The organism is Kitasatospora sp. NPDC004531 (assembly GCF_053602195.1).
In genome coordinates this window covers 1-45,943 of the sequence record NZ_JBSGDD010000063.1, presented here as the reverse complement: position 1 = coordinate 45,943, position 45,943 = coordinate 1, and the positions used below count along the sequence as shown (strand labels likewise).

36 protein-coding genes and 1 pseudogene are annotated in these 45,943 nt (G+C 73.6%); 17 read left to right on the top strand and 20 right to left on the bottom strand.

Annotated features, from left to right (window positions below; all coding sequences use genetic code 11):
• Positions 1-41 precede the first annotated feature (41 nt).
• From ACWEMJ_RS23435 to ACWEMJ_RS23420, 4 genes are all read right to left on the bottom strand, one after another.
• Positions 42-1,286, bottom strand: a complete 1,245-nt coding sequence (locus tag ACWEMJ_RS23435; protein WP_452139060.1) for a cytochrome P450 family protein — start codon at positions 1,284-1,286, stop codon at positions 42-44.
• 145 nt (positions 1,287-1,431) lie between these two features.
• Positions 1,432-2,232 carry a family 1 encapsulin nanocompartment shell protein gene (locus tag ACWEMJ_RS23430; RefSeq protein ID WP_452139059.1) on the bottom strand — a complete coding sequence of 267 codons (801 nt, stop codon included), beginning with the start codon at positions 2,230-2,232 and terminating at the stop codon, positions 1,432-1,434.
• Positions 2,229-3,287 (bottom strand): Dyp-type peroxidase, encoded by a 1,059-nt coding sequence (locus ACWEMJ_RS23425; protein ID WP_452139058.1) that lies wholly within the window; start codon positions 3,285-3,287, stop codon positions 2,229-2,231. Before ACWEMJ_RS23425 ends, ACWEMJ_RS23430 begins: the two co-directional genes overlap by 4 nt.
• Positions 3,288-3,396: 109 nt before the next feature.
• Positions 3,397-3,873 (bottom strand): MarR family winged helix-turn-helix transcriptional regulator, encoded by a 477-nt coding sequence (locus ACWEMJ_RS23420; RefSeq protein ID WP_452139057.1) that lies wholly within the window; start codon positions 3,871-3,873, stop codon positions 3,397-3,399.
• A 99-nt stretch (positions 3,874-3,972) separates the two neighbouring features.
• Here ACWEMJ_RS23420 and ACWEMJ_RS23415 point away from each other — a divergent pair, with 99 nt between their 5' ends.
• Positions 3,973-6,027: an MMPL family transporter gene (locus ACWEMJ_RS23415; RefSeq protein ID WP_452139056.1), complete on the top strand. Its 2,055-nt coding sequence runs from the start codon at positions 3,973-3,975 to the stop codon at positions 6,025-6,027.
• 12 nt (positions 6,028-6,039) lie between these two features.
• Here ACWEMJ_RS23415 and ACWEMJ_RS23410 read toward each other — a convergent pair whose 3' ends face one another.
• Together ACWEMJ_RS23410 and ACWEMJ_RS23405 are read right to left on the bottom strand one after the other, a co-directional pair.
• Positions 6,040-6,585: a hypothetical protein gene (locus ACWEMJ_RS23410; protein ID WP_452139055.1), complete on the bottom strand. Its 546-nt coding sequence runs from the start codon at positions 6,583-6,585 to the stop codon at positions 6,040-6,042.
• 10 nt (positions 6,586-6,595) lie between these two features.
• Positions 6,596-7,066: a hypothetical protein gene (locus tag ACWEMJ_RS23405; RefSeq protein ID WP_452139054.1), complete on the bottom strand. Its 471-nt coding sequence runs from the start codon at positions 7,064-7,066 to the stop codon at positions 6,596-6,598.
• A gap of 300 nt (positions 7,067-7,366) precedes the next feature.
• Between ACWEMJ_RS23405 and ACWEMJ_RS23400 the strand changes: the two genes are divergently transcribed.
• The gene (locus ACWEMJ_RS23400) at positions 7,367-8,734 is read left to right on the top strand and encodes a DUF7927 domain-containing protein (protein ID WP_452139053.1); all 1,368 of its coding nucleotides are present in this window, start codon (positions 7,367-7,369) and stop codon (positions 8,732-8,734) included.
• An 81-nt stretch (positions 8,735-8,815) separates the two neighbouring features.
• On the opposite strand, the gene ACWEMJ_RS23395 is transcribed toward ACWEMJ_RS23400, so the two are convergent.
• Positions 8,816-8,995, bottom strand: coding sequence for a hypothetical protein (locus ACWEMJ_RS23395; RefSeq protein WP_452139052.1), 180 nt, complete (start codon positions 8,993-8,995; stop codon positions 8,816-8,818).
• 84 nt (positions 8,996-9,079) lie between these two features.
• Positions 9,080-9,439: pseudogene (locus ACWEMJ_RS23390) on the bottom strand (winged helix-turn-helix transcriptional regulator); the annotation flags it as partial.
• A 99-nt stretch (positions 9,440-9,538) separates the two neighbouring features.
• Here ACWEMJ_RS23390 and ACWEMJ_RS23385 point away from each other — a divergent pair.
• On the top strand, positions 9,539-10,750 hold the full coding sequence (locus ACWEMJ_RS23385) for a pyridoxal phosphate-dependent aminotransferase (protein WP_452139051.1): 1,212 nt from the start codon (positions 9,539-9,541) through the stop codon (positions 10,748-10,750).
• Between the two features lie 26 nt (positions 10,751-10,776).
• Here ACWEMJ_RS23385 and ACWEMJ_RS23380 read toward each other — a convergent pair whose 3' ends face one another.
• A complete protein-coding gene (locus ACWEMJ_RS23380) occupies positions 10,777-11,484 on the bottom strand; it encodes a DUF6215 domain-containing protein (protein WP_452139050.1) in 708 nt (235 codons plus the stop codon).
• Between the two features lie 199 nt (positions 11,485-11,683).
• Here ACWEMJ_RS23380 and ACWEMJ_RS23375 point away from each other — a divergent pair, with 199 nt between their 5' ends.
• Together ACWEMJ_RS23375 and ACWEMJ_RS23370 are read left to right on the top strand one after the other, a co-directional pair.
• Positions 11,684-13,504 carry a HEAT repeat domain-containing protein gene (locus tag ACWEMJ_RS23375; protein ID WP_452139049.1) on the top strand — a complete coding sequence of 607 codons (1,821 nt, stop codon included), beginning with the start codon at positions 11,684-11,686 and terminating at the stop codon, positions 13,502-13,504.
• Positions 13,505-13,589: 85 nt separating this feature from the next.
• Positions 13,590-14,060, top strand: coding sequence for a hypothetical protein (locus tag ACWEMJ_RS23370; protein WP_452139048.1), 471 nt, complete (start codon positions 13,590-13,592; stop codon positions 14,058-14,060).
• Between the two features lie 7 nt (positions 14,061-14,067).
• On the opposite strand, the gene ACWEMJ_RS23365 is transcribed toward ACWEMJ_RS23370, so the two are convergent.
• On the bottom strand, positions 14,068-14,400 hold the full coding sequence (locus ACWEMJ_RS23365) for a YnfA family protein (protein WP_452139047.1): 333 nt from the start codon (positions 14,398-14,400) through the stop codon (positions 14,068-14,070).
• 83 nt (positions 14,401-14,483) lie between these two features.
• Positions 14,484-16,106, bottom strand: coding sequence for a purple acid phosphatase family protein (locus tag ACWEMJ_RS23360; protein WP_452139046.1), 1,623 nt, complete (start codon positions 16,104-16,106; stop codon positions 14,484-14,486).
• 258 nt (positions 16,107-16,364) lie between these two features.
• Here ACWEMJ_RS23360 and ACWEMJ_RS23355 point away from each other — a divergent pair, with 258 nt between their 5' ends.
• Complete coding sequence (locus tag ACWEMJ_RS23355; RefSeq protein WP_452139045.1) at positions 16,365-16,865, top strand: DinB family protein; 501 nt, start codon at positions 16,365-16,367, stop codon at positions 16,863-16,865.
• Positions 16,866-16,871: 6 nt separating this feature from the next.
• On the opposite strand, the gene ACWEMJ_RS23350 is transcribed toward ACWEMJ_RS23355, so the two are convergent.
• The 3 genes from ACWEMJ_RS23350 to ACWEMJ_RS23340 all read right to left on the bottom strand — a co-directional run bounded on the left by ACWEMJ_RS23350 (position 16,872) and on the right by ACWEMJ_RS23340 (position 22,473).
• Positions 16,872-18,530: an FAD-binding dehydrogenase gene (locus tag ACWEMJ_RS23350; protein WP_452139044.1), complete on the bottom strand. Its 1,659-nt coding sequence runs from the start codon at positions 18,528-18,530 to the stop codon at positions 16,872-16,874.
• Positions 18,531-18,655: 125 nt separating this feature from the next.
• Entirely contained in the window at positions 18,656-21,100 is a 2,445-nt protein-coding gene (locus tag ACWEMJ_RS23345) for an endonuclease/exonuclease/phosphatase family protein (RefSeq protein ID WP_452139043.1), read from the bottom strand.
• Positions 21,101-21,381: 281 nt separating this feature from the next.
• A complete protein-coding gene (locus ACWEMJ_RS23340; protein ID WP_452139042.1) occupies positions 21,382-22,473 on the bottom strand; it encodes a HoxN/HupN/NixA family nickel/cobalt transporter in 1,092 nt (363 codons plus the stop codon).
• 292 nt (positions 22,474-22,765) lie between these two features.
• Between ACWEMJ_RS23340 and ACWEMJ_RS23335 the strand changes: the two genes are divergently transcribed.
• Positions 22,766-25,075: a glycosyl hydrolase family 18 protein gene (locus tag ACWEMJ_RS23335; RefSeq protein ID WP_452139041.1), complete on the top strand. Its 2,310-nt coding sequence runs from the start codon at positions 22,766-22,768 to the stop codon at positions 25,073-25,075.
• A gap of 61 nt (positions 25,076-25,136) precedes the next feature.
• Here ACWEMJ_RS23335 and ACWEMJ_RS23330 read toward each other — a convergent pair whose 3' ends face one another.
• The gene (locus ACWEMJ_RS23330; RefSeq protein WP_452139040.1) at positions 25,137-26,978 is read right to left on the bottom strand and encodes a hypothetical protein; all 1,842 of its coding nucleotides are present in this window, start codon (positions 26,976-26,978) and stop codon (positions 25,137-25,139) included.
• A 110-nt stretch (positions 26,979-27,088) separates the two neighbouring features.
• Here ACWEMJ_RS23330 and ACWEMJ_RS23325 point away from each other — a divergent pair, with 110 nt between their 5' ends.
• Entirely contained in the window at positions 27,089-28,222 is a 1,134-nt protein-coding gene (locus ACWEMJ_RS23325; RefSeq protein ID WP_452139039.1) for an alpha/beta hydrolase, read from the top strand.
• Positions 28,223-28,270: 48 nt separating this feature from the next.
• Here the strand turns inward: ACWEMJ_RS23325 and ACWEMJ_RS23320 are convergent, their stop codons facing one another.
• Positions 28,271-29,002 (bottom strand): HNH endonuclease family protein, encoded by a 732-nt coding sequence (locus ACWEMJ_RS23320; RefSeq protein ID WP_452139061.1) that lies wholly within the window; start codon positions 29,000-29,002, stop codon positions 28,271-28,273.
• A 200-nt stretch (positions 29,003-29,202) separates the two neighbouring features.
• On the opposite strand from ACWEMJ_RS23320, the gene ACWEMJ_RS23315 reads away from it, so the two are divergent.
• From ACWEMJ_RS23315 to ACWEMJ_RS23295, 5 genes are all read left to right on the top strand, one after another.
• Positions 29,203-29,793, top strand: coding sequence for a nucleotidyltransferase family protein (locus ACWEMJ_RS23315; protein WP_452139038.1), 591 nt, complete (start codon positions 29,203-29,205; stop codon positions 29,791-29,793).
• Positions 29,794-29,920: 127 nt separating this feature from the next.
• Positions 29,921-30,748, top strand: coding sequence for a hypothetical protein (locus ACWEMJ_RS23310; protein ID WP_452139037.1), 828 nt, complete (start codon positions 29,921-29,923; stop codon positions 30,746-30,748).
• A gap of 195 nt (positions 30,749-30,943) precedes the next feature.
• Entirely contained in the window at positions 30,944-31,723 is a 780-nt protein-coding gene (locus ACWEMJ_RS23305; protein ID WP_452139036.1) for a hypothetical protein, read from the top strand.
• A 94-nt stretch (positions 31,724-31,817) separates the two neighbouring features.
• The gene (locus ACWEMJ_RS23300) at positions 31,818-32,621 is read left to right on the top strand and encodes an iron-sulfur protein (RefSeq protein ID WP_452139035.1); all 804 of its coding nucleotides are present in this window, start codon (positions 31,818-31,820) and stop codon (positions 32,619-32,621) included.
• Between the two features lie 135 nt (positions 32,622-32,756).
• Positions 32,757-33,707, top strand: a complete 951-nt coding sequence (locus tag ACWEMJ_RS23295) for a DUF2637 domain-containing protein (protein ID WP_452139034.1) — start codon at positions 32,757-32,759, stop codon at positions 33,705-33,707.
• Positions 33,708-33,970: 263 nt separating this feature from the next.
• Here ACWEMJ_RS23295 and ACWEMJ_RS23290 read toward each other — a convergent pair whose 3' ends face one another.
• The 3 genes from ACWEMJ_RS23290 to ACWEMJ_RS23280 all read right to left on the bottom strand — a co-directional run bounded on the left by ACWEMJ_RS23290 (position 33,971) and on the right by ACWEMJ_RS23280 (position 37,696).
• Positions 33,971-36,163 (bottom strand): SpoIIE family protein phosphatase, encoded by a 2,193-nt coding sequence (locus ACWEMJ_RS23290; protein ID WP_452139033.1) that lies wholly within the window; start codon positions 36,161-36,163, stop codon positions 33,971-33,973.
• A gap of 249 nt (positions 36,164-36,412) precedes the next feature.
• Complete coding sequence (locus ACWEMJ_RS23285) at positions 36,413-36,814, bottom strand: ATP-binding protein (RefSeq protein ID WP_452139032.1); 402 nt, start codon at positions 36,812-36,814, stop codon at positions 36,413-36,415.
• A 354-nt stretch (positions 36,815-37,168) separates the two neighbouring features.
• Positions 37,169-37,696: an RICIN domain-containing protein gene (locus ACWEMJ_RS23280; RefSeq protein ID WP_452139031.1), complete on the bottom strand. Its 528-nt coding sequence runs from the start codon at positions 37,694-37,696 to the stop codon at positions 37,169-37,171.
• Positions 37,697-37,980: 284 nt separating this feature from the next.
• Between ACWEMJ_RS23280 and ureA the strand changes: the two genes are divergently transcribed.
• From ureA to ACWEMJ_RS23265, 3 genes are read left to right on the top strand one after another with little or no spacing between them, the layout of a single operon-like run.
• Positions 37,981-38,691 carry an urease subunit gamma gene (ureA, locus tag ACWEMJ_RS23275; protein WP_452139030.1) on the top strand — a complete coding sequence of 237 codons (711 nt, stop codon included), beginning with the start codon at positions 37,981-37,983 and terminating at the stop codon, positions 38,689-38,691.
• Between the two features lie 13 nt (positions 38,692-38,704).
• Complete coding sequence (locus tag ACWEMJ_RS23270) at positions 38,705-40,426, top strand: urease subunit alpha (RefSeq protein ID WP_452139029.1); 1,722 nt, start codon at positions 38,705-38,707, stop codon at positions 40,424-40,426.
• Between the two features lie 31 nt (positions 40,427-40,457).
• On the top strand, positions 40,458-41,501 hold the full coding sequence (locus ACWEMJ_RS23265) for an agmatine deiminase family protein (RefSeq protein ID WP_452139028.1): 1,044 nt from the start codon (positions 40,458-40,460) through the stop codon (positions 41,499-41,501).
• A gap of 67 nt (positions 41,502-41,568) precedes the next feature.
• Here ACWEMJ_RS23265 and ACWEMJ_RS23260 read toward each other — a convergent pair whose 3' ends face one another.
• Positions 41,569-44,772 (bottom strand): SdrD B-like domain-containing protein, encoded by a 3,204-nt coding sequence (locus tag ACWEMJ_RS23260; RefSeq protein ID WP_452139027.1) that lies wholly within the window; start codon positions 44,770-44,772, stop codon positions 41,569-41,571.
• 243 nt (positions 44,773-45,015) lie between these two features.
• On the opposite strand from ACWEMJ_RS23260, the gene ACWEMJ_RS23255 reads away from it, so the two are divergent.
• Positions 45,016-45,942, top strand: coding sequence for a spherulation-specific family 4 protein (locus ACWEMJ_RS23255; protein WP_452139026.1), 927 nt, complete (start codon positions 45,016-45,018; stop codon positions 45,940-45,942).
• Position 45,943 lies beyond the last annotated feature (1 nt).

The following is a 45,943-nucleotide window of genomic DNA, read 5'->3' as shown; positions in this document are numbered from 1 at the left end:
CGTGTCCATCCTTCAACCCTACCCAGGCGTAACCGGCGGGTTCAGCCGGTCCCGGTCCGTGGACGGGGCACCACGTGGACGTACTCCGGGCCGTTGACGATCAGCGACGGGACCCGGGGCGGACGCCGGCCCGGTTCGGCCGGCGCGAGGTCGGGCAGCCGCTCGAACAGGGTGCTCAGCGCCACCTCCGCCTCCAGCCGGGCCAGCGGCGCGCCGACGCAGAAGTGCGGGCCGTGGCCGAACGCCAGGTGGCCCTTGTCCGCGCGGCTCGGGTCGAACACGTCCGGGCGGTCGGGGTGCTCCTGCGGGTCCCGGCCGGCGGCGGCGAAGCCGATCATGATCGGGTCGCCCTTCGCGATCACCACGCCCTCGCCGAGGTCGATGTCCTCCAGCGCGTAGCGCAGCGGGAGGTACATGACCGGGCCCTCCAGCCGGAGGGTCTCCTCGATCACGTCCGCCCAGTCGGTCGCGCCCGCCCGCACCCGGGCCAACTCCTCGGGGTGGGTGAGCAGTTCGAGCGCGGCGCTGGCGATCAGGTTGACCGCCGTCTCGAAGCCGGCGGCGATCATCGTGAACAGGGTGCCGACCAGCTCGTGCTCCGCCAGCGGCTGTTCGCCCGGCCGGTCGGAGAGCAGCAGGTCACTGGTCAGGTCGGCGCCCGGGCAGGACCGCTTGTACGCCGCCAACTCGCCGAGGCGCTCGTAGAGTTCGCGCTGCACGGCGAAGGCGACGTGCTCCGGCAGCGAGGAGTTCAGCGCCCGGTCGATCAGGGCGCCCAGCGCCTCGCGCATCTCCTCCGGCACGCCGAACAGGTCGCAGATCACCGTCATCGTCAGCGGCCTCGCCAGCGCCGCCCGCAGGTCCGCCCGCTCGCCCGGCGCGAGCGCGCCGAGCTCCGCCACCAGCCGGTCCGCCGTCGCCTGCACCTGCGGGCGCATCAGCTGCACCCGGCGCGGCAGGAAGGTCGGCGCGATCCGCCCCCGGGCCGCCCGGTGCTCCTCGCCGTACCGGTTCACCAGGCTGTCCTGGAACGCCACCGACCCCAGCACCCACCCGTCCGGCACCTCCCCCACCCCCGGCCAGTGCCGCCGGAAGTCCCGCGAGACCCGGGGGTCCGTGGTCAGCGCCTGGATCACCCGGTGCCTGGTCACCGACCAGGCACCGATCCGCCCCGGCAGCTCCACCCACACCGCCGGCCCCCGCACCCGCAGCCCCGCCGCCTCCGCATGCACCGCCCCCGCCGTCGGATCGAGGAACGGACACCTGGACACCGCGGAATCGGACACGGCGAGCTCCCCTCACAAAGGCCCGGACCGCCCCATGCTCCGCCCCCCGCCCGCCCACCGGAAGCCTCCCCCCGACATTGGCCCGATCCCGCCCATAGAACCCCAACTCCCGCCCCACCAGGCACAGTTGGCGCGGCCCCGGTGCTCAGGCGGAGGTCAGGGAGACCGAGGCTTCCGGGGTGTGGAGTTGGAAGGTGAGGGATTCCTGGAGGTAGAGGTGGACGGTGGTGTCGTCGTGGGAGAGGTAGCCGATGGAGAGGTCCTCGCCGAGGTGGAGTTCGAAGTCGCCGCCGCGGGCGGAGAGGAGGATGGCGCCCTCGACGGCGGGGGCCCAGACGATGTCGCCGTCGAGGAGGCGGGCGAGGTGGTTGTGGACGGGGTAGCCGTGGTCGGAGGTCTCGTTGACGGCGGTGTAGGTGTCGGCGCCGAGGAGCAGTGAGTAGGGGCCGCCGACGCCGGCCAGGCGCAGCGCGGTGAGGGCGCGGCTGACGGCGTTGGGGTAGTCGCGGACGTCGGCGGGCAGGGCGACGGGGTGGTTGCTGGAGCCGTCGCGGATGCCGGTGATGCCGGCGGCGGGGTAGCCGTCGAAGACGGCGCGGTCCTCGGCGAGGGCGATGGTGCGGGCGGCGTCCTTGACCGGGTCCCAGTCGGAGTCCTTGGAGCCGCGTTCGACGTCGTCCACGGCGGCCCGGGTGACGGTGAACGGGACGCGCAGTTCGACCAGCGCCTGGCATTCGCGGGCGCGGGCCAGCACGCCGTTGGCGGGGGCGGCGATGTCGGCGAGGTGGCCGGTGCCGACGGCGGCGAGTTCGGGGCCGTCGGGGCCGAGCAGGTCGACGACCCGGCGGCCGGCCAGGTGGAGGGTGAAGGTGCGCCGGGCCTCCTCCTCGATCTCGGTCCAGGCGGCGGTGGAGACGGGCGCCAGTTCGCGGTGCAGGTTGTTCACGGTGCGGTACTCCTCTTCAGGCTGCCGATGCGGAGACTGCCGTCCCGGGCCGCCGGGGGTGCGGACGGGGCCGGTGGCTGCGGTGCGGACGGGGCGTCGGCCCGCGCGGAGCGGGCGGCGCCGCCGGGCGCGGGCGGCGGGTCGCCGAGCAGGTCCGCGCTGGGGACGTGGAAGAGGGTGCCGGTGACGGCGGTGGAGAAGTCCAGCAGGCGGTCGTGGGCGGCGGGGCCGCGGCCGAGGAACATGTTGCGGAGCATCTCCTCGGTCACCCACGGGTCGCGGGCGTAGCCGATGAAGTAGGTGCCGCACTCGCCGCCTTCGGTGAACGACCCGAACGGCATGTTGAGCCGCCAGATGTCGAGGTCCTCGCCGTCGGGGCCGGTGACGGTGTTCAGCGCGACGTGCGAGTCGGCGGGCTTGGCGGCGTCGTCGAGTTCGATGTTGTCGAGCTTGGTGCGCCCGATGATCTGTTCCTGCCGTTCGGTGCTGAGCGCGTTCCAGCCGTCCATGTCGTGCAGGTACTTCTGCACCACGACGTAGGAGCCGCCGGCGAACGCCGGGTCCTCGTCGCCGATCAGGACGGCCTCGCGGGCCTCGTCGCCGATCGGGTTCTCGGTGCCGTCGACGAAGCCGATCAGGTCGCGGCGGTCGAAGTACCGGAAGCCGTGGGTCTCGTCGAGGACGGTGACCGCGCCGCCGAGCCGGCCGGTGACCTTGGTGGCGAGTTCGAAGCACAGGTCCATGCGTTCGGCGCGGACGTGCAGCAGCAGGTCGCCGGGGGTGGCGGGGGCGAAGTGGCGGCGGCCGGCGAGCTCCCGGAAGGGGTGCAGTCCGGCGGGGCGGGGGCCGTCGAAGAGGCGGTCCCAGGCGGCCGATCCGATGCCGACGACCAGGGCCAGGCCGTCGTCCGGGGCGCGGCTGCCGACCGAGCGGGTCAGCCCGGCGAGGTCGGGGAGCAGCTCGCGGACGGTCTGCTCGCCACCCTCCTCGACGGCGAGCACCAGGAACACGGCGGCCCCGGTCAGATTGGCGAGGACCGGTTGCGGCTGCGGCATGGAGAGGGCTCCCAGGGACGGCCGGGACGTTCGGACGCCCGCCGACCATATCGGGCAAAAGCCCAGGAACCCTGCGATGTTGCTCCGATCGGGCGTGTCCCCGGGCGGCTCAACGGGGGTGGTGCTCGCGGCGGTCCTGCCGCAGCCGCGCCAGCTCGTCGGTCATCCGGGTCAGGAACCGCACCACGGTGGCGACCTCCCCGGCGTCGAACTCGGACCGCACCCGGTCGGTGCACTGCGCGACCGGCGTGAACCAGTCGAACGCGAGGCGGGCCGCGTCGGGGTGGTAGTGCACGTGCACCTGGCGCCGGTCGGCGGTGTCGCGGGTGCGGTGGACGTGCCCGGCGCGCTCCAGCCGGTCCAGCACGGCCGTCACCGCGCCCGAGGTGAGGCCGAGTTCGGCCCGCAGCCCGCCGGGCGTGATGCCGGGCGGGTCGCCGGCCCGCAGCACCGCCAGCAGCGCCTGCACGTCGGTGGCGTGCAGGCCCTGCGCGGCCGCGAAGTCGTGCCCGAGCAGGTTCATCTCGGACGCCAGCCCCTGCAGCAACCGTCCGAACTCCCGGTCGCCGTCCCGCTGCGCCACCACTGCGCGCTCCTCACTCCGTGTGCCCACCGCCCGACCGGACGACCCTAGCGCCCCGGCACGCCGCCCCGATCTCTCAATCATTGAGATATCCTCCCGCCCATGCCGCCCTCCCCGCGCCGTGCCAGGTTCCTGCTTCCGCTCGCCCTGCTGCTGGTCTGGCTCGCCCTCGGCGGCGCGTTCGGGCCGTTCGCCGGGCGGCTGGGCGAGGTGTCCACCAACGACGGGGCGGCGTTCCTGCCGCGCAGCGCGGAGTCCACCCGGGTGGCCGCGCTGGAGCGGGAGTTCCGCACCGACAGCACCCTGCCGGTGGTGCTGGTCTGGGAGTCCCAGGACGGCCCGGTCGACGACCGGCTGCGGGCCGGGGCGGGCCGCGCGCTGGAGGCCGCCGCCCGGGTGCCGGGGACCACCGGGCAGGCCTCGCCGCTGCTGCCGTCCGAGGACGGGCGCGCCCTGGAGGCCGTGGTGCAGCTGCGCGCCGACCTCGGACCCGACACCAAGGTCGCCGTCCGGGAGATCCGCGAACGCGCGCAGGCGCCGGGCGCGGTGAGCGGCGTCGCCGGGCCGGCGGCCGTGCTGGCCGACCTGTCCGGGGCGTTCGCCGGCATCGACGGCCTGCTGCTGGGCGTGGCGCTCGGCGTGGTGCTGCTGATCCTGCTGCTGGTGTACCGGGCCGTGCTGCTGCCGCTGCTGGTGATCGCGGGCGCGGTGTTCGCGCTGGCGGTGGCCTGCGCCGTCGTGTACGCGCTGGCCCGGCACGGCGTGGTGCGGGTGGACGGGCAGGTGCAGGGCCTGCTGTCGATCCTGGTGATCGGCGCGGCCACCGACTACGGGCTGCTGCTCTCCGTCCGCTTCCGGGAGGAACTCGCCGCCGGGCAGGACCGGTTCGACGCCGCCCGCACCGCGCTGCGCCGCTCGGCGGAGCCGGTCGCCGCCTCGGGCCTGACGGTGGGGCTCGGGCTGCTGGTGCTGCTGCTCTCGGATCTGACCAACAACCGGGCGCTGGGCCCGGTCGGCGCGATCGGCATCGCCTGCGCCGTGCTCTCCGCGCTGACCTTCCTCCCGGCGGCGCTGGCGCTCTGCGGCCGCGCCGCGTTCTGGCCGGCCCGGCCCACCGCCGGGACCGGTTCGGGCCGGCTGTGGCAGCGGGTCGCCGACCTGGTGGCGCGCCGGCCCCGGGCGCTCTGGGTGGGTTCGGCGGCGGTGCTGGCCGCGCTGGCCGCGTGCTCGCCGCTGCTGGACGCCCGCGGCGTGCCGCAGTCCGAACTCTTCACCACCGCCCAGCCGTCGGTGGCCGCGCAACGCCTGCTGTCGGCGCACTTCCCGGGCGGTTCGGGCAACCCGGCGGTGATCGTCGCGGACGCCGACCGCGCGCAGCAGGTCGCCGCGGCGGCCGCGACGGTGCCGGGGGTGGCCTCGGTGCGCCCGTACACCGGCGGCGCGCCGTCCGACCCGCCGGTGGTCGCGGACGGCCGGGTGCGGCTGGACGCGACGCTCGCCGACCCGGCCGACAGCGACGCGGCGCTGGCCGCGGTCGGACGGCTGCGGACGGCGGTGCACGCGGTGGACGGGGCCGACGCCCTGGTGGGCGGCTACTCGGCGCAGCAGGCCGACATCCGGACGACGGCCCGTCACGACCGGGCGCTGATCATGCCGGTGGTGCTGCTGTGCATCCTGGCGGTGCTGGTGCTGCTGCTGCGCTCGGTGCTGGCGCCGGTGCTGCTGGCGGCGACGGTGGCGCTGTCCTACCTGGCGACGCTGGGCGTCTCGGCGCTGGTGTTCCCGCACGTGTTCGGCTTCTCCGCGACGGACCCCTCGGTGCCGCTGTACGGGTTCGTGTTCCTGGTGGCGCTCGGCGTGGACTACAACATCTTCCTGATGACCCGGGTCCGCGAGGAGAGTGCCGAACTCGGCACCCGGGCAGGCGTGTCGCGCGGACTCACCGCGACCGGCGGGGTGATCACCTCGGCGGGCGTGGTGCTGGCGGCGACCTTCGCGGCGCTGGGCGTGATCCCGCTGGCGTTCCTGGCGCAGATCGCCTTCATCGTGGCGTTCGGCGTGCTGCTGGACACCCTGCTGGTCCGCTCCCTGCTGGTGCCCGCCCTGGTCCACGACCTCGGCGGCCGGGTCTGGTGGCCGGCCCGCCGGGCCGACTGACCGCTCGCGGCGTCAGCCGCCGGCGACCGCCACCGCGGCGGTCAGTGCGAGCAGCGCCGCCAGGCCGCCGTAGACGGCGAGGTGGAAGCGGCGGCTGCGGCCGGCGAAGCGCAGCCAGTGACGGCCCGGTTCCCCGACCGGCTCGCCGATCAGCGCCCCGAAGGCGGCGCCGGCCAGCAGCGCGCCCGGGAAGTAGCCGAGCAGCAGCCAGCCGGGGCCGGCCGCGACGTCCGGGTCGGCGGCGAAGCCGTCGCGCAGGGCGGCGGCGAGCACGAGCAGCAGCAGGAACAGCAGCAGCGCGACCAGCAGGGCGGGCCGCCGGTTCACCGAGCGGCGCCCCCACAGCGCGCTCAGCGTGGTGCCCACCGGGACGATCGCCACGCCCAGCAGCCCGGACGGGAACGCGTTGTCGCCGATCAGCGCCATGACGCCCCAGCCCAGCAGGAGCACCGCCAGGCCCAGCCCGGACCCGAGCGCGGCGGCCCGCAGCCCGGCGACCGCACGCGAGCGGTCGTCCTGCGCGTGCGAGCGGTCGTCCTGCGCCATGAGCTCCTCCACTCCCCCGACCCTACTGGGCGTTGAGCACCGCGATCCCCGACTCCCCCTCCTCGAAGCGGGCGAACAGCTCCGCCAGCGAGCCCACCGGCCCGGCGTGGTCGATCAGCAGCACGGCCTGCGGTTCGCCGTCCTGCTCAGCCGGTACGAAGTCGGTGACCAGCTCGCGGCGCAGCAGCGTCACCCAGCCGTCCTCGGTCTCGTCCAACTGCCGTACTGTTTCGGCCGGTTCGTCGTCGAGTGCGGAGCGCGGGGCGACCAGGGCGACGGCCAGGCGGTCGGCGGTGCGGGTGCAGCGGGCGGCGAGGTCGAAGGGCAGCAGGTAGAAGACGCCCTCCTCGCCCTCGTGGCCCCGGCCGAGCAGGCGGCAGGCGAGGCGTTCGCCCGGGTCGGCGGAGTCGCTGTCGACCGAGAGCAGCACCCCGACCTCGTCCGGCCCGAACGGCGGCACGGCGGTGATCCACATGCGTGAGGAGTCGTCCATGACGGCCAGCCAAGCACACGCCGGTGACGACACCGTCCGCCGGCCGACGCCCACTCAGATCGGATTGTCCTACCGGGATTTGAAGAATGGGCGGTCCGGTTGTGAATGCTGTGCGAGGATCGCGGTCGGTCCTGCCGACCCGCGCCACCGAGGCCCCGACGGGCCGGCGGCGGCCGAGCGCCGGCGGGCCCACCGACGACTGCCGTCCAGCGAGCGACCGCGCTCCTGCGGCCCCCGCTTCACCGCGCCGGACCGGGTTCGCCCGGCACCGGCGCGGCCCGACCCTGATGAAGGGCGTTCATGTCTCCATCCGCTCCCGCCGTGACGCCGGCCCGCCGCGCGGCGGCGCTGCTCGCCACGGCGACCACCACCTTCGGCCTGCTGACCCTGGCCGCCCCGGCGCACGCCGACGCGACCGTGCAGCTGACCGGTCCGGCCGGGCCGCTGCCGGCCAACAGCCCCTACACCGTCACCCTCGACGTCCCCGCCTCGAAGACCACCAGGGTCAACGTCAAGCTGTCGGGCGCCGCCGCCACCGTGACGGCCGCGACCAGTTCGGCCTGGGACTGGGGGTGCGACTTCGCGGCCGGGGCGTCGTCCGGCTCGTGCTGGAACCTCGCGAACCTGCCCGGCCCGGCGACGATCACCCTCACCGTCCTGCCGACCGCCGGCGGAACCGTCACCACCGCCGCCGAGAGCCGCGACGGCCGCGACCTGCCGATCGGCGGGGCCACCCTCGACACCGCGATCACGGCCCCGGCGCCCACCCTGGCCGGCCTCGAACCCGGCCACGGCCCGCTGGCGGGCGGCACCGCCGTCACCATCACCGGCACCCACTTCACCGGGGCGACCGGGGTCTCCTTCGGCTCCGTCCCGGCCACCGCGTTCACCGTCGTCAGCGACTCCCGCATCACCGCCACCGTGCCCGCCGGCGCCGCCCCCGGCGCCGTGGCGGTCGCGGTCACCACCCCCGGCGGCACCGCCTCCGGCGTCCAGTACAGGTACGACGCCCCGCCGGTCGGGACGTACACCTACGCCGAGGCCACCGACCCGAAGTCCGGCTCGGTCGTCCACCCAGGCGACAAGGTGACCTACACCGTGACCGTCGTCCAGCACGGCGACGGCCCGGTCAAGGAAGCCCGGATCGACGACGACCTGTCCGAGGTGCTGGACGACGCCGACTACAACGGCGACGTCCAGGCCGACGCCGGCACCGCCGCGGTCAGGAACGGGAAGCTGGCCTGGGACGGCGACCTCTCGGTCGGCGACCGCGCGACGATCTCGTTCTCGGTGACCGTCCACGGCAAGGGCGACCGCCGACTGACCACCGACCTGTTCGCGCCGGACGACCCGCGCGGCGACTGCGCGACCGAGACCGGCTGCGCGAGCGACCTCACCGTCGAGGACGCCGTCACCCCGTCGCCGTCGCCCTCGCCGTCTCCGTCGCCCTCGGACAGCAGCGAGCCGCCGAGCAGCCCCTCCCCGTCCGCCTCGGCGACGACGCCGCCCGCCACCCAGGGCCCGTCGACCGCCGGCTCCTCGCCGGCCTCGGGCGTCCTCGCCAGCACCGGCGCCGACACGCTCGGCACCGCGGGAGTCGGCGGCGCGCTGCTGATACTCGGCGCGCTGACCGTCGGCCTCAGCCGCCGCCGGGGCCGCCACAACTGACGGCCGTGAGCAGCACGGGGTGGTCCTGGCAGCCCGCCGGGGCCACCCCGCTTTTCGTCGGCGGGCGGGGCGGTCGACGGCCTACTGGGCCGAACCGCCGCCCGTCCAGCTGTGGTTGGCGGCGCGGTGGTGGCGGGCCGCCGCGGCGTCCCGGGCGACTTCGGCCCGGTGGGCCTCGGTGGGGTCGTGGGCCGGGCGGCGGCGGAAGGGGCGGGCGGCCGCGCGGGCGGCGGAGACGGCGAGCTCGATCAGGCGTGGCACAGCGGTTCCCCCGTTCGGCGCCGGGCGGCCGGTCGCGCCCGGACGTCGGAAGCCTACCCAAACCGCTTGTGTTTCACGTCACTTGACGGCGTACCAGTGGCCCCGGACGGCGTCGGTGGGGCGCGGTTCGCCGAGTTCGGGGGCGCCCCAGCGGGCCAGCGCCTCGATGACGGGGCGCAGCTCGGCACCCCGGTCGGTGAGCTGGTAGACGGTGGCGTTGGCGGGGCGCTCCAGGCGGCGGCGCTCGACCAGCCCCTCGGCCTCCAGCTGCTTGAGCCGGGTGGCCAGGATGTCGGTGGAGACGCCCGGCAGGTCGGCGTGCAGGTCGGTGTAGCGGCGCGGTCCGCCGAGGAGCTCCCGGACGATCAGGAGGCTCCAGCGTTCCCCGACCGCGTCCAGGGCGCGGGCGACGGCGCAGTACTGGTCGTAGCTTCGGCGTGGCATGCCGTCAGCATAGCCAAGAGGTTGGACTTTCCAAGTGCTCACTTGGTAGAACGAAGCAAGCCGGCCGCAGGGGCTCGGTGACGGGTCGGGAGGCCGCTGATGGAGTTTCGCCAGTCCAGCAAGCTGAAAGACGTGTGCTACGAGATCCGCGGCCCGGTCGTCGACACCGCCAACGCCCTCGAAGAAGCCGGCCACAGCGTGCTGCGCCTGAACACCGGCAACCCGGCCCCGTTCGGCTTCGAGGCGCCCGAGGAGATCGTCCAGGACATCGTCCGCAACCTCACCAACGCGCACGGCTACAGCGACTCCCGGGGCATCCTGCCGGCCCGCCGCGCCGTGGTGCAGTACTACCAGCAGCGCGGCGTCCCGAACGTCGGCGTGGACGACGTCTACCTCGGCAACGGCGTCTCCGAGCTGATCCAGATGAGCGTGCAGGCGCTGGTCGACAACGGCGACGAGGTGCTCGTCCCGATGCCGGACTACCCGCTGTGGACGGCCGTGGTGACCTTCGCGGGCGGCAAGGCGGTGCACTACCTGTGCGACGAGGAGTCCGACTGGTACCCCGACCTGGACGACATCGCCGCCAAGATCACCGACCGCACCAAGGCGATCGTGGTGATCAACCCGAACAACCCGACCGGCGCGGTCTACCCGAAGGAGCTCCTCGAAGGCCTGCTCGACCTGGCCCGCCGCCACAACCTGCTGGTCTTCGCCGACGAGATCTACGACAAGATCCTCTACGACGGCGCCGAGCACCACTGCCTGGGCGCCCTCGCCGACGACGTCCTCACCCTCACCTTCAACGGCCTCTCCAAGGCCTACCGGGTGGCGGGCTTCCGCAGCGGCTGGCTGGTGGTCTCCGGGCCCAAGCAGCACGCCAAGGACTACCTGGAGGGCCTCACCATGCTGGCCGGCATGCGGCTGTGCCCCAACGTGCCCGCCCAGTACGCCGTGCAGGCCGCGCTCGGCGGCCGGCAGTCCATCAACGAGCTCGTCCTGCCGAACGGGCGGCTCACCGAGCAGCGCGACGTCACCTGGCGGGCCCTCAACGAGATCCCCGGCGTCTCCTGCGTCAAGCCGCGCGGCGCGCTCTACGCCTTCGCCAAGCTCGACCCGGCCGTGCACCGGATCGTCGACGACGAGCGCTTCGTGCTCGACCTGCTGCTCCGCGAGAAGATCCACATCGTCCAGGGCACCGGCTTCAACTGGCCCCGCCCCGACCACTTCCGGTTCGTCACGCTCCCCCGCGCCGACGACCTGGAGACGGCGATCAACCGGATCGGCCGCTTCCTCGCCACCTACCGGCAGTAGCGTCCGCCCCCGCCTCGGCGCCCGCCTCAGTGCCCGCCGAACGGCCGCGGCGGGCTCTGGGACGGGGACGGCCGGGGCTCCTTGCCCGGCTCGGCGGCCAGTGGGGGCGTCGGCCAGCCGTCCAGGCTCGGCATCAGCTTCTCGGCCAGCCCGTTCAGCAGCAGGCCGTTCACCTCGCCGCCCTGGACGTCCCAGATGATCAGCTCCAGCGAGCCGCCGCTGCCGTCCGCGTTCTGCGCGACCGTCAGGTGGTCGGCCCGCCCGCTGGTCCGCCCGACGGGGGCGGCGGTGCCGGGGCCGAGCGGGATCGCGATCGTCGAGTCCGTGTAGTGCATGGTGGGCCGGCCCGCGACGCGGTCCAGGCCGGCCACCACGTCGAGGACCTTGCTGTCCGCGTCGTACGGCCGGGTGGAGTGCACCGCCAGGGCGACCTTGACCGTGCCGATCTGCACCTCCGCCGCCGAGTCGGGCGCCAGCAGGAAGCTCGCGGGCTGCGCGATCGACACGCGCTCACCCGGCAGCTTCAGCAACTCCGGCAGATCGGGCCGATTCAACGCGGCGCAGGTCTCCGGATAGCGCGGACCGGCACTCTCGGAGCCCGGCTTGCAGGCGGCCGGCCCGGCCCCCGACGGCGTCCGCCCGGGAACCCAGAGCACCGCACCCAGCACGACCAGCGCCCCTACCGCCGACGACGCCCACCAGATCGCATTCCGCCGCGCCGACTGCTCCGCCACGCCCCACCCTCATGATCATCCTCAATCGAAACCAGGCGAACCTAGCACATTCATTCGAGTCCGAACCGCCCCTCCCCACCGGGGACTTCGGCGCAGGCAGCGGTCGGCACCGGCACGAACAGGCCCGCGCGGTCGCGGATCGACAACAAGTCGATCACTCCACCCGCCCGGGCGGACCCGCTGTTCCACACTGCGGGGCATGCGAATCACCCGCGTCCGCGCCTTCGCCCACCGCCAACTCCAGGGGCGCACCCACCCGTTCGACGACCGGCCGGGCCTGGTCACGGAGCACGCCGACCGGCTCGCCGCCGCCGTCGCCGACCACACCCGCGACCCGCTCACCGTCGCCGCCGTCCACGTGTACGCGCTGACCCGGTACGGCGGCTGGCGGCGCCCGCGCCTGCTCGCCGCCGGGATCGACCCCCGGCTGATCGACGCCGCCGAGGCCGTCCGGGCCGAGGCGGCCGTGCTGCTCCGGCTCTCCGCCAAGTCCCTGGCCCGGGGCGCCCTGATCCGCGACTGCCGGCACGCCGTCCTGGGAACGGCCGACCGGCACGCCGGCCACTGGGCCTGGCAGCGGGCCAGGGCCGACCTGGCCCGGCACGGCGCCCCCGACGCCGCGGGCGTCCGCCGGCTGATCGCCGACCTGGAGTCCGCCGACCCGGAGACCTTCCTGTACGCCAGGGAGATGCTCGACCAGGTCCGCCCCGCCGCGGCCGTCGAACCGCTGCTCGCCGCCGCCGAGCGGATCGACCCGGCCGAGGGCCTCAACAGGCGGCTCGCGCTGACCCTGACCGCCTTCGGCTGCATGACGCCCGCCCACCTGCCGCTCGCGCTGCGTCTGCTCGCCGGGCCCGGCCATCAGGTGCGCAGCGGTGCGGCCGGGTTCCTGCGCCGCCTCGACGACCCCGCCGCCCGCGCGGCCGTCGCCGCGTACGACCTGGAACAGCTGCGCGCCCTGCTGGGACTCGCCGAGGACGAGCCGACGCCCCGTCAGCCGCCGGAGATCTCCCGCCGACTGGTCGCTGTGATCACTGCCGGCCGGCCGAGCCTGGACACCTTCGGCGCCCTCCACCAGTACGGCGACGCCTCCGCCCTGCCCGCGCTGACGGCCGTCCTCGGCCACCCCCTCCCCTGGATGCAGCGCGCCGCCGACCGGGCGATCGAGGCGATCGGCGGCGCCGAGGCCCGCCGCCGGGCCGCCCTCGCCGTCCTGCGCGACCCGGACGCCGGGCATCACAAGGCCGCGTACGTCGCCGGACTGCTCGGACTCGCCGAGGCCGTGCCCGAGTTGATCGCCATCGTCCGCAGCGACCACGACCCGGCCCGCCACGAGGCCGTCATGGCGCTCGGCCGACTCGGCGCGACCGAGGCGGTGCCTGCCCTGATCGACGCCTTTCACCGCTTTGCCCGGCTACGACAGACGCTGGTCCCTGCCCTGCTGCGGCTCGACCCCGAACCCGCCGTGGACCTGCTCCTCGCCGAGGCCCGCAGCACGAACGCCGACTACCGCGAGCTGGTGCTGAACGCCCTTGCCCGCTGCACCGACCGGCGGGCCACCGACCTGGTCGTCACGGTGCTGCTGCACGGCGCGGTCCGGCCCGCGCTGGTCGCACCGCTGGCCGAGCGCAGCGACCCCGAACTGCTCGGCCTGTTCGTCGAGTTGGTCAACACCACGAGCAGCCGGAAGATCCGCCTGCTCGCCACCCACGGCATCCGGCGGATCGCCGCCGCCGACCCCGCCCTGGTCCAGCGCTCGATCCACTCGATCCGGGACGAGACCTCCCGGGCCTGGCTCGAACCCTGGCTCCCGGACGGGCCGGAGCGGCTGAAGCGGCTCGCGGAGGCTGCCCGGAAGGACGATCGGCGGGTGCGTGCGCAGGCGGTCAAGTCCCTTGCCGCGATCGGCGGTTCAGAGGCGCTGGCGGTGATCCGGCAGCTGCGCGAGGACCCCAGTCGGCACGTCCGGGCCTGCGTCGCGGGCGTACTGCGCGGCCGCGCTCCGATCTCCGATCGGTAACGAAGGCGTCACTCGAACTCCACGTCTCGCACACACTCGGAAGGATGGCGTCCCGTCCCGCCAACTCCCTGCGAGAAGAGCCGTGTTGTCCCTCTCCCTCCGCCTGCGCCGGGCCTCCGCCGCCGGTGCGCTGCTGGCCGCCGCCCTGTTCGCCACCGCCTGCGAGCCCGACGGCGGCGTGCCCGCCGTACCGTCGGCGCCCGCCGCCGCCGTCAGCAGCAGCGCGCCGTCGCCCAGCGCCTCCCCCACGCCCTCGCCGTCGCCCACCCCGACGCCTTCGCCCACTCCGAGCCCGACGCCGACGGCCGAGACGCCGAGCCCGGCGGCCGAGACGCCGACCCCGCAGCCGACGCCGCGGACGACCACCGCCAAGCCCCCGGCGGATCCCACCCCCACCAAGGAGGCGGCGGGCTGCCACCCGCTGTCGAACGCGGGCAACTGCTACAAGGCGGGCCAGTTCTGCCGGTCGTCGGACCACGGGGTGGAGGGCACGGACGCCTCGGGGCGGGCCATCCGATGCGAGGACAGGAACGGCTGGCGGTGGGTGGCGGTCTGACGCCCGCTCAGCGGCGCGGCCCGTACATGATCACGCCGACCCCGGCCAGGCAGATCAGCACGCCCAGCACGTCCCAGCGGGTGGGGCGGAAGCCGTCCAGGACCACGCCCCACAGCAGCGAGCCCGCCACGAAGACGCCGCCGTACGCGGCCAGCACCCGGCCGAAGTCGGCGTCGGGCTGGAGGGCGGCGGTGAAGCCGTACAGGCCGAGGGCGACCACGCCGAGGCCGGCCAGCCACCACGGGCGGGCCTCGCGGACGGACTGCCAGACCAGCCAGCAGCCGCCGATCTCCAGCAGGGCGGCCACCGCGAACAGCAGGATCGAACGGGCGGTACTCACCGCCCCACCCTAGACGCCGCCCCACCAAGGACGGCCGCGCCCCCGGGCCCGACAGCACCGGGTCCGGGGGCGCGGGCCCGCCGTCAGTGGCCGTGCTCGCTGCGGCCCGCGCGGCGGGTGATCGAGTAGTGGTCGATCCGGGTGCCGTTCTCGGCGAGCGCGGTGACCTCCATGGTGCTGGTCGCGCCGCGGTGCGCCGGGGTGACGTCCACCTTGATGAACGAGTAGCCGGTGTAGCGGACCCGCGACCAGTGCACGGTCTCCGCGACCTTCACGCTGCCCTTGTCGAAGTGGTAGGTGACCACCTCGTCCTGGTGGTTCTCGTGGCCCTCGTAGGTGTCGGGGGCGTCGAACGAGTACAGGCTGCGACCGGCCGCGCCGGCGGTCACGTACACCACGCCGTCCTTGACCGGGTCGATGCTCGCGCCGCTCGGCACGGCCTTGCTGACCTTGTTGCCGAGGATCGCGTCGGTACGCTCGTACACGTGGTTGTGGCCGTTGATGACCAGGTCCACCCGGTACTTCTCGAACAGCGGCACCCAGGCGTCCCGGACACCGCCGTCGGAGGCGTGCTGGTGGGTGGTGGAGAACGCGCAGTGGTGGAAGAAGACGACCACGAAGTCGATCGCCTCGTCCGCCCGCAGCTCGCGCAGCTTGCGCTCCAGCCACTCGGTCTGCCGGCCGGCGGTGATGCCCAGGTTGGCGGGGATCTCGTAGGAGACGTCGTTGGCGTCCAGCGAGACGACGCCGACGTTGCCGTACGTGAACGCGTAGACGCCGGGCGCCTTGCGCGGGTCGGGGCCGTTGGTCGGCAGGGTGAAGCGGGCGTCGTCGCCGCCGTACCCGTTGTGCGAGTACCAGGCCTCCATGTCGTGGTTGCCGTAGGAGACCATCCACGGGACCTTCGCGGCCACCGTCTCGGTCTGCGCCAGGAACGCGTCCCAGGTCAGCGCGTTGTACGCGACCTTGTCGGCGTCCTGGCCCTGGCCCATCGGGTCGGCGTAGCAGATGTCGCCGGCGTGCAGGTGGAAGACCGGCTTCTGGGCCAGGATGACGTGGTCGTTGCCGGCCGCGTGCGAGGAGACGCCCTGGTCGCCGAAGGCGGTGAAGGTGAACGGCTCGAACGGGCGGCCCCGCCGACCGTGGCGGGACGGCGCGGTGGTGAAGGTCTGCAGCGTCGAGATCGCCTGCTGCGAGGCCGGGTCGAAGCCGTCGTGGCCGACGCCGTAGTAGTAGGTGGTGCCGGGCTGCAGGTGGTTCAGCTCCACGTGCAGGTAGTACTGGTCGACCGGGGTGCCGGTCGGGGTCAGCGCGGGGGTGTGCAGCGCCCGGACCTCGGCCTCGATCCTGTGGCTGAGCTCCCACGGGTGGCGGCCGAAGCGCAGGAACGGCTTCTTCACCGGCGCCGGCACCTGCCAGGAGACCCGCATCTGGGTGTCGGCCTCGGCGCCGAACTGCAGGTGGCGGCCGACCGGGGCGACCAGCGCCCCGGACACCGCGTCCGCCGCGCCGCCCTGCTTGACGGCCGGGTCGGCGAACGCCGTGCCGGAGCCCAGCGCCCCGCCGACGGCCAGCGCGCCGACCGTCACCGCGCCGGAGCGCAGCAGGGTCCGGCGGGAGAGCTTGCTGCGCAGGTACTCGTGCTGCTCCGCCATGTTCATCCGGGCAGCGAGCTGGGCGGGCACGCCCATGTTGGGGATATCCATGCGCGGGAGACTGTCAGCGGCCGGTGGCCGCAGCCCGGATGGGCGGTGAACGGGCGTCATCGCGCCGGTCTGGCCGAGCACATGATCCGACCATGTGTTGGCAAAACCGCCGACGCGACGCCCCTGCCGCCCCGACCACGCCGCCCCGTCGGCCGTCCCCGCAGGTCACGGCGGGTCACGGCGGGTCACGGCGGGTCACCCGCACCGGGCCCGGAAATCGCGGTGCGGCGTCCGCGGAGCGCCGGATAGGTTCGGAGGATGACTGCGACCGAGACCCAGCGCCGCCCCGTTCCCTTCGTCGACAGCGGCGAACTCGACACCGCCCTCGCCTTCCTGGGCTTCGCGCGGGAGTGCGTGCTGAAGAAGACCGAGGGCCTGACGAAGGAGCAGCTGCGCCGCGTCCTGGTGGGGACGGGGACGAACCTGCTGGGCCTGGTGCAGCACCTGACGGCGGCCGAGCGGTACTGGTTCGGCCACCACGTGGCGGGCGAACGGGCCTACCAGGACGTGGACTTCGGCATGGAGGTCGCGGCGGGAACGAGCGCCGAGCAGGTGCTGGCCGGCTACCGGGAGGCGATCGCGGCGAGCGACGCCGTGGTCCGGGAGTCCGCCGACCTGTCCCGGCCGGTCGCGGTGCCGGTCCGCGACGAGCTGCTGTCGGTGCGCTGGGTGCTCGCCCACATGACCAGTGAGACGGCCCGGCACGCCGGTCACGCCGACATCCTGCGCGAGCAGATCGACGGCGCGACCGGCCGGTAGCCGGGATCAGGCGGTCGCCGCGGCCGCCGCCCGTCCCGCCGTGCGGCCGGTGAACAGGCACCCGCCCAGGAAGGTGCCCTCCAGCGAGCGGTAGCCGTGGATGCCGCCGCCGCCGAACCCGGCCGCCTCGCCCGCCGCGTAGAGCCCGTCCAGCGCCGTGCCGTCGGCCCGCAGCACGCGGGATTCGAGGTCGGTCTGCAGGCCGCCCAGCGACTTGCGGGTGAGGATGTGCAGCCGGACGGCGATCAGCGGTCCGGCGGCCGGGTCGAGCAGGCGGTGCGGGGCGGCGGTGCGGATCAGCTTGTCGCCGAGGTAGCGGCGGGCCGCGTGGATGGCGCTGACCTGGAGGTCCTTGCCGAAGGGGTTGGCGATCTCGCGGTCGCGGGCCTCGATCTCGGTGCGCAGCGCGGCGGCGTCGAGGGGCGGGGCCCCGTTCTGCCGCTCGTTCATGCCGCGCACCAGTTCCTCGACGGTGTCGGCCACCACGAAGTCCGCGCCGCGCTGCTTGAACGCCTCGACCGGCCCGGGTGCGCCGGGCAGGGCGCGGCCGAGCACCTGGCGGACCGAGCGGCCGGTCAGGTCGGGGTTCTGTTCGGAGCCGGAGAGGCCGAACTCCTTCTCGATGATCTTCTGGGTGAGCACGAACCAGGTGTGCTCGTGCCCGGTGCGCATGATGTGGTCGAGGGTGCCGAGGGTGTCGAAGCCCGGGAACAGCGGGACGGGCAGCCGGGCGCCGGCGGCGTCCAGCCAGAGCGAGGACGGGCCGGGCAGGATCCGGATGCCGTGCTTCGCCCAGATCGGGTTCCAGTTCTCGATGCCCTCGGTGTAGTGCCACATCCGGTCGCCGTTGACGAGCCGCGCGCCGGCGGCGGAGGCGACGTCCAGCATCAGGCCGTCGACGTGCGCGGGGACGCCGGACAGCATCCGGGCGGGCGGGGCGCCGAGCCGGGCGGGCCAGGCGGCGCGGACCTTGTCGTGGTTGCCGCCGATGCCGCCGGAGGCGACGACCACGGCCTGGGCGCGGAGTTCGAAGTGCCCGGCGACCTCGCGCGAGCTGGCCTCGCCGCGCTGCACGGCGGACGGCGCGAGGACCTCGCCGGTGACGGTGTCCAGCGCACCGCCGCTCGCCGCCAGGCCGGTGACGCGGTGCCGGAAGCGCAGCGTGACGCGTCCGGCCCGGACGGCGTCGCGGACCCGGCGGGCGAAGGGTTCGACCAGGCCGGGTCCGGTGCCCCAGGTGATGTGGAAGCGCGGGACGGAGTTGCCGGGGCCGCTGGCCAGCAGCCCGCCGCGTTCGGCCCAGCCGACCACCGGGAACAGCCGGTGGCCCATCGCGCGCAGCCACGCGCGCTTCTCGCCGGCCGCGAAGTCGACGTACGCCTCGGCCCAGCGGCGCGCCCAGGTGTCCTCGTCCCGGTCGAAGCCGGCCGTGCCGAGCCAGTCCTGCCAGGCGAGTTCGCGGGAGTCCTTGATCCGCATCCGGCGCTGTTCGGGCGAGTCGACCAGGAACAGCCCGCCGAAGGACCAGTGCGCCTGGCCGCCGAGGGAGCCGGCGGGTTCCTGGTCGAGCAGGATCACGCGCCGTCCGGCGTCGGCGAGTTCGGCGGTGGCGGCCAGGCCGGCCAGTCCGGCTCCGATCACGATGACGTCGGCGTCGAGGGCCATCCGGAATCCTTCCAAAGGCGGGAGTGATCCCCGATCCTGCGGCCATCCGGCCACCTGGTCAACCCGCCGGTAACAAAAGGCCCCGCCCCGCCGCGCGAGCGACGGGGCGGGGCCGGAGCGGACCGTCAGGGCTTGATCCGGACGACCTGCGGGTCGTGGTCGGAGGCCTGCGCGGCGAACTCGCTGTTGATGTGCACCACGTCGTAGCGGACGTGCTGCTGCTTGAACGCGGGGCTGACCAGGATGTGGTCGAGCACCTGCGAGTTGCCCTGGTAGACGTACGAGTAGCGCTCGCTCGCGGGCAGGTCGTTCACCAAGTCGCGGAGCACGCCGCCCTTGGTGAGGGTCTGCAGCGCGGGCGAGAACTGGTAGTCGTTGAAGTCGCCGAGCGAGACGATCCGGGCGTTCGGGTCGGCGGCCTCCAGCTTGGCGACGAACGCCTGCTCGACGGCGGCCTGCTTCTGGCGCTGCACCTCGGAGCTGCGGGTGGGGGCCTGGAAGCGGCTGTCGATGCCCTGGTCGCCGCCCTTGCTGTTGAAGTGGTTGGCGATCACGAAGACCGGCTTGTTGTGGAAGCTGAACTGGCCGACCAGCGGCTTGCGGCTGCTGTTCCAGGCCTCGTTCCCGGGGTCGATGCGGCCGGGCGAGGCGGTCAGCGAGGTGCGCTTGCCGGTGCCGGTGACGTCGACGGCGGTGGTGGAGTCGCCGCCGGGGATGTCGGTGAAGGAGACCCGGTCGGGGTTGAACAGGAAGACCTGGCGGATGTTGCCGCCGGGCTCGCCGCCGTCCTTGCCGTCCACCGGGTCGACGGAGCGCCAGTCGTAGGCGGGGCCGCCGGCCGCCTTGATGGCGTCGATGAAGGTCCGGACGGTGGTGGAGGCGTCCACGGTGCCGTCGTTGACGGCGCCGTTGTTGTCCTGGATCTCCTCCAGGGCGACGATGTCGGGCGAGCGCAGGTTGGTGACCACGGCCTGGGCGAGCTCGGCGAACTTGGCGGCGCCGTCGCTCGGGTCGAGGTTCTCCACGTTGTAGGTGGCGATGGAGAGTTCGCTGGGCAGCTGGCGGTCGGCGACCTCGCGCTGCAGGCCGTTGTCCTGCACGGCGCCGACGGTGTTGGCGGCGATGGTGTAGCCGCCGAACTGGTTGTAGTCGAGCGGGCCGGCGGTGGCGCCGGTCAGCCGGTCACCGACGTTGGCGACCGGGAAGGGGTGCTCGGTCAGCGGCGGCAGCGACTGGATCATGATCCGGCCGCTGTTCGGCTTGTCGTAGCCGAGGTAGACCACGCCGCCCCGGTTGGTCCGCGGGTCGGCCGAAGTGGCGTCCACCCACAGCTCGTTGTACTTGTCGGTGGCCTGCACCACGGGCACGTCGCGGACCTCGACGTTCATGCCCTCCAGCGACTCGTACAGGTCGAGGGCGTACTTCGACGGGTCCAGCGGCAGGTTGTCGATCGAGGCGCCGCCGTTGTCCGGGGCGTACCCGGCCGGGATGTTGGCGGCGTCCAGCACGACGGGGGCGGGCACCGCGTTGCCGGCGGACAGCACGACGACCTTGGCGCCGGTCAGCTCGGTGACGGACTGCGAGCCGCCGGAGCTGTTCGGGTAGTACTCGCTCACCTTGGCGGTGACCAGCACCGAGTCGCCGACCTTGACGGTCGGGTTGGCGGAGCCGGTGTAGACGAACACGGCCTCGCTGGTGGCCGGGTCGGCGTCGGCGTTCGGGTCCTGGATCCAGAAGCCCTTGGTGCCGTAGCCGCGCACGCCGGTGACCACGCCGGGGACGTTGGTGACGGTCTTGGTGTTCAGCGGGGATATCCGGGTGGCGCCCTGGATGTCGTGGATCCGCACGGCGCCGGGGACGGGCGGGGTGGTGCCGCCGTCGCCGCCGCCGGGAGTGCCGCCGCCGGTGCCCGCGCCCTTGGAGTTGACCGGGGACGGGTCGCCCGCGGTGAGGTCCTTGGCGTTGTCGTCGGTGTCGGCGAGCGCGGAACCGCGCGCCACCGAGGCCGAGTTGGACGCGCCCGCGGCCGGGCCGCTGCCCTCGCGGACCACCGCGGAGCCGAAGCCGACCAGGTCGACGATCCGGCTGTCGGCGGCGCAGTCGGCGGCGGTCTTGCAGCTCAGCGGGGCGGTGCCGTTGACCAGCGCGACGGTGCCGGAGGTGGCGGACAGCGCCAGGCTGCCACTGGCGTCGGCGGCCGGGAGGTCCACGGTGCCGCCGGCGCCCGGCGCCTCGGCGATCAGGTAGCGGCCGCCGGCCGGGACCGAGCCGTTCAGCGGGGTGACGCCCCACTGGCTGGACGCGCTCGGGCTGCCGGGCAGGTACTGCACGCTGTAGCCGGACAGGCCGAAGGCCGCGCCGGTCGGGTTGCCGAGCTCGATGAAGTCGTTCTTCAGCGTCGCACCGGAGTTGCCGCCGCCGCCGTACACCTCGGAGATCACCGCACCGGTGGACGGCGCGGCGAACGCGCCCGGCAGCGGGACGAGGACCAGGGACGCGGCGACCGCGGCCGGCGCGGTGACGCGCAGCAGCGTGCGGCGGGAGCGGCGGGCGGGGGTGGGGCTGGGCACCGTTGCGGGGCTCCTTCGTGGCAGGACCATGGCCCGGTCGCCCGCACGGGGCGCCGGGTGGCGTCGAGGGTTCGTCAGAAGGCTGACTGCCGGGGCCGGTCCGGCCTGCCGGCGGCCCCTGATGGCTGATCACGTGATCCAGCCAGAAAGATACGCGCGTAGAAGTTGACCCGACAAGGTCCCGGACGTGAACTTCTCGCCACCTGGCCGGAACGTTCCGCCCCCGGACACGCGAGAGGGGCACCCGCCGGGTGCCCCTCGTCGCTCCGTCCGCCCGCCGGTCAGGGCTGCTCGCGCAGGCCCGCCGACCACTTCTGCTCGACCTTGCCGAACTTCCAGAACGCCATCGCGGCGGCCCAGGTGACCACGAACAGGCCGACGATCAGGTAGCCGACCAGGTTGAGGTCGAGCGATCCGATCCAGCCGACCGGGCCGGTGGTGATGTCCAGCTTCTCGGACAGCAGGCCGACCAGCTCGATCACGCCGATCACCAGCGCGACCAGAACCGAGAGGCCGGTCACGGTCAGGTTGTAGTAGATCTTGCGGACCGGCTTGGAGAATGCCCATTCGTAGGCGAAGTTCATGAACGAGCCGTCGATGGTGTCCAGCAGGCTCATGCCGGCCGCGAACAGGATCGGCAGCACCAGCAGCGCGTACCAGGGCAGCGAGAACGCGGCCGCGCCGCCGGCCAGCACCAGCAGCGACACCTCGGTGGCGGTGTCGAAGCCGAGGCCGAACAGCAGGCCCACCGGGTACATGTGCCAGGGCTTGGTGACCGCCCGGGTGACCCGGCCGAGGATCCGGTTCAGGAATCCGCGCTTGTCGAGCTGGCGCTCCAGCTCGGCCTCGTCGAAGTCGCCCTGCCGCATCCGCCGGAACACCTTCAGGATGCCGTTGAACGCGCCCAGGTTGATCAGGCCGATCAGCACCAGGAAGGTGCCGGAGACCGAGACGCCGATCAGGCCGGTCGCCTTGTGCAGGGTGGAGTCGTCGGACTCCACCTGCCCGGCCAGCGAGCGGATGCCGAACGCCAGCAGCGCGCACAGGCCGAAGACGATCGAGGAGTGCCCGAGCGAGAACCAGAAGCCCACCGAGAGCGGCCGCTTGCCCTGGCCCATCAGCTTGCGGGTGGTGTTGTCGATGGCGGCGATGTGGTCGGCGTCGAAGGCGTGCCGCATGCCCAGGGTGTACGCCGTCAGGCCCATGCCGGCCCCGAACACCTGGCCGCCGACGTCGTAGTGCTTGGGGGCGATGACCGCCAGCAGGGTGAACCACCCGACCACGTGCAGGGCGAGGACGAAGCCGGCCATTCCGGCCAGCCGGATCCACTCCTCGCGGGTGAGCCGGTCGCGCAGACGGGCGGGCGCTGGCATGGGGATTCCTTCCGGGACGGTGACGAGCCGGATCATCCTTCCGTTGATATGCCTGCAATTGCAAGTCATATGCAACTGAGAATCGGGGGCGCGCAGCGATCCGGCCACCCCTTCCGACAATCCGACCGATCGGAAAGCTTCCTGACGGTTCGTGAGCCGAAATCCTTGACCCGGAGGATTGGTCCAGTCCAATCTAGGTGACGCGCTCACCCCAAGCGCACAGGCTCCCACCTGGGCCCGTCGGGCCGCCGCACCTACCGGATTTACCCCCACTGACTCCGGAGGTTCCTCCATGCTTGATCGGGCCACGCCCGCACCCGGGACGACGCGCCGGGCCCCCTCCCGGCGGCGCGCCGGCGCCCTCGTGGTGGCCGCCGCCATGACGGTCGGCTCCACCGCGCTCGCGCTCTCGCTCGGCAGCGCCTCGGCGGCCACCGTCAACCTGCTGGCCAACGGCGACTTCGAGGCCGGCTCGCTGAGCGGCTGGACCTGCACCAGCGGCTCGGTGGCCAACACCGGTGCGCACGGCGGCAGTTACGCGCTGAACGGCAACGCCACGGCCGGCGACACCGGCCAGTGCCAGCAGACCGTCACCGTCCAGCCGAACACCAAGTACACCCTGGCGGGCTGGCTCAAGGGCAACTACGTGTACCTGGGCGCCACCGGCACCGGCGTCAACGCCTCCACCTGGACGCCCGGCGCCGCGAACTGGACCCAGCTGAGCACCACCTTCACCACCGGCGCGAGCACCACCTCGGTGACGGTCTTCACCCACGGCTGGTACGGCGCGGGCGCCTACCAGGCCGACGACCTCAGCCTGACCGGGCCCGACAACGGCGGCTCGCCCAGCCCGTCCACCTCCGCGAGCGGCTCCACCTCGGCCAGCCCCTCGCAGAGCGCCTCCCCCAGCCCGTCCGGCTCCACCTCCTCCTCGCCGTCGCCCTCGCCGAGCTCCAGCTCGTCCAACGGCACCGGCAACGGACCGGCCGGCGACGGCAAGATCACCGTCCCGGGCGGGGTGGCGGTCACCAAGGCCACCTCCAACGCCGTGGTGCTGAAGTGGAACGCTTCCACCGACTCCACCGACAACTACGTCGGCTACAAGGTCTGGTCGAAGGGCCAGCTGGTCGGCACCTCGATGGGCACCTCCGTCGCCGTGTCCTCGCTGCTGCCGAACACCTCGTACACCTTCACCGTCCAGGCGTACGACAAGGCCGGGCACGCCTCCCAGCAGTCCACCGCGGTGACCGTCTCCACCGCCGCCGCGCCCGCCACCGCCAAGCCGTACAAGTCCGCCTACTTCGACCAGTGGTCGGTGTACGACGCCGCCTACTACCCGAAGAACGTCGACACCTCCGGCGCGGCGGGCAAGCTGGACGTCATCTCCTACGCGTTCGAGAACATCCACCCGACCAACCTCAACTGCTTCGAGGCGGTCAAGGCCTCCGACGCCAGCCACGAGGACAACCCGAACGCGGGCGACGGCGCGGCCGACGCGTACGCCGACTACCAGATGGACTTCAGCGGCGCGATCTCGGTCGACGGCAGCGCCGACGACTGGCAGCAGCCGCTGAAGGGCAACTTCAACCAGCTGCGCCAGCTCAAGGCCAAGAACCCGAACCTGCGGGTCACCCTGTCGCTCGGCGGCTGGACCTACTCCAAGTACTTCTCCGACGCGGCCGCCACCGACGCCTCGCGCAAGAAGCTGGTCTCCTCCTGCATCGACATGTTCCTCAAGGGCAACCTGCCGACCGGCGTCGCCGGTGACGCCTCGGGCGGCGCGGCCAGCGCCGCGGGCATCTTCGACGGCATCGACATCGACTGGGAGTACCCGGGCTCGGCCGGCGGCCACACCGGCAACCACTACTCCGCCGCCGACAAGCAGAACTTCACCGCCCTGCTCGCCGAGTTCCGCAGCCAGCTCGACGCGTACGGCTCCAGCGTCGGCAAGAAGTTCCTGCTGACCGCGGCCCTGCCGTCCGGCCAGGACAAGATCCAGTACATCGAGACCAACAAGATCGGCGCGTACCTCGACTACGCCGACATCATGACCTACGACATGCACGGCTCCTGGGACGCCACCGGCCCGACCAACCTCCAGGACCCGCTGCACGACAGCCCCGCCGACCCGACCGTGCCGATCACCCCCGGCACCGCCAAGTACAACGTGGACACCACGATCGCGGCCTACACCACCGGCCTGCCCGAGTACGGCATCACCGGCGGCTTCCCCGCCAACAAGATCATCCTCGGCATCCCGTTCTACTTCCGCGGCTGGACCGGCGTGAGCGCCGGCACCAACTACGGCCTCTACCAGAAGGCCACCGGCCCCACCCCCGCCAAGCCCGGCAGCCAGGAGGCCGGCCTCGCCAGCTGGCGTGAGCTCACCCTGACCGCGCAGAACACCCACTGGGACCCGATCACCGAGTCCACCTGGGTCTACGACGGCACCAACTTCTGGACCGGCGACGACCCCAAGGCCATCCAGGCCCGCGCGGCCTACGCCAAGTCCAAGGGCCTCGGCGGCATGTTCGCCTTCGCCCTGGAGAACGACGACGACAACAGCACCCTCCTGAACACCATCCACAACAGCCTCGGCTGACCCCCACCGAACGGACGGCCCGCCGCACCTTCCCCATGGGTGCGGCGGGCCGTCGCCAATCTCACCCCTGCTGCGCAAGCAACAGCCGGGCCTCCGCACGGAGCGCGTTGTCCTGCCACTCCGGCCAGAACGCCCCACCCGGCAGGACCCGGCGCTCCGAGACCGCCCAGTCCGCCACCACCTCCCGCGCCCCGGCCGGCAGCGGCTCGCCGATCCGCCGCAACGTCGCCAGCGCGAACGCCCCGACCGGCAGCGGGACGAGCAGCTCGGCCAGCACCGGAACGGCCCGCCCGGGGTCGCCGGTGATCCGCCACAGCGCCTCCGCGGCGTGCGCCCGGTTCCACTCGTACCCGTCCGTGAGCCGGCCCTCCACCAGCGGTACCAGCGGCAGCCCGACCGGGCCGAGCAGCGCCGCGTCCTCCAGCGCCCACCCGTCGCGGGCCAGCCGCTCGGCGAGCAGGCGCAGCGCCGGCGCCGGGTCCGCGCCGAGCCGCGCGGCGGCGACGGCCGCGGCGGGCCCGATCATCCGGTCGCCCCCGGCCGCCAACTCGCCCAGCACGCCCAGCAGTTCCGGATCGTCGAGCCCCGACCCGCCGAGCATCCGCACCAGCCGCTCGTGCGGACTCGTCCGCAGCAGTGCGAGCAGTTCGGGCAGCAGCGGTGCCGCGTCCTGCGGGGTGAGCGCGGCAAGGACCCGGTGGGCGGTCACCTTCGGCTCGCTGCAGCACTCGCAGGGCGGGCGCGGGGCCAGTGCCCGGCGCAGCAGCCCGGGATCGCCGGTGCGGGCCGCCAGGGCGTCGAGCGCCGGCGGGTCGGGCTCGGGCACCAGGTCGAGCAGCCGGAGGTCGCCCGCCCGACCGAGCACGAGCTGGGCCGCGCCGGACACCCACCGGTCGGCGTCGAGGACGAACGGCCGCGCCGCTTCGAGGGCCTGGGCCGGATCGGCGCAGTCCACGACCCACCGGGCCAGTGCTTCCATCGTGTACGAGCGCCGGTCCGCCCCGCGCCGCCGCCGCAGCGCGTCCGCCAGCAGCGCGACGCTCTCGGTCTCCCGGTCCCGCCAGTACTCGGACAGCTGCACGGCCCGGCGGGATCCGCGTTCGCCGTGGTCGCCGACCGCGATCCAGGCCGCGGCGATCGCGCGGGTGGCTTCGGCATCCCGGTCCAGCACGTCCCGCACCCGGGTCTCGGTGCTGCCGGCGCCGGGAAAGTCCAGCTCGTGGGAGACGGCGAACGCGGGGTCGCCGCCGTCCTCGGCCAGCACGGCCAACAGCTCGGCCGGATACGGCGCCCCTGCCGTCTCCAGCAGGCCGAGCGCGGCGGTGGCCCGGATCACCGGCTCGGGGTCCGCCAGCGCCGCGCGCATCCGCTCGCCCGCGTCCGGGGCGAGGACGCCCAGCGCCGTCAACGCGTCGGCCCGCACCCGCGCCGACGGATCGCCGTGACGGCAGGCCGTCAGCGCCTCCACCGCGACTGCGACGGCGGCGCCTTCCGCGCGGCAGGCCACCTGCACGGCCTGTCGGCGCACCGCGAGGTCCTCGTCCCGCAACAGGTGCAGCAGGCCCGGCAGTTCTGCCGAGACCCGGGCCGCACCCGCCCGCTCCTCGGCCGTCCCCGGCACCCTCCCGGAGCCGCCCGCTCCCACCAGGAACGCCAGCAGCTCCGCGCGGCGGTGGGTGGCGTGCGCGGCCGCGTGGGCCAGGTACGGCACCGCGGCGACGGTCGCGGGGTACACCGACTCCTGGTGCATCACACTGCCGAACAGCTCGCCCCGCGCCTCGCCGGCCACCGCCGGGTCCTCGTCGTACAGTGCGCGGATCCACTCCGGCACCTCCTCGGCGCTCCCGTACGCGTGTTCCAGCGAAGCCCAGTCGACCAGGTGCAGTTCCTCAGGTGCTCTCACAAGGGCCGAAGGCTAGCCGGGCGGGCCGACAGTCCAAGGGAGTTGGGGAAGCCGGGAGGGGGCTGGGAGGCGGCTGGGAGGTCGATGAGGACGTACCTTACGATCATCGGGTGCCGAGCCTGACCGGAGTCCCGATCCAGATCATCGCCAGCCTGCTGGCCGTCGCCGCCTTCGCCGCCACCATGTGGCTGTGGCCCCGGTTGGGCGGACGGAGTTGGCGGGCGTGGCTCGGGCGGCTGGGGGCGTTCTTCGGGACGCAGATCGCGGTGCTGGCCGCGATGGGCCTGGTCGCCAACTCGTACTTCGGCTTCTACTCGACGTGGAGCGACCTGCTCGGCCTGGACGGCCGTCCGGGCACCGTGGTCGACCACCAGCCGGGCGGCAAGGCGATCTCGGTGACCGGCGAGCAGAAGATGTACTCCTCGCAGGGCTCCGCGCAGGACCGTTCCGGTGTGATCCAGAAGGTCGAGATCCACGGCTCCCGCTCCGGGCTGACCGGCACCCCGGCGTACGTGTACCTGCCGCCGCAGTACTTCCAGCCGGCGTACGCGGGCACCCGGTTCCCGATGCTGCTGGCGCTGTCCGGCTACCCGGGGACGCCGGAGAAGCTGATCTCGCTGCTGCAGTACCCGGCGTCGACGCTGAAGGCGATCGAGGCCAAGGAGATGCCGCCGACGATCCTGGTGATGATGCGCCCCACCCTGGTCGCCAACCGCGACACCGAGTGCATGGACGTCCCGAACGGCCCGCAGGCGGAGACCTTCTTCACCGAGGACCTGCCGAAGGCGATGTCCGCCTCCTACCGGGTGGACGACCGGCCCGAGTCGCGGGCCGTGATCGGCGACTCCACCGGCGGCTACTGCGCCGTCAAGTTCGCGGTGCGCAAGCCGGATTCGTACCGGGCGGCGATCGCGCTGTCGGGCTACTACGAGGTCCACAACGACCCGACCACCGGCGACCTGTTCGGCGGCAGCGCCGAGGTCAAGCAGGACAACGACCTGCTGTGGCGGCTGCAGAACAAGCCCGCGCCGCCGGTCTCGCTGCTGCTGGCCACCAGCCGCAACGAGGAGAACTACCCGGCGACGCAGCAGATGATCGGCGCGTTCAAGGCGCCGACCCAGCTGTCCACCATCACCCTGGACACCGGCGGCCACAACTTCCACACCTGGACCCGGGAGATCCCCCCGGCCCTCACCTGGCTCGGCAGCCGCCTCCCGCAGCCGCAGCCGGTCCCGGCGAGCTGACGGGCCGCCCGCCGCACCCGACGGCGGCGGCCCCCGGTCACCCCGCGCTCAGCCGCCGCACAGCGACAGCATGGTCTTCTTGTCGGCGGGCGTCACCGGCAGCTGGTACTTGAGCGAGACCTGCGCCCAGCGGATCGCGTACGAGCAGTGCACCTCGGTGTTGGCGGGCAGCCAACTCGCCGGGCCGGAGTCGCCCTTGGAGGCGTTCTGCGAGCCGTCCGCCGGGATCAGGTTGAGCGGGTCGTTGGCGATCTGCACCCGCTTGAGCTTGTCCCACTGGGAGGCGCCCTGCTGCCAGTCGTAGGACAGCGGCATGACGTGGTCGATCTGTATCTTCGACGCCTGCTGCTTGGTCCAGTCGACGCTCTTGCCGGTGTACGGGTCCCAGATCGTCATGCCGGTGACGACGCACGCGGAGCCGTCCTTGTGCTCGATCTTCCGGCCGTCGCGGGCCAGCATGTCGTCGCGGGTGCTGCAGCTGTTGTGGCCCATCGCGACGCCGTCCACGTTGTCCGTCCAGGCGGGGCCGAACTGGTCGCGGTCGTAGCCGGTCTTCGGGCCGGCGTCGGCGGTCTTCACCTTGGCGATCAGGTCGCGTCCGGACTTGCGGTCCGCGTCGCTGGTGACGGGGGCCAGGCCGGGCTTGGTGCCGTCCGGGTTCTCCAGCGGGTTGGTGCCCCGGGAGGCCGACTGCGACTGCGGCCCGGCGGTGCTGCTTGCGCCACTGGACGTCTTGTTCCCGGTGGCGGTGCACGCGCCGAGGGCGAGCGAGCCGAGCATCACGGCGGCGACTATGGCGGTACGGCGGGATCGCACGGTGTTCCTCTGCGGGTGGGCGACTCTGACGGCGCACCAGAAGACCAGGAGCCCGAACGGGGGTCAAGGCGGCCACGCCGCAGCATGACCCACCTCACAATCCGGGCATTCCCCATCCGGTACGAACCGTCCGCGCGCGCACCGCGACCGGCAGACTGGGCGGCATGACGGAACTGCGGGTGCCCGCCCTGGTGTTGGCGGCGGGCGGCGGACGGCGGCTGGGCGGACGGCCGAAGGCGCTGCTGTCGTACCGGGGGCGCCCGCTGCTGGAGCACGCGCTGGCGGTGGCCCGGGACGGCGGCTGCGACGGCGCGGTGGCGGTGCTGGGCGCGGCGGCGGACGAGGTCCGGGCGCGCGCCGACACCGGCGACTGCGTGCTGGTCGACAATCCCGACTGGCGCACGGGGCTGTCCTCCTCGCTGCGCGCGGGCCTGGCCGCGCTGCCCGCCGGGGCCGGCGCGGTGCTGGTGCTGCTGGTGGACACCCCGGGCGTGACGGCGGAGGCGGTGCGCCGACTGCTGGCGGTGCGCGCCGGGCGCACGGATCTGGCGGCGTGCGCCTATTCCGGCCGCCGGGCGCACCCGGTGCTGATCGGGGCCGCGCACTTCCCGGAGCTGCTGGCCGGCCCCACCGGCGACGCGGGAGCCCGCGCGCTGCTGGCCCGGCACCCCGTCACCCTCGTGGACTGCACGGATGCGGGCGTCCCCGACGACCTGGACACCCCGGCGGATCTGGCCCGCTGGGGCATCCGCTGAGCGGCCGTCACCTTTCGCCCGCCTCAACCGCACCGGAGGATTCCCTCATTCCGCACCCGCCCGCGGCCCGATCCGCGAGGATGGACGGGATCGTTGCCAGCCCGACCGGAACGGACGGTGACCGCCCATGCCGCTGCCCGAGGACGCCGCAGACCCGGCCCGGTTCTCCCCCGGCTCCCCGTCCGGGGCCAGCGAACTGCGCTGCCCGGCCTGCCGTCGCGAGCACCGCTACGAGCCGCCGAGCCTGCCCTGCCCGTGCGGCGCGCAGCTGCGGGTGCCGCTGCTGCGCGGCGGGGTGCCGGTGCAGGTGCGGTTCCGCTCCTGGGAGGACTCCTGGGTGAGCATGCGCTGCCCGCACTGCGGGCGCAGCGACCAGTGGCCGCAGCCGGAGTTCACCTGCGACTGCGGGGCGACGGTGCGGATGCCGGTGGACCGGGCGCCGAAGCTGCAGAACGCGGGCCCGCGCGCGTCCCGCCCGGCGGAGGCGGCGCGTCCGTACACCACGGCGGTGCCGCCGGTCGCCCCGGCGGAGCCGACCGCGGGCTCGGGCCCGGCCCGGGTGCTGCGTCCGCCGTTCCGCCCGCAGCCGGTGCGCACCCCGCAGGACGCGGTGCTGACGGCGGCCCGCTACCTGCAGTGGCTGGGCTTCGAGGACCTGGAGCTGACGGCCGGCCAGGAGCGCGACTCGACCACGCTGCTGGGCGGCCGGATGGTGGCCCGGGTGGACACCTGGTCGGAGCCGGCCGACGTCCGGACGGTGGAGTGCCTGTGGCTGGAGACGCTGCACGGCGAGCAGGTCGCGGCGGCGATGTTCACCGTCTCCGGCTACTCCCGGCAGGCCGCGGTGCGCGGCGAACAGCTGCTGGTCGCGCTGTTCACGCTGGACGCGGCGGGCATCCCGCAGCCCTCGAACGGGGCGGCCGAGGCGCTGATGGAGACCGGCTGGACGTCCTGACGCGCCGTCACCCCATCGTCACCCGGAAGCGTGGCTTCCGGATCTCCTCGCGCTCGTGATCTGGTGCACAAGCTCCCGCGCGTGTTGAATTGCCGCCACGACGCGGGCCCTTGGGGATTGGGGAGGGTCCGCCGGTCGCTGCATGGCGCGCACAAGGAGGTGGCGTTGTCGGTGCACGGGACTGCCCCGGGGGGCATGGCGGACGTCGTCTGGCGGCTTCGGTCGCGGGGCTGCTGGCAGGAGGCCGCGGACCTGCTCCGCCCGCAGGCCGGCCGGGATCCGACGGCGGCGCTGCAGCGGGCCGAACTGCTGATCGAGCAGTGCCTGTTCACCGCCGACCACTGGGAGCGCGCGGAGGACGCGCTGCGCCTGGCGGAGGCCTCGGTGGCCGGCAGCGAGCACCGCGCCGCGGCCTCCTGCGCCCGCGGCTACCTGGCGTACGTGGCCAGCGTGCTGAGCCGCCGGGACCGGCTGGACGAGGCCCAGGCCGCGCTCGGCCGCACCTCGGCGCTGCTGCCGCCGAAGGCCCCGGGCCGGCCGCTGCTGGACTTCCGGCGCGGACTGGTCGCGGAGAACCTGCTGCACGACCCGGCGGCAGCGCACAGCGCGTACACCCGGGCGCACGAGGGCGCGCGCGAGCGCGGCGACGACCTGCTGCGCTCCTCCACCTGGTGCCACCTGGCGGGGCTGGCCCTGGCGGCCGGCGAACCGGAGCGGGCCCGGGAGGGCTTCGGGGCCGCGCTCAGGCTCCGCGAGCAGCTCGGCTTCACGGTGGGCGTGGCCCCGGCGCTGGCCTCGCTGGCGCAGGTCTCCGAGCCGGCCGAGGCGGACCGGCTGCGCGCCGAGGCGTCCCGGCTGGTGCAGGCGCTCGGCGGCGTCCCGGTGTGGCTGGCGCGGCGGCTGGCCCGGCTCCCCGACCGGGCGGCGGCACCGGACGGCGGCACCCTGCGGGACCTGGGGCACGGCATCAGCTAAGGTGAGCCTTACCTGTCCGGGCCGAGCAGTGGCCCGGACAGGTACACCGCGCCACGCCCGGGCCCCGCTCCCGGGGTACCACCAGGGAGCCCGCGTGACCGCGCACCAGGTCGAGCAGTGCCCCCCGCCCACCGCCGACCGCCTTCCCTGCCAAGGGAGTTGGCACCGCCTCCGCGAGGTCTTCCCGAGCCTGCGGATCCACTCCGAAGCACCGCGCACCGGCCCCGGCTGGACCACCGCCGCCGCCCTCGCCACCGACCCGGCCGCCCTCGACGCCACCCTCGCCTTCGACGAACGCCTCGGCCTGGAGCTCTACGGCGCCCCCACCCGACCGGACGTCACCGCCGGTTTCAGCCTGCACCGCTACGCCTGGCCGGCCGCCCTCGCCTTCACCCTGCCCTGGTTCCTGGAACGCCGGGTCCCGGTCATCCCGGTCGAACGCCTCTCGATCAACCGCACCACCGGCGAACTGACGACCCACCCGGCCGCCTTCCACTGCCTCCCCGACGACCCGGCCGCCGACCGTCCCGACGCCCTCCCCGTCCCGGACCGCCCGGCGCTCGACGCCGCCCTGCGCGCCGCGCTCGCCGAGCACCTCGCGCCGGTGCTCGACGCCTTCCGCCCCCGCGTGCGACGCGGCCCGCGCACTCTCTGGGCGCTCGCCACCGACGACGTGGTGGACGGCCTCTGGTACCTCTCCACCCTGCTCGACGAGGAGCCCAGGGCGGTCGCCGAGCTGACCGCCCTGCTGCCCGGCGGCGCCTCCGGCGCCCCGTTCGTGGGCACCCCGGGCTTCCGCGGGAGCGCCGGCCGCCGGACCAGGACCAGGGTCAGCTGCTGCCTCTTCTACACCGTCCGGCCGACCGAACCCTGTTTCAGCTGCCCTCGCACCAAATAGATCCGACAATCCGTTGATCTAATTCCGGAATTCCCCCCAAATAATGTATTGCTCGCGTTCCGGTCGGTTTTCCGCGCATTTCTCCGCCATGATGGTGACCCCCTCAAGACGCGGAAAGCGAGGCTGGATCAGGTCATGAGACTGTCGGACATACCGCTGGGCTGGGTCGTCGCCGGCGCGGCCGCCATGGTGATCACCGTCGCCCTGCTGGCCGTCGCCCGCAGCCGCTCGGCCGCAGCCACCAACAACGCCAACTCGGATTCCTGGGAACGCGCCCAGGAACGCCGCCGCCGCACCGAATCCCTCTACGGCGGCGCCTCCTACCTGCTGCTCTTCTGCTGCGCCGCGGTCGCCGCCGCCCTCTCCTTCCACGGACTGGTCGGCTTCGGCATCCAGAACCTCGGCCTCTCCGGCGGCTGGGAGTACCTCGTCCCGTTCGGCCTGGACGGCGCCGCCATGTTCTGCTCCGTCCTCGCCGTCCGCGAGGCCAGCCACGGCGACGCGGCGCTCGGCTCCCGCCTGCTGGTCTGGCTGTTCGCCGCGGCCTCCGCCTGGTTCAACTGGGTGCACGCCCCCCGCGGCTTCGGCCACGACGGCGCGCCCCAGTTCTTCGCCGGCATGTCGCTCTCGGCCGCGGTGCTCTTCGACCGCGCCCTCAAGCAGACCCGGGTCGCCGCCCTCCGCGAACAGGGCCTCGTCCCCCGGCCGCTGCCGCAGATCCGCGTGGTGCGCTGGCTCCGCGCCCCGCGCGAGACGTACGCCGCGTGGTCGCTGATGCTCCTCGAAGGCGTCCGCACGCTCGACGAGGCCGTCGAGGAGGTCCGCGACGACAAGCGCACGGCCGCCGAGAACCGGGAGCGCCGCAGGATGGCCTCCCGCCGGGAACGCGCCGAGATCCGCGCCATCGGCCGCCAACCGGGCGCGGGCTGGCGCACCCGCCACACCCGCCAACTCGAACCCGCCCCCGCCCCGGCCACCCCCACGGAGCCCGCCATAGCCCCCGCCGGCCTCCCGGCCACCCCGTCCCACCGCAGCATCGACACCCTCGAACAGAAGCTCAAGGACCTGGAGCAGCAGTACGGCTGAGAGGGTGCGAAACCGAGGGCTGGTGGGCGCGAAACCGAGGGCTGGTGGGTGCGAAACCAGGGGCCCGTGGGGGTACCTCCCGGCCCGCTAGGGCTGGGGGAGAACGGCGGGGTCGAGCTGCGGAGGAGCGACGGGGCGCTGAGCGTTCGGCCCTTTCTGGTCCCCCTTCTTTGACCCGAAACGTACCGACCGCCAGCGGCCCCCGACCACCAGCAGCTCGACCTCGCCGTTCCCCGAGCCCCTGACGGGGCTCCCCCCGCCCCTCAGCTGCTGACCTCGAACCACATCCGCTTGCCCGAGCCGCGAGGCTCCACGCCCCACGCGTCCGCCAGCCCCTCGACCAGCATCAGTCCGCGCCCGGAGGACGCCTGTTCTCCGGGCGTCCGGCGGGTCGGCCACAGGTCGGACTCGTCCTCGACCTCGACCCGCAGGCGGGCCCGTCCCGCCTCCTGGTACAGCCGCGCCGTGAACATCGCGTCCCGGTCGGTGTGCCGGATCGCGTTGGTGACCAGCTCGGACGACAACAGCTCGGCGGTGTCGATGAGTTCGGGCACCCCCCAGCGCCGCAGCGCGTCCCGGAGTTCGGCCCGCAGCTCGGCGATCCGGGCCAGGTCGGCCTGCCCGATCCGGCGGCGCAGCTGCTGCGCGGCCCGCCCGCCGGCCGGCCCGTCCCAGCGCAGCAGCAGGAGCGCGATGTCGTCCTCGCGTTCGCTGGTGTCGGCGGCCTGCGAGGCGATCCGGTCGGCGAGTTCCTCCAGCGGGTCGCGGGGGGATTCCGAGCGGGCCGGCAGCGGTTCGGTGACGGTCTCGCAGAGGCGGGCGAACCCGGTGTCGAGGTCCATGTCGCGGGCTTCGACCAGCCCGTCGGTGAACAGCAGCACGGTCTCCCCGGGGTCGAGGCTGAACCGGGTCACCCGGTACTCCTCGTCGGGCGCGACGCCCAGCGGCAGCCCGCCCGCCACCGGGACGGTGTGCGCGGAGCCGTCGGCCCGGCGCACCACCGGGTCCAGGTGGCCGGCCCGGACGGCGTAGACCACGCCGTAGTCGACGTTGACCTCGGCGTACGTGCAGGTCGCGAAGTGGTCGGTGTCGAGGTCGGCGAGGAAGCGCGAGGCCCGGGCCATCACGGCCGCCGGCGGGTGCCCTTCCGCCGCGTAGGCGCGCAGCGCGATGCGGAGCTGGCCCATGATGCCGGCGGCGTGCACGTCGTGGCCCTGCACGTCGCCGATGACCAGGCCGACGTGGCCGCCGGGGAGCGGGACGACGTCGTACCAGTCGCCGCCGATCTGGAGGCCGGAGCCGGCGGCGAGGTAGCGGACGGCGGTGGTGACGCCGGGGACGGCGGGGACGGTGCGGGGCAGCATGACGCGCTGCAGGCCGGCGGCGAGTTCGTGTTCGGCGTCGTGCAGGCGGGCCCGGGCGAGGGACTGCGCGACCAGTCCGCCGAGGGTGGAGAGCAGGGTGCGCTCGTCGGGGTCGAGTTCCCGGTCGTCGTCGAAGGAGACCACGCAGACGCCGGTGGGGCGGCCGCTGGCGACCAGCGGGAGGAACGCCCAGGAGGAGCGGCCGCTGTTCTCGGCCCAGTCCCAGGCGTCGGGGTAGCGCTCGCGGTACTCCTCGCGGCTGGAGACGAAGATCGGGGCGCGCTGCCGGATCGCTTCGGCGGCGGGGTGGCTGGGGGCGAGCGGGATGCGGTCGAACTGGTCGCTGAGGGTGTTGCGGTAGCCGCTGGAGCCGAGCAGCGCGATCCGGCCGCCTTCGAGCGAGGCGAGGGCGAGCCCGTCGGGGCCGAGGCCGGGCAGCGGGAGTTCGGTGAAGACCCGGGCGACGTCGCGGACGGTGACGGCTTCGGAGAGTGCGCGGGCGGCCTCCTTGATGAAGCGGGAGCGTTCCTCGCGCAGCACGGCGAGCTCGTCGGCGCGTTCGCGCTTGTGGAGTTCGACGGTGGCGTCCCAGACGAAGCCGACCATCCGGGAGGGGCGGCCGAAGGCGTCGGCGAGGACGCGGCCGCGGAAGCGCACGGCGTGCAGTTCGCCGTTGGGGAAGACGGTGCGGTAGTAGGCGCCGCACTGGCCGAGTTCGGCGACGGCGCGTTCGACCCGGCGGCGTACGACCGGCGCGTCCTCGGGGTGCAGCAGCGCGAGGAAGGAGCCGGAGGTGCGGTCGAAGGGCTGGCCGGTCAGGCCGAGGATGGCGCAGGCCCGCCGGTCGCCGACCAGGGCGTCGCGGCGGATGTCCCAGTCGAAGGACCCGATGCCGTTGGCGGCCATCGCCGGTTCGAGCCACTCGGGGGTGGAGTCACCCGTGCGGGTGGGCAGGCCGCGGGCGGTGGACGGCACGGCGCGGCCGGCGGCGGTGCGCAGCGGCTTCGCGGGGGTGCTGTTCCGGGTGGCCTGGGTGGCCTGGGCGGGCGGGGTTCGGCGGGCGGGCCCAGGCGCCTCGGGCTCGGTGGCCATGCTTCTCCTGCCGGTGCCTTGCCTGGCGGCCGCTGGTTTCCGCGTCCCCTGCTGGGCCGGCCCGACCGCGATGGTTGGGTGTGCCTACTGGCACACATTCTCACTAGCCTGTCGTATGTTCGGCAAAGCGGCAATGCCAGTGGGCCGGACGGTACTGATCGCACACGATCCCGTTGGCGGGCCCCCGCCCGAACGGGTCTGCCGGACGGCCGGTCCGGAATTCGCGCCCCCGGTTGGGGGCGGGCCGCGTCAGGGCGCGGACAGCTCGAACCAGGTGACTTTTCCGTCCCCGCGCAGTTGCACGCCCCAGTCGTCGGCGAGTGCCTCGACCAGCAGCAGGCCGCGCCCGGAGGTGGCGTCGTCGTCCGGCTGTCGGCGGCCGGGGAGGCTGCTGGTGCGGTCGTGGACCTCGACCCGCAGGCGCTGTTCGACGGTGAGCTGGGCGTCGAACTCGGCGCCCTTGCCGGTGTGCACCAGCGCGTTGGTGACCAGTTCGGAGGCCAGCAGCTCGGCGGTGTCGGCAAGTTCCGGCACGCCCCAGTGGTCGAGCGCGGCCCGCAGCTCGCGCCGGACGGCGCCCACGGACGGCAGGTCGGCGGCTTCCAGGGAGGCGTGCAGCCGGCGGTGCAGGGCGCACTCCGGCCGGTGCACCGGGGCCGGACTGTGCGGCTGGGCCTTGGGCTGTGACTGAATCTGTGCGGCGCCCTGCTGGTCGAGCGGCTCGCGGCGCGAGGCCGAACGCTGACGCGGGAACCTTGCCTGACCGTCCATCACTCTCGTAAGCCCCCGCCCTCGTCCCGGACGGCCGCTCCGGTCCCCCACCGGTCCGGCGGCCACTTCTGGTCATCCTCATGCCCACTCGGCGGCGTTTGCAACAGCGATCCGGCCCTACGCCCGTGGTGAACGGTGCGCAAGGGCGTGCGCGGGCACACGGACGAGCCGGGGCGCGCCCGCCCCGATCCGGGCCCCGGCGAAAGCTTTCGCCGGGGCCCGGAAGGGCGGATGTCAGCCGAGGCGCCAGCCCTGGTTGGCCCCGCTGGTGCAGTCCCACAGCCGGGCGGGCGCGCCGTTGTCGGTGCGCCAGTCGGCGATCTCCAGGCACTTGCCGACGGCGGCGCCCCAGTAGGCGGCGTCGGTCTGGAGCTTGCCCGGGTAGTTGCGCCAGATCTGGTTGCCGCCCCAGTTGCACGGCCACTGGTTGGCGGTGGCGCCGTTGGAGGCGTTGAAGCCGCCGATCTCCAGGCACTGGCCGCTGTTGGCGTTGCGGTAGTAGCGGATGCCGGGGTCGACGCGGTCGGCGATCTCGTCCCACTGCTGGTTGGCGCCGCCGGTGCAGTCCCACTGGCGGACGGGCGCACCCGCGTCGGTGCGCCAGTCGGCGACCTCCAGGCACTTGTTGCTGTTGTTGTTGATCAGGCGGACGGATCCGACCTTGTACGGCTGCGCGGCGGAGGCCGGGGCGACGAAGCCCACGGCGAGGGTGGCGGTGCCGGCCAGGACGGCCAGCGAGCGGGCGGCGGTGCGGATGCGCATGTACGTCCCCCAAGGAAGTGGCGTGCGGTCATTGGCGGTGCGTCGGCTCGTCCCCGGTGCGATCCTCGCACGGTCCGATCATCAGCTCCGCCCCTTGAGCACCATTCCTGCACACCATCCCCCCGGTTCCCACGCACCCCTTCCGTGCGCCTGCGGGGCGGCCCGGGCCCGCCGCCGGAGGCTGGACATCACGGGCGGCCGCGGGTTCAATGGGGCCACACGTTTGAACGGCGTTCTAAACTCTGTCCGACCATCCTCCGTCCACCCTCGACGAGCGAGGCACCGTGCGACTGACTCCCACCGAACGGGACCGGCTGCTGATCTTCACCGCGGCCGAGCTGGCCCGCGCCCGACGGGCGCGCGGCGTGCGATTGAACGTGCCGGAGGCGACGGCGCTGATCGCCGACACCGTCTGCGAGGCGGCCCGCGACGGCCGCCGGCTGGCCGAGGCGATCGAGGCCGGGCGCAGCGTGCTGAGCGCCGCCGACGTGCTGCCGGGCGTGCCGGACGTGGTGACGGTGGTGCAGGTGGAGGCGGTGTTCGACGACGGGACGCGGCTCGCCGTGGTCAACGACCCGTTCCGCGGCGCGGGTTCGCTGGGCGAGGGGGCGCCGGGCGCGGCGCTGCCGGGCGCCGGGGCGGGCTACGACCCGGTGGAGGAGGCGCTGCTGCTGCCGGTGCACAACACCGCCTCGGTGCCGATCTCGGTGACCTCGCACTTCCACTTCTTCGAGTCCAACCCGCGCCTGGCCTTCGACCGGGCCGCCGCCTACGGCATGCACCTGGCGGTGCCGGCCGGCTCCTCGGTGCGCTTCGACCCGGGCGCCACGGTCGAGGTCGGCCTGGTGCCGATCGGCGGCGAGCGGGTCGCGATCGGCTTCGCCGGGCTGGTGGACGGGCCGCTGGACGCGCCGGGCGCGAAGGACGCGGCGCTGGCCAAGGCCCGGGCGACCGGCTACCTGACCGAGTTCGACGACGCGCAGCCCGAGCAGTGAAGGAAGGCCAAGCATGAGCGCCATCTCCCCGCACGACTACATCTCGGTGCACGGCCCGCGGGCCGGCGACCGGGTCCGCCTCGGCGACTCGGGGCTGATCGTCCGGGTCGAGTCGGACTCGCAGGCGCCGGGCGACGAGTTCCTCGCCGGGTTCGGCAAGACCGCCCGCGACGGCCTGCACCTCAAGCCGGCCGCGGTCCGCGAGACCTGCGACGTGGTGATCTCCAATGTGCTGGTGATCGACGCGGTGCAGGGCATCCGGAAGACCTCGATCGGCATCCGGGCGGGCCGGATCTCGGCGATCGGCCGGGCCGGCAACCCGGACACCCTGGACGGCGTGGAGGTGGTGGTCGGCACCGGCACCACGATCGTCTCCGGCGAGGGCCTGATCGCCACCGCCGGCGCCATCGACACCCACGTCCACCTGCTGTCGCCGCGGATCATGGAGGCGTCCCTGGCCTCCGGCGTGACCACCATCATCGGGCAGGAGTTCGGCCCGGTCTGGGGCGTCGGCGTCAACTCGCCGTGGGCGCTGCGGCACGCGTTCAACGCCTTCGACGCCTGGCCGGTCAACATCGGCTTCCTGGGCCGGGGTTCGTCCTCCGACCCGGCGCCGCTGGTGGAGGCGCTGGCCGAGGGCGGCGCGTCCGGTTTCAAGGTGCACGAGGACATGGGCGCGCACACCCGGGCGCTGGACACCGCGCTGCGGGTCGCCGAGGAGTACGACGTCCAAGTGGCGCTGCACACCGACGGGTTGAACGAGTGCCTGTCGGTGGAGGACACCCTCGCGGTGCTGGAGGGGCGGACCATCCACGCCTTCCACATCGAGGGCTGCGGCGGCGGCCACGTGCCGAACGTGCTGAAGATGGCCGGCGTGGAGAACGTGATCGGCTCCTCCACCAACCCGACCCTGCCGTTCGGCCGGGACGCGCTGGGCGAGCACTACGACATGATCGTCTCCGCGCACGACCTCAAGCCGGACCTGCCGGGCGACGCCGCGATGGCCCGCGACCGGATCCGGGCCGGCACCATGGGCGCCGAGGACGTGCTGCACGACCTCGGGGTCATCGGCATCACCTCCTCCGACGCCCAGGGCATGGGCCGGGCCGGCGAGACGGTGCGCCGCACCTTCGCGATGGCCGGCAAGATGAAGGCCGAGCTCGGCCCGCTGGACGGCGCCGGCTCGTACGGCACCGCCGAGGGCGGCGACGACAACGAGCGGGTGCTGCGCTACATCGCCAAGCTGACCGTCAACCCGGCGATCGCGCACGGGCTTTCGCACGAGGTCGGTTCGATCGAGGTCGGCAAGCTGGCCGACATCGTGCTGTGGCGCCCCGACCACTTCGGCGCCAAGCCGCAGCTGGTGCTGAAGGCCGGCTTCCCCGCGTACGGCGTGGTGGGCGACCCGAACGCCTCCACCGACCGGTGCGAACCCCTGGTGCTGGGACCGCAGTTCGGCGCGCACGGCGCCACCGCCGCCGACCTCTCGGTGGCGTTCGTCGCCCAGGCCGCCGCCGACTCCGCCTACCTGGACGTGGCCGGGGACCAACTGCCCACCCGCAGGCGGCGGGTGGGCGTGCGCGGCACCCGGGGCATCGGCCCGCGCTCGATGCTGCGCAACGGCCGGATCGGGCAGGTCGACGTCTCGGCGACCGGCCTGGTCTCGCTGGACGGCGAGCCGCTGCGCTCCGCGCCCGCCGACTCGGTCTCCCTCAGCCGCCTGTACTTCCTGTGAACTCCCCTCACTCCCTTAGGACTTGCCCCTCATGACCTCCCCCACCCCCGCCTCGCTCGGCTTCCGGATGCCCGCCGAATGGCATCCGCACGAGCGCACCTGGATGGCGTTCCCGACCCCGAACCCGACCTTCGACGGCGCCGAGCAGCTGGACGCGGCCCGCCGCGCCTGGGCCGAGGTCGCCAACACGATCGTCCGCCACGAGCCGGTCACCCTGGTGGTCAACACCGGCGAGAGCGAGCAGGCCCGCCCGTACCTCTCCCCCGAGGTGGAGATCGTCGAGCGCCCGCTGAACGACGCCTGGATGCGCGACATCGGCCCGTCCTTCCTGCTCGACGACAAGGGCGAACTGGCCGCCGCCGACTGGGTGTTCAACGGCTGGGGCGCCCAGTCCTGGGCCCGCTGGGAGCACGACCAGCACATCGCCGAGCAGGTCAGCGAGCTGGCCGGGGTGCGGCGCTTCGCCTCCCGGCTGATCAACGAGGGCGGCGGCATCCACGTGGACGGCGAGGGCACCGTCCTGGTCACCGACACCGTGCAGCTCGGCGAGGGCCGCAACGCCGACTGGACCCGCGAGCAGGTCGAGGCCGAGCTGCACGCGTACCTCGGCACCACCAAGGCGATCTGGCTGCCGCGCGGACTGACCCGCGACTACGACGAGTTCGGCACCCGCGGGCACATCGACATCGTCGCCGCCTTCGTCCGCCCCGGCACCGTCGTGGTGCACGCGCAGCCCGACCCGGCGCACCCCGACCACGCGGTCTGCCGGGAGCTCGCCGACCTGCTGCGCTCCGCCACCGACGCCCGCGGCCGCACCCTGGAGGTCATCGAACTCCAGGCCCCCACCGTGCTGTTCGACGAGGACGGCGAGCCGGTCGACTACTCCTACATCAACCACTACGTGGCCAACGGCGTCGTCGTGCTGTGCGCCTTCGACGACCCGCGCGACCAGCAGGCCAAGGCCGTCCTGGAGAAGGCCTACCCGGGCCGCGCCGTCGAGCTGGTCGACGCCCGCGAGATCTTCGCCAACGGCGGCGGCATCCACTGCATCACGCAGCAGCAGCCGAAGGCCTGACCCGCACACGGCCGCGGGCCGGAACCTCCGAGGAGGTTCCGGCCCGCGGCCGTTCCGCGCCGCCCGGTCAGTGGCGGCGCCGGGGGCGGCGGTACGTCACCGCGCAGAGCACGGTGCCGCCGACGGTGAGCACGCCCGCGACCGCGGCGAGCACGCCGCCCGGCAGGTCGGTGCCGGTGTGCGGCAGGCTGCCGCCCTCACCGCTGTGCTCGGCGGACGGCGACGCCGAGGGCTCCGGGCCCTGTGACGGCGAGGCCGAGGGCGAGGTGGACGGCGACGGGGACGGGGACGGCGAGGGGCTGGTGGCCGGCAGGACAAGGCCCATGTCCAGGTCCAGGTCGCGCTGCCCGCCCGCCAGGGTGACGGTCTGGGTCAGGCCGGTGGCGGGGTCGGCGTCGGAGTCGAGCGCCGGGTCGGAGCCCGCGTGCCGGACGGTGACCTTGGCGTCCTTGGGGATCGTGGTGAGGTCGAAGTGCACCTGGTAGGCGCCGTCCGGCAGGTTGTCGAACAGGTAGTGGCCGTTCGCGTCGGTGACCGCGGTGACCGGGTTGCCGTTCAAGTCGCGCACGGGCTGTCCGTTGCCGTCCAGCAGGGCCACGTGCACGCCCTGGACGCCGGGCTCGCCGGGCTGCTGGACGCCGTCGTGGTTGAGGTCGTCCCAGACGAAGTCGCCGAGCGCATTCTCGGACGCGGCGGTCCGTTCCACGGCCACGCCGACCTTGGCGGGTTCCGCGGGCAGCAGCTGGCGGCCGGTCGCGTCGGTGGCGGTGTACGCGAAGGAGTTCCAGGCGTACGCCGCGTCCGGCGCGTCGAACGGCACCACCATCGGCCACTCCAGCGTGAAGGACTCGCCGGGCGCGAGGGTGCCGGGGCGCCCGATCCGGAACCAGGTGGCGACGCCCGGCCCGGGGAAGGCCGCCGTCCACACCGCGTTCGGGTTGCAGCCGGGGTCGGAGGCGGGCGGCAGCACGGCAGGGACGCACGGGTGCTTGTCGGTGGTGTACTCGACCGTCACGGTCGGGTCGGAGCTGGTGATCGGGCTGCTCAGCGACGGCGCCCAGGCACTGCCGCGGGCCGCCGAGGGCGTCAGCACGTAGCCGTCACCGGGCGTCGGCAGCTTGTCGTAGGCGAGGAACTCGGTGACCGGGTCCGGCGAGTCGTTGCGGACGGTCATCCGGTAGGACGCCCGGCCGCCGGGGGTCGCGGCACCCATCGGCCCGAAGCCGGAGTCCAGGTCGCCCTGCACCTCCTTGTAGGAGCGCAGCACGCTCGGCACCTGCACCTCGACGTTCGAGGCGGCGTGGCACATGGTCTCGGTGCGGTCGCCGTCGCCGTTCAGGTCGAGCGTGTCGGGGACGCCCGTGCTGGTGCCGTTGTAGTAGCAGGCGACGGGCACGGTCGGCCGGTCGGCGGTGACGAACACCTGGTTGGTGAGCGTCCCGGCCCGGACGCTGGCCGCGACCTGCACGTCGAACTGCACCCGGTAGGCCAGCGCGTCGTTCAGGTACGTCATGTCGGGCGCGCCGGCCGGCCAGGTCATCTTGATGATCTGGGCGCCGTCCGCACCGGGCGTGACCTCCACGGACTCCGGGAGCTTGGCGTCCGGGTAGCCGGGGCTGGGGCGCAGCGAGCCCTCCACGTAGACCAGCCCGGCGGGCAGCACGTCGTACAGCACCAGCGGCCGGTCCAGCGCGCGCCCGCTGCGGTTGTAGGGGACGACCTCGAAGGTGGCGCGGCCGCCGGCGTTGGTCACGGCCCCGGCGACGGTGGTCTTGGACGCGCCGAGGTTGGTGGCGGCGGCGACGGTGGTCTCGGCGCAGCCGGTGGCCGCGGAGGTGGTGACGCCGTCGGTGGCGGTGTTGTCGACGCAGTTGGTGAGCAGCTCGGGTGCGGGGCGGCCGTCGTGGCCGGGGGTGACGACCTGGGTGACGACCTGGACGCCGCCGCCCGGGGACCAGCCGGTGGGCAGCGGGCCGTTCCAGGTCAGCCGCAGCCCGTCCAGCCAGCGGCCGGCGGGCAGGCCGAGTTCGTCGTTGGCGGGGTCGCCGGCGCCCTCGGCGAAGGTGATCCGCCGGGTGCTCGACCCGTCGAACGGGGTGCCGGGGGTGAAGGTCAGCCAGGTCGGGTCGCCGTTCAGCCGGTACTGGAAGGTGAGGACGATGCCGGGCGGGTTCCACGCGTCGAGCTGGACGGTCTGCGGGAACAGCCAGTTGTAGAGGCCCTCGGTGGTGCCGGTGCCCGGGTCGGTCATGGTGAGCGAGGTGGCGGGCGCCGAGGCGTTGGTGGCGAACAGGCTGAAGCTGTTCAGGTCGCCGGAGACGCTGTGCTCGCCCCAGGACTTGGCGGCGGTGACCTCGACGCCGGTGCCGGGTTCCTGGAAGACGCCGGTGGTGGCGTCGGCGGTGGACAGGCCCCGCTCCGGTTCGGCGCCGAGCGGGTCGCCGAGCAGTTCGACGTGGTTGGTGGAGGTGGTGCCGGCCGCGAACGGCGGGTCCGGGTAGTTCACCACCAGCACGCCCGGGATCCGGCAGCCCGGCTGGCCGTTGGCGGCCCGGAACTCGCCGATGTCGTAGCTCCAGGTGTTCGGGCCGGGCCCGACCTGGGTCCAGCCGGGCGACCGTCCGGTGTCGACGACGGCGCCGGCCGGCAGGGTGTCCAGCAGCCGGCTGGCGTCCAGGTCGACGTTCGGGCCGGCCGTGGAGCAGGCGCTGAACTGGTAGGTGACGGTCCGTCCGTCGGCGCTGGCGGTCTGCACGCCCTTGGTGACGTCGTAGACCGGTTCGACCTGCGCGGTGACGGTGGCGGAGCTGCTCTGCGGGGTCTCGCCCTGGGCGGTCAGCTGCGCCGTGTTGGCGGCCGAAGTGCCGTTCGCCGTCGTGAAGTTGGGGAAGCGCGTGACGACGGTGATGGTGGCCGTGGTGCCCGGGCTGAGGTCGAGCAGGTGGATGTCGAGCGCACCGCCCGTGCTGCCGGCGGCCGGCACGGTCGAGTTGGCCACGTCCACGGTGGTGGGGTCGGGCGACCAGCCGACGAACTCCAGCCCGGCGGGCAGCGTGTCGGTGATGCGGCCGCCCACGCACTCCTGCACGGAGCAGGTGTACTGCAGGGTGAAGGTGACGTTCTCCCCCGGCGCTGCGGTGGACTTGTCGACGGTCTTGGTGAACGAGATCGCGGCGTGCGCCGGCGGGGCCAGAGCACCGCTGCCCAGCAGCGAGCCGGCCAGCAGCGCCAGGACGGAGGCGATCCGTCCCGAACGAAGGGGAGTACGCATACCGAGCAGTTGATCCGACAGGATGTGGGCACATCACTGCGGCGCGAATCGAAATGACCCCCTTTCACCCGATCGGCCCAGCCGATCCGCCCGCTCGACGGACACCCCTGCGCCGACCGGTCGTCCGGTCGCCGGTACCCCGCTCCGGATGATCTCCGATATCCGGCCTCCGCACACCCGTCTGCGGTTAGCATGCCCGTGCGGCGCCAGGGGGGCGCCCGCCCAGCATTGGGGGAACCACGCATGCGCATCCGCGCGAAGGGGCTCACCGCCCTGCTCCTCGGCTCGCTGCTCGCCGTCGGCGCCACCGCCGCACCGCAGGCCGGCGCCACCACCACGACGCGCGGTCTGGAGATCGGCGTCCCGGCGTACGTCCACCCGAACGAGCCGATGCTGCTCGACGTCCAGGCCGCGCAGCCCGCACCGTCGATCGTCATCCTCAACCCGAACAACGGCCTCGACCCGTTCAACGCCTCCTGGCAGGCCCAGGCCGACGGGCTGCGCGCCCGCACCACCGCCGCCGGCGAGCACACCAAGGTGCTCGGCTACGTGCACACCGCGTGGGCCACCCGGGACAAGGCCGCCGTGCTGAACGACGTCCGCAACTACCTGGTCACCGCCGACGGGAAGCTGCACGTCGACGGCATCTTCTTCGACACCAGCAGCCGCAACTGCGGTGCGAACAACGTCGAACGCGACTACTACCTCGACCTGCGCCAGCAGGTGCAGGCGATCGTCCACTCCATCGACCCGGCAGCGCAGGAACTGGTGGTGAACAACCCCGGCACCGCCGTCCAGGACTGCTTCCTGGAGCCCGGCAAGCGCACCGCCGACACCTTCGTCACCTTCGAGGGCACCTACGACAACTACGTCAACCACTACCTCGGCGGCAACGTCTTCAACCTGACCGCCGGCTACTACTCCGGCGCCGGGTTCGACCCCGACGGCACCTCCTACTGGCACCTGATCCACGCCACCCCCGACGCCGCCGCCATGCAGACCGCCCTCGGCACCGCGTTCGCCCGCGGCGCCGGGTACGCGTACGCCACCAACGACGTCGAGGACAACCCCTGGGACGCCAGCCCCGCCTGGGGCTTCAGCGCGGAGACCGCCTGTGCGCCTGGGGCCTGTACTTCACCGACCCGGCGGGCAACCTGTTCGAGGTCATGAC

Excerpts from the sequence above, each read along its gene's own strand:
- ACWEMJ_RS23260 (WP_452139027.1), bottom strand. The coding sequence starts at position 44,772 with ATGCGTACTCCCCTTCGTTCGGGACGGATCGCCTCCGTCCTGGCGCTG.
- ACWEMJ_RS23255 (WP_452139026.1), top strand. The coding sequence starts at position 45,016 with ATGCGCATCCGCGCGAAGGGGCTCACCGCCCTGCTCCTCGGCTCGCTG.
- ACWEMJ_RS23405 (WP_452139054.1), bottom strand. The coding sequence starts at position 7,066 with ATGGACGACTCCTCACGCATGTGGATCACCGCCGTGCCGCCGTTCGGG.
- ACWEMJ_RS23295 (WP_452139034.1), top strand. The coding sequence starts at position 32,757 with ATGAGACTGTCGGACATACCGCTGGGCTGGGTCGTCGCCGGCGCGGCC.
- ACWEMJ_RS23305 (WP_452139036.1), top strand. The coding sequence starts at position 30,944 with ATGGCGGACGTCGTCTGGCGGCTTCGGTCGCGGGGCTGCTGGCAGGAG.
- ACWEMJ_RS23350 (WP_452139044.1), bottom strand. The coding sequence starts at position 18,530 with ATGGCCCTCGACGCCGACGTCATCGTGATCGGAGCCGGACTGGCCGGC.
- ACWEMJ_RS23400 (WP_452139053.1), top strand. The coding sequence starts at position 7,367 with ATGTCTCCATCCGCTCCCGCCGTGACGCCGGCCCGCCGCGCGGCGGCG.
- ACWEMJ_RS23415 (WP_452139056.1), top strand. The coding sequence starts at position 3,973 with ATGCCGCCCTCCCCGCGCCGTGCCAGGTTCCTGCTTCCGCTCGCCCTG.
- ACWEMJ_RS23375 (WP_452139049.1), top strand. The coding sequence starts at position 11,684 with ATGCGAATCACCCGCGTCCGCGCCTTCGCCCACCGCCAACTCCAGGGG.
- ACWEMJ_RS23335 (WP_452139041.1), top strand. The coding sequence starts at position 22,766 with ATGCTTGATCGGGCCACGCCCGCACCCGGGACGACGCGCCGGGCCCCC.
- ACWEMJ_RS23270 (WP_452139029.1), top strand. The coding sequence starts at position 38,705 with ATGAGCGCCATCTCCCCGCACGACTACATCTCGGTGCACGGCCCGCGG.
- ACWEMJ_RS23340 (WP_452139042.1), bottom strand. The coding sequence starts at position 22,473 with ATGCCAGCGCCCGCCCGTCTGCGCGACCGGCTCACCCGCGAGGAGTGG.
- ACWEMJ_RS23265 (WP_452139028.1), top strand. The coding sequence starts at position 40,458 with ATGACCTCCCCCACCCCCGCCTCGCTCGGCTTCCGGATGCCCGCCGAA.
- ACWEMJ_RS23320 (WP_452139061.1), bottom strand. The coding sequence starts at position 29,002 with ATGCTCGGCTCGCTCGCCCTCGGCGCGTGCACCGCCACCGGGAACAAG.
- ACWEMJ_RS23310 (WP_452139037.1), top strand. The coding sequence starts at position 29,921 with ATGCCGCTGCCCGAGGACGCCGCAGACCCGGCCCGGTTCTCCCCCGGC.
- ACWEMJ_RS23355 (WP_452139045.1), top strand. The coding sequence starts at position 16,365 with ATGACTGCGACCGAGACCCAGCGCCGCCCCGTTCCCTTCGTCGACAGC.
- ACWEMJ_RS23425 (WP_452139058.1), bottom strand. The coding sequence starts at position 3,287 with ATGCCGCAGCCGCAACCGGTCCTCGCCAATCTGACCGGGGCCGCCGTG.
- ACWEMJ_RS23360 (WP_452139046.1), bottom strand. The coding sequence starts at position 16,106 with ATGGATATCCCCAACATGGGCGTGCCCGCCCAGCTCGCTGCCCGGATG.
- ACWEMJ_RS23315 (WP_452139038.1), top strand. The coding sequence starts at position 29,203 with ATGACGGAACTGCGGGTGCCCGCCCTGGTGTTGGCGGCGGGCGGCGGA.
- ACWEMJ_RS23290 (WP_452139033.1), bottom strand. The coding sequence starts at position 36,163 with ATGGCCACCGAGCCCGAGGCGCCTGGGCCCGCCCGCCGAACCCCGCCC.
- ACWEMJ_RS23280 (WP_452139031.1), bottom strand. The coding sequence starts at position 37,696 with ATGCGCATCCGCACCGCCGCCCGCTCGCTGGCCGTCCTGGCCGGCACC.
- ACWEMJ_RS23385 (WP_452139051.1), top strand. The coding sequence starts at position 9,539 with ATGGAGTTTCGCCAGTCCAGCAAGCTGAAAGACGTGTGCTACGAGATC.